A 57,671-nucleotide genomic window follows, 5' to 3' on the forward strand; every position below is an offset into this window, starting at 1 on the left:
CCAAGGAAATGGGCATCCTCACCGTTGCGGTGGTGACCCGTCCGTTCCCGTTCGAAGGCCGCAAGCGCATGCAGATTGCCGATGAGGGCATCCGCGCGCTGAGCGAGAGCGTCGACTCGTTGATCACCATTCCCAACGAGAAGCTGCTGACCATCCTGGGCAAGGACGCCAGCCTGCTGTCGGCTTTCGCCAAGGCCGACGACGTACTGGCCGGTGCCGTTCGCGGTATCTCCGACATCATCAAGCGTCCGGGCATGATCAACGTCGACTTCGCCGACGTACGCACCGTGATGTCCGAAATGGGCATGGCGATGATGGGCACTGGCTGCGCCAGCGGTCCGAACCGTGCTCGCGAGGCCACCGAAGCGGCCATCCGCAACCCGTTGCTCGAAGACGTGAACCTGCAAGGTGCTCGCGGCATCCTGGTGAACATCACCGCCGGTCCCGACCTGTCCCTGGGCGAGTACTCCGACGTGGGTAGCATCATCGAGGCGTTCGCCTCCGACCACGCGATGGTCAAGGTCGGTACCGTGATCGATCCGGACATGCGTGACGAGTTGCACGTGACCGTGGTTGCCACCGGTCTGGGCGCGAAGATCGAGAAGCCGATGAAGGTGATCGACAACACCGTTCAAACCGCCATGGCCGCACAGCCTCAGCAGCAAGCCCCCGTTCGTCAGGAACAGCCTGCGGTGAACTACCGCGACCTGGACCGTCCGACCGTCATGCGCAACCAGGCCCAGGCCGGTGCTGCGACTGCCGCGAAGATGAATCCGCAAGACGATCTGGATTACCTGGACATCCCGGCTTTCCTGCGTCGTCAGGCCGATTGATGAAATGTATCAGGGGGATACGGGTGATTGGTGTTCAGCAAAGGTCTGGTCTGCTATCATCGCCAGCCTTTGTTGATACCAGTTCGCAATTTGCGCTGAAGCGGCCCATGCCATGATTAAACAACGCACCCTGAAGAATATTATCCGTGCCACAGGTGTCGGCCTGCACTCCGGCGAGAAGGTCTACCTGACCCTCAAGCCCGCGCCTGTCGATACCGGCATCGTGTTTTGTCGTGCCGACCTCGACCCTGTGGTGCAGATTCCTGCTCGCGCGGAAAATGTTGGTGAAACCACCATGTCGACCACATTGGTCAACGGTGACACCAAAGTGGACACGGTGGAGCATTTGCTCTCGGCCATGGCTGGCCTGGGCATCGATAACGCCTACGTCGAGCTCTCCGCGTCCGAAGTCCCGATCATGGATGGCAGTGCCGGACCCTTCGTATTCCTGATTCAATCGGCTGGCCTGGAAGAGCAGGACGCAGCCAAGAAGTTCATCCGCATCCTGCGGGAAGTGACAGTGGAAGACGGCGACAAGCGCGCCACTTTCGTCCCTTTCGATGGCTTCAAGGTGAGCTTCGAGATCGATTTCGATCACCCGGTTTTCCGTGACCGCACCCAGAGTGCAAGCGTGGATTTTTCCAGCACTTCGTTCGTAAAAGAAGTCAGCCGCGCCCGTACCTTTGGTTTCATGAGTGACATCGAGTACCTGCGCAAGCACAACCTCGCACTCGGCGGCAGTGTTGAAAACGCGATCGTGGTCGATTCCGATGGCGTGTTGAACGAAGACGGCCTTCGTTATGAAGACGAATTCGTCAAGCACAAGATCCTCGATGCAATCGGCGACCTCTACCTGCTGGGCAATAGCCTGATTGGTGAGTTCAAGGGCTTCAAGTCCGGCCACGCACTGAACAACCAGCTGCTGCGCAAGTTGATTGAGCAGAAAGATGCTTGGGAAGTCGTGACGTTCGAAGATGCCAGCACCGCACCAATCTCTTACATGCGTCCTGTAGCGGCCGTGTAAGCAAAAAACCTCTCTAGTTTTTTAAAGGCTGCCTTCGGGTGGCCTTTTTTTATGGATGTTTCCTGAGGATCGGATGAGCCCTGTGGCGAGGGATTTTTCCCTCGCTACAGGGACCGTATCCATCGCCTTTGGGGGCCGCGGTGTTACATCGCGCACACCACACGATTGCGCCCGCTGGCCTTGGCCTGGTACAGCGCCTTGTCGGCGGCGAAGAGCAACTCTTCAAGTTCGCCATAAGGGCCCTGGGCCCAGGTGGCGATGCCGATGCTGACCGTCATGGGGCCGTCGCCCGGGATCCTGGGTGGCTTCTGCTCTACGGCTTCGCGAATGTGCTGCGCCATGGCAAATGCCCCGGCGGTGGTGGTCTCCGGCAATACCACCGAAAATTCCTCGCCACCGTAGCGTGCCGCCAGGTCGGCGGGCCGTCGTACGTGCTCGCCGATCAGCTGCGCCAGGGCCTGCAGGGCTTCGTCGCCACCCTGGTGGCCGTGGCGGTCGTTGAACGCCTTGAAATGATCCGCATCGATCATCAGGACCGACAACGGTTGGCCCGAACGTTGGGCCCGCAGCCACTCCTGTTGCAGCGTTTCATCCAGGGTGCGTCGATTGGCGAGGCCCGTCAGGGCGTCGGTGGAGGCCTGCTGGGCCAGTTCACGCTCGGCACTGTGGCGGCGCCTCAATTCACGCCGCAGGAGCCACGTCAGCCAGAGCAAGCCGATGCACAGCGCGCCGGTGGCGCCGCTGACCAACAGCGCCGTACGTTGCCATGAGGCGAATACCTCCTGGGAGGACAGCGCCACCACGACGATCAATGGCAGGTTCCCTACCTGGGAAAAGGTGTACAGGCGTTGCGTCTGATCGACACTGGATACGCTGGTGAAACTGCCGTCGCCCTCGCGCAGGATGCGCATGAAATTCGGTCTGTTACTGAAGTCCTTGCCGATCATGTCCTCGGCCAGGGGCGGTTCCTGTGCCAACAGGAATCCGTCTCGACTGACCAGGTTGACCGTCCCGCCATGGCCAATGTTCAGGCTCTTGAACAACTGGCTGAAGTAGTTCAGGCGCATCGCCGCCTCGGCCACGCCGATGAACTCACCACGCTCGTCGTTGATTCGATAGCTGAAGCTGATACGCCAGTCGTGGGCGGCACTCCTGGAACGGAACGGGCGGCTGATCATCATGCCCAGGTCCGGGTTCTGCCGATGGGACTGGAAATATTCCCGGTCGGCGTAGTTGCCTTTGCGTGGTTCGATGGAGGCGGAATCGGCGATGACATCGCCATGCTTGTCCAGCAGCAGGATATCGCCCTTGTACGGCGCTGCGGTGGCGCGGTCGAACAGGGCCAGGTGGCGGACCGTCGGCGAAACCTCCTTCAGGTCATCGCGTTTTGCCGTGGCGATCAAGCCCTGCAGCGACAAGTCATAGAGCTCGACGTTGCGCAGCACATCGGCATCGATCAACTGCACGATGTTGGTCGCTGCACGGGTGGCAGCCTGCTGGGCGCTGGCATGTTCGCGAATCAGCAGGAACGTGACGATGCTCAGGATGGCGATGACGACCAGTGAACTGGCCAGTACGAGTGCGCGTTCCGAACGTTTGGAGGGTTGGGTGGTGCCGGGTGTCGCACTGCTTGCACTCATGGTTCCAATGTCTGCATTGTCATGTGGCAGGGATCCTTCCCAATGGGTTGCATAACGGGCAATGAACCAGATGCTGGCCTTTTGCTGATTGTGCTTGGATCGGTGGAAGCGGGCAATCGGTGTTCGTGCAATAGCCCCGGGATTGGCCTGAGCCTGGTTTGCGATTTTGATCGAGTTGGCTTTCGCCCAGCATTCAATGGCTGCAAAGGCCTGCGCTGGATGCCGTGGGAGCCTTTGGGAGAATGTCAGGCCGGCAAGCGGATGCCGAAGGTGTTGGCGCCCTGGTCGCTGTGCACGAAGACTTCCCCGCCGTGCATCAGTGCAATCGCCCTGACGATGGCCAGCCCCAGTCCATGATTGGCTCCGCTGTTGCTGCGGGAGGCATCGACCCGGTAGAAGCGTTCGAACAGGCGCGGCAAGTGTTCGCCGGCGATCGGTTCGCCGGGGTTGGTGACGGCCAGGGTGACCTGGTCGCCAAGGGCTTCGATGTGCACGTCGATCACCTGCCCCGGAGCGGTATGCTGCACGGCGTTGCTCAGCAGGTTGATCAGTGCCCGGCGCAGATGGGCGATCTCGATGTTGGCCTGGGCATCGCCGCTGACCCGGACCTGGACCTGGGCGTCCTCGAGGATGAAGTCGAGGTAGTCGAGGGTGGTGGCGACCTCGCCGGCCAGGGACGCATGGGTCAGTTTGGTCGCCTTGCTGCCCTGGTCGGCGCTGGCGAGGAACAGCATGTCGTTGATGATCGAGCGCAGCCGTTCCAGTTCCTCCAGATTCGATTGCAACACTTCGAAGTAGTGCTCGGCCGAACGCCCGCGGGTCAAGGCCACCTGGGTCTGGCCGATCAGGTTGGTCAGGGGCGAACGCAGTTCATGGGCGACATCGGCGTTGAACGACTCCAGGCGCGAGTACGCCTGTTCGACCCGGTCGAGGGTAGCGTTGAAGGAACTGACGAACTGACCGAGTTCCGGTGGTAGCGGCGACAGGTGCAAGCGCCCGCAGAGGCGTGGCGGGGCCAGGCGCCGGGCTTCCTCGGACAGCTTGATCAGCGGCTTGAGGCCGATGCGCGCGACCCAGTAGCCCAGCAACGAGGCCAGCAGCACGCCGATGCATGCCAGGCTCACCAGCGCCACCAACAGGCGGTGCTGGGTCTGGGAGAATGTTTCGGTGTCGATGCCGATCATGAAGCGTAGCGGCGGTCGCTGGTCCTTGGCCGGGAACTGGCTCACCAGCACCTTCATTGGGTAGTCCCGGCCGGGCAACTGCAGGTCGTGCTTGCCCAGTGGCCCTTGGGTGATGGCCCGGATCTGCGCGTCGGGGTTGCCGTACTCGAAGCGGGGATCGCCGCTGACGATCCAGAAGTGGATGCGCTTGTCTTCTTCGGCCAGCAATCGCAATTTGTTGTTGATCTTCACCCAGTGCTCGGGCGTGCCGTAGCGACCCACCGTGGATTCCAGCACGCTGTAGCGGGCGTCGAGTTCGGCTTCGGGCAACAGCCCCAGGCCTTTTTCGACCTGTTGGTAAAGCGCGCCGCCGATCAGCAGGAACACCACGGCGGCCACCAGTGTGAAGAGGCCGCTGAGTCGCAACGCGATGCTGTTACTCACCGCGATTCTCCAGGACGTAACCCATTCCGCGAATGGTGTGCAGCAGTTTCTGTTCGAACGGCCCGTCCAGCTTGGCCCGCAGGCGCTTGATCGCCACCTCCACCACGTTGGCGTCGCTGTCGAAGTTGATGTCCCACACCATTTCGGCGATGGCGGTCTTGGAGAGAATCTCCCCCTGGCGGCGTGCCAGCACGCTGAGCAGGGAGAACTCCTTGGCGGTCAGGTCCAGGCGTTGGCCGGCGCGAGTGGCCTTGCGGCTGATCAGGTCGATCCACAAGTCGGCGATGCTCACCTGCACCGGTTCATGACCCCCGCTGCGGCGGGTCAGGGCCTGCAGGCGGGCCACCAGTTCCAGGAACGAAAACGGCTTGCCCAGGTAATCGTCGGCCCCGTCGCGCAGGCCCTTGATGCGATCCTCGACCCGTTCCCGGGCGGTGAGCATGATTACCGGTGTCTGCTTGCGGGCGCGCAAGGCCCGCAGCACGCCGAAGCCGTCCAGGCCCGGCAGCATGACATCGAGCACGATCACGGCGTATTCGCTCTCCAGGGCCAGGTGCAGCCCCTCGACGCCGTTCGCTGCCACGTCCACGGTGTAGCCCTGTTCGGTCAGGCCGCGGTGCAGGTAGTCCGCGGTTTTCTCTTCGTCTTCGATGATCAGAACGCGCATGGCCTTGCCTCAGTCTGTAGTCGCCAGCGCCGCTGTCGAAGCGGGCCCGGGTGGAAGTGGGCGCCGATGGAACAGTCGCTCGAGCCACAAGTATATGACCGGTGTGGTGAACAGCGTCAGCGCCTGGCTGACCAGCAGGCCGCCGACCACCGCGATGCCCAGGGGCTGCCGCAACTCGGCACCAGCGCCATAACCGAGCATCAACGGCAAGGCACCCAGCAGGGCGGCCAGGGTGGTCATGATGATTGGGCGGAACCGGGTCAGGCAGGCCTGGAAAATCGCCTCCTGGGGGGCAAGCCCGCCGTTGCGCTGGGCATCGAGGGCGAAATCGATCATCAGGATGCCGTTCTTCTTGACGATCCCGATCAGCAGCACCAGCCCGATCAGCGCCATGATGGAAAAATCCTGGCCCAGCAGCCAGAGCATGATCAACGCGCCGAGGCCGGCCGAGGGCAGGGTGGAAATGATGGTCAGTGGATGCACGAAACTCTCGTAGAGCACGCCAAGGATGATATACACCGCCACCAGCGCGGCAAGGATCAGCCACGGCTGGCTCGCCAGGGAGCTCTGGAAGGCCTGGGCCGCACCCTGGAAGCTGCCGGTGATGGCGGCGGGCATGCCGATCTCGTTCTTGGTCTGTTCGAGGATGCGCACCGCGTCCCCCAATGCCACGCCGGGCGCCAGGTTGAACGAGAGGTTGGCCGCCGGGAACATGCCGTCGTGGGCGATGGACAGCGGACCGTTGGTGGGAGCATCGAAGCGCGCCAGGGCCGAGAGCGGCACCATTTCTCCGCTCAGGGGCGAACGCAGGTAGAAGTACGCCAGGCTCTCGGCCTTGCCACGTTGCAGGGTGTCCAGCTCAAGGATGACGTTGTACTGGTTGGTCTCGGTCTGAAATTCGTTGATCTGCCGCTGGCCGAAGGCGTCGTACAGGGCCTGGTCGACATCGCTGGCGGTCAGGCCGAAGCGCGCCGCCGCGCTGCGGTCGATGTTGATATGGGTGATGCTGCCGCCCAGTTGCAGGTCGTTGGAGATGTCGCGAAACGCCGGGTTGCCGCGCAACCGGTCGGTGAGTTTCTGCGTCCAGGCCGTGAGCGTCGGCCCGTCGTTGCTCTTGAGCACGTACTGGTACTGGGCGCGGCTGGGCCCGGAGCTGAGGTTGATGTCCTGCCCGGCACGCAGGTAGAGCACCACGCCAGGAACCTTGAGCAATTGGGGCCTGATCCGGTCGATGAAGCCGCTGGCCGATACGTCGCGCTCCCCCCGTGGCTTGAGGGCGATCCAGAAGCGGCCATTGGCGATGGTCTGGTTGTTGCCCGAAACGCCGACGGAATGGGAGAAGGTCTGCACCGCGGGGTCGGCGGCGACGATTTCGGCCAGGGCCTTGTGCTTGGCCACCATGTCCGGGAAGGACACGTCGGCCGCTGCTTCGCTGGTGCCCAGCACCAGGCCTGTATCCTGCACCGGGAAGAAGCCCTTGGGGATGAATACGTAACCCACCACGGCCAGCGCCAGGGTCAGGCCGAAGACACCGATCATCAGGGTCTGGTGGGCCAGTGCCCGGCGCAGGCCCCGTTCGTACCAACCCAGCAGGCGTTCGCCGAACCCCGGGTGGCGGTGCGCCGCATGCACCGGAGCGCGCATGAACAGGGCAGCCAGGGTGGGCGCCAGCGTGAGGGAGACCACCACCGAAATCAGGATGGTCGAGGTGGCGGTCAGGGCAAACTCCTTGAACAGGCGCCCGACCACGCCGCCCATGAACAGCAGCGGTATGAACGCGGCCACCAGCGAGAAACTGATGGAGACCACCGTGAAGCCGATTTCCCCGGCTCCCTTGATCGCCGCCTCGCGCATGCCATCACCGGCCTCCAGGTGCCGGTGGATGTTCTCCACCACCACGATGGCATCGTCCACCACGAACCCCACCGAGATGACGATGGCCACCAGGGTCAGGTTGTTCAGGCTGAAGCCCATGACGTACATCAGGGCGAAACTGGCGATCAGCGACACCCCCAGCACCGCCGATACAATCAGGGTCGCCGAAAGCTGGCGCAGGAACAGCGCCATCACCGCCACCACCAGCAGCACCGCGATCAGCAGGGTGATTTCCACTTCGTGCAGCGAGGCGCGGATGGTCTGGGTCCGGTCGATCATCACCTTGACCTGCACCGAGGCGGGCAGCATGGCTTCCAGGGTGGGCAGGGCCGCCTGGATGCGGTCGACCGTCTCGACGATGTTTGCGCCCGGCTGGCGGAAGATCACCAGGTTGACGCCGGGGTCCTGGTCGGACCAGGCCTGGACGTAGGCGTTCTCCGAACCGCTGACGACCTGGGCGATGTCCTTCAGGTGCACCGGTGCGCCGTTCCTGTAGGAGACGATCAGGTCGCCATATTCCTCGGGCTGGAACAACTGGTCGTTGGTGGAGAGGGTGGAGATGCTCGACTGGCCATACAGCGCGCCCTTGGCCAGGTTGAGGCTGGCTTGCTGGAGCGACACGCGCAGGTCGGCCAGTGTCAGGCCGATGGCGGCGAGACGGTCGGCGGAAGCCTGGACCCGGATGGCGGGACGTTGCTGGCCGGTAATGTAGATCTGGCCCACGCCGTCGATCTGGCTGATCTGCCGGGCGAGCAGCGTTTCGACGTAGTCGCTCAGTTCGGTGCCGGGCATCAGGCTGGAACTGATACTGAGGATCAGCACGGGGCTGTCGGCCGGGTTGATCTTGCGCCAGGTGGGCAGGTTCGGCATGTCGCTGGGCAATTTGCCGGCAGCGGTATTGATGGCCGCCTGCACTTCCTGGGCGGCGGTGTCGATGCTCTTGTCGAGACTGAATTGCAGGGTCAGGTTGGTCGAACCCAGGGCGCTGCTGGAGGTCATCTGGGTGATGCCGGGAATGGCGCTGAATTGCACTTCCAGCGGCGTCGCCACCGACGACGCCATGGTTTCGGGACTGGCGCCGGGCAATTGGGCGCTGACCTGGATCGTCGGGAACTCCGCTTCCGGCAACGGAGCCACGGGCAGGCGAGGAAAGGCGATGCACCCCAGCAGCACCAGGGCAAACGTGAGCAGCACCGTGGCCACTGGATGATCGATGCACCACGCCGAAATAGAACCGCGACCCTTCATGGCTGCGGCTCCGATGCCTTGGCGAGGGCCGGTGGATCACTGAGCACCTGGATGCTGGCCCCCGGCTTGAGCCGCGATTGCCCGTCGCTCACCAGTTGGTCGCCGGCGTCGACCCCCTTGATGATGTGCATGTCGCTGTCCTGGTAGACCATCACTACCGGTACGCTCTCGACCTTGTCGCCCTTGATCCGGTACACGAAATGCTGCTCCAGCCCACGCTGGACCACGGTGGGCGGCACCACCAGGGCGTCCTTGTCCAGGGCGGTCTGGATCTTCAGCGTGACCAGTTGCCCGGGCCACAGGCGTTGCCCCGCGTTGCTGAATTCGGCCTTGGCCCGCAGGGTGCCGGTATTGGCGTCGATCTGGTTGTCGATGAGGCTCAGCCGGCCCTCGCCCAACAGCTCTCCCTGACCGCCATCGGTGCCAATATAGGCCTTGACCAGGGCGGGCTCGGGGGCGGCGATCAACCTTTGCAGGGTGGGCAGCATCTGCTGGGGCAGGGAGAATTCCACCGCGATCGGGTCGATCTGGGTCACGGTGAACAGGCCTTCGGTGTCGCTGGTGCGCAGGAAGTTGCCTTCATCCACGTTGCGAATGCCGACACGACCGGTCACCGGAGAGCGGATCTGGGTATAGGACAGTTGCACTTGGGCCGAGTCGATGGCCGCCTGGTTGCCCCGGGCGGTGGCCTTGAGCTGGTTGACCAGGGCCTGTTGCTGGTCGTAGGTCTGTTTCGACACGCCGTCGTCGACACTCAATGCCTTGTAGCGCTTGAGATTGACCTGGGCCACCGCCAGCTGTGCCTGGCTTTCGCCAAGCTGGGCCCGAGCCTGGTCGAGGCTGGCGCGGATGGAGCGGTCGTCGATGGTCGCCAGCAGGTCCCCCTTGTTGACCCGTTGCCCTTCCTTGACCAGCAACCGGGTCAGGATGCCGTCCACCTGGGGACGGATCACCACGCTGTGCAGCGACAGCACCGTGCCGATGCCGCTGGCGAAGCGTGGGACATCCTTTCGCTCCACGCTGATCACCCGCACTGGAACGGCGGCGGGAGCACCGGGCCTGGCGGTGACGGGCTTCATGACAAACCAGAGGACAAGTGCCGCCAGGGCGGCCAGCAGTGCGACAAGCAGGACGGTTTTTTTCTGGATGTGCATGAATGTGGGAAGCCGGTTCGGACGAAGGGATTTTTATGTTTCTTATATAGCGTTGCGAGACGGTCAGGAAGGTGACGGCTAGCTGACGGGCGTGTCAGTTTCGTCCCGGATTCCTGTCAGACACGTATCCATGCCTATTGAAACGGCCCGGTGCGTTCGCCAACGGGCAGGTATACTGCCGCCTCGCGCCCTGTGAGCGGGGCCGACTCGCATGCATTTTCCCGGAGCCTTACATGACTTCCCCGACACCCTCGTCCGCGGACGAGCGCCCGAGCGACCACCAGCTGGACTCGCCTGCCGGCGACGTTACCGCTACCGCCGACGCCAAGGCGGCCATCCCGGCCTTCAAATTCCCGTTCAAGCCCGGTGAACTGGCCGCGGCCAAAGGGGCCGGCCAATTGCCGTGGTACAAGAACGGCGTGAAGGACGGTCATACCAAGACCCCCGGAGCCGCGCCTCCCGGTACCCGTCGTTCGATGGGCAAGCGCTGAGCCGAACGGGCGGGGGAGCTCAATGGGGCCCCCGTGCCCCCGCCAGGCTGCCGCTCAGTTCGTAGGCGGTCAGCTCGGCTTGATGCGCCGCCAGGATTTCCGGCAGCGAGCCTCGCAAATACTCGACCCAGGTCTTGATCTTCGCATCCAGGTACTGGCGCGAAGGATAGATGGCGTACAGGTTCAGTTCCTGGGAGCGATAGTTGGGCATGACCCGCACCAGCGTGCCGTTGCGCAGGCCTTCGATGGCGGCATATACCGGCAATACTCCCACGCCCATGCCGCTGGTGATGGCGGTTTTCATGGCGTCGGCGGAGTTCACCAGGAACGGTGACTGATTGATGGTGACCATCTCCTGGCCTTCAGGGCCATCGAACACCCACTTCTCCAGCGGAATGACCGGACTGACCAGGCGCAGGCAGGCGTGGTTGAGCAGGTCGCTGGGTTTTTGCGGGCAGCCGCTGGCCTTCACATAGGCGGGCGAGGCGCAGACGATGCTGTAGGTGATCCCCAGGCGCTGGGAGACGAAGCCTGAATCCGGCAGTTCGCTGGCCAGCACGATAGAGACGTCGTAGCCCTCGTCGAGGATATCCGGTACGCGGTTGGCCAGGGTCAGGTCGAAGGTCACGTCCGGGTGTGTCTTGCGATAACGGGCGATGGCGTCGATCACGAAATGCTGGCCGATACCGGTCATGGTATGGACTTTCAGCTGCCCCGCCGGGCGGGCGTGGGCATCGCTGGCCTCGGCTTCGGCTTCCTCGACGTAGGCCAGGATCTGCTCGCAGCGCAGCAGGTAGCGCTTGCCGGCCTCGGTCAGGGCGATACGGCGAGTGGTGCGGTTGAGCAGGCGGGTTTGCAGATGGGCTTCCAGGTTGGAAACCGCACGCGAGACGTTGGCTGTGGTGGTGTCGAGTTGCCCGGCGGCGGCGGTGAAACTGCCGGCTTCGGCAACACAGCAGAACGCACGCATGTTTTGCAAGGTGTCCATGAACGGTTCTCTTGGGAGGTGGCAAATTGTGACATGAAGTTACAGCGCGAAGGGACCCCGACTAATGGATTATCGCGTTAACGGTAACAAAGAATCACAGAAAGGTCGGCTTATCGCCGCTCGACGCCCTGCCTAGAATTGCCGCCAAAGCAGGAGCGGGACCTTGTGGACACCTGTGGGAGCGAGCTTGCTCGCGATAAGGTCGTCTCATTCGACATTTGAATTGAATGTCCGGACGCCTTCGCGAGCAAGCTCGCTCCCACAAGTCTGCGTCAACAGGCCGCCATTCTCGTCGTCATGCCCCCCTCAGGAATTTTGTGCAAGTGCCGCGTTGCATCAGCAGAGAGCTGAAGACTCTCAGTGTTTGGGTTTTGGCGTCAGTCATCGGCGGTTGCATCGGGACGGGAGGGATTGCCCCCCAGGGCGAGGCCTTGCCGGCCAATGGGCTGGCCACCGATGCCGTGATCCGCGAAGCCGCCCGGGACGCCCATTGGCCGACCCGACAGTGGTGGAAAGCCTACGGCGATCGGCAACTGGATCGTTGGGTCGACCTCGCGCTGCAAGGCAGCCCGAGCCTGGCGATGGCGGTGGCCCGGGTGCGTCAGGCCAGGGCCCTGGCCGGGGTCACCGAGTCCGCCGAGTCCCCGCAGATCAATGGCCAGGCGAATCTCAAGCGGCACGACTGGCCCACCGACCAGTTCTACGGCCCTGGCGAGCTGGCCAATACCACCACCTGGGACAACAATGCCGGCTTGGGCTTGAGCTACGCCCTGGACCTGTGGGGCCGGGAGCGCAATGCCAGCGAACAGGCCGTCGACCTGGCCCACATGAGCGTGGCGCAGGCACGGCAGGCGCAGCTGGAATTGCAGAACAATGTCGTGCACGCCTATATCCAGTTGTCGCTGCATTACGCTCAGCGCGATATCGTCGCCGCGACGCTGCACCAGCAGGAGCAGATCCTCGAGCTGGCCCGAAAACGCCTGGACGGCGGCATCGGCACTCACTTCGAAGTCAGCCAGGCCCAGGCGCCCCTGCCGGAAACCCATCGCCAGCTAGACGCCCTCGATGAAGCCATTGCCCTGAGTCGCAATCAATTGGCGGCGCTGGCGGGCAAGGGGCCGGGAGAGGGCGCGCGATTGCAACGGCCGACCCTGGCCCTTGGTGCACCCTTGAAGCTGCCGTCGGCGCTGCCCGCCGAACTGCTCGGCCAGCGTCCCGATGTGGTTGCCGGGCGCTGGCAGGTGGCGGCCCAGGCCAGGGGTATCGATGTGGCCCGTGCCGGGTTCTATCCCAACGTCGATCTGGTGGGCAGCCTTGGCTACATGGCCACCGGCGGCGGGGCGCTGGAGTTCCTGACGGGCAAGAAACTCACCTACAGCGTCGGGCCGGCCCTGTCGTTGCCGATTTTCGACGGTGGGCGCCTGCGCGCACAATTGGGAGAGGCGGCAGCCGGTTATGACATCGCCGTGGCGCACTATAACCAGACGCTGGTGAACGCGCTGAAGGGCCTTTCCGACCAGTTGATCCGGCGCGAGTCCATGGACAAGCAACAGGCGTTCGCGGCCGAATCGGTGGCGGCCGCGCAGCGTACCTACGACATCGCCCTGGTGGCGTTCCAGCGCGGGCTCACCGACTACCTCAGCGTGCTCAACGCCCAGAGCCTGCTATTCAGGCAACAGCAGATCCAGCAGCAGGTGGAGGCGGCGCGCCTGAGCGCCCATGCCGACCTCGTGACGGCATTGGGGGGCGGGCTGGAAGCCGGCGACGATACGCCGGCCGCCGCGGCGACACGCCCGACCCCGGCTCCGGCCATTCTTGGCGCATTGGACCGGTGAGCCTGCCTCGATGACTTCCTTGCGCGCCTCATGGCGCTGGCTGCATCGCCTCGAATGGCGCCGCGGTTTTTTCGACTGGGCCCGCAGCGACGGGGTGACCTGGGTCTACATATTCAAGGTGCTGTTCGCCGCGTTCCTGACCCTGTGGCTGGCGATGCGCCTGGAACTGCCGCAACCGCGCACGGCCATGATCACGGTGTTCATCGTCATGCAGCCCCAGAGCGGCCAGGTGTTCGCCAAGAGTTTCTACCGCTTCCTCGGGACCCTGGCCGGTTCGGCGGTGATGGTGGCGCTGATCGCCTTGTTTGCCCAGAACACCGAATGGTTTTTGGGCTGCCTGACGATCTGGGTCGGTTTCTGTACGGCGGGGGCGACACGTTCGCGCAACTTCAGGGCCTATGGTTTCGTGCTGGCCGGCTATACCGCGGCGATGATCGGCCTGCCGGCCCTGGCCCATCCGGAAGGGGCGTTCATGGCGGCCGTCTGGCGGGTGCTGGAAATTTCCCTGGGTATCCTCTGTTCCACCCTGGTCAGCGCCGCGATCCTGCCGCAAACCGCCAGCGCCGCCATGCGCAACGCCTTGTACCAGCGCTTCGCAGTGTTTGCCCTGTTCGTCACCGACGGTCTGCGTGGACGCAGCAGGCGGGAGGCATTCGAGGCCGGCAACGTGCGTTTCATCGCCGAGGCCGTGGGCCTGGAGAGCCTGCGCAGCGTGACCGTGTTCGAGGATCCGCACATGCGTCGGCGCAACGGTCGGCTCAGCCGGCTGAACAGCGAGTTCATGGGCATCACCACGCGCTTCAATGCCTTGCACCAGTTGCTTGAACGACTGCGCGACAGTGCGGCCGACCATGTGGTGAGCGCCATCAAGCCAGGCCTGAACAACCTGGCCGAACTGCTGGACGGCTTCAGCGCCCGGGCCCTGACCGACGCTGACGCCGCGCGGCTGGTGGTGGCCTTGGCAGAGTACAAGGCCCAGCTGCCGGCACAGGTGCGTCGCTTGCGGGCACTGTTCCAGGAAACGGGGCCGAGTGAGGCGCAGTTGCTGGATTTCCACACGGCCTACGAGTTGCTCTACCGATTTGTCGACGATTTGCATGGCTATGCCCTGACCCACGCTTCACTGGTGGATCACCACCACGAACGCGAGCGCTGGGACGAGCCGTATGTGCCGCGGACCAACTGGCTCGCGGCCCTGGCATCAGGGTTTCGCGCCGCGTTCATTCTGCTGGTGCTGGGCAGCTATTGGGTCGCCACGGCCTGGCCGAGCGGGGCGACCATGACCATGATCGCCGCGGCCACGGTGGGCTTGTCGGCGGCGACGCCGAACCCCAAGCGCATGGCATTCCAGATGGCCTGTGGCACTTTGCTCGGGGCACTGGTGGGTTTCGTCGAGATGTTCTTCATCTTCCCGTTGATCGACGGTTTCCCTTTGCTCTGCATGGTGCTGGCACCGGTGCTCATGCTGGGTTCGTTTCTCGGTTCGCGACCGCAATACGCCGGGGTCGGGCTCGGGTTGCTGATCTTTTTCTGCACGGGCTCGGTGCCCGACAACCTGACGGTGTACAACCCCTACACCTTCATCAACGACTACATCGCGATGATTCTCGGCATGCTGGTGTGTGCCGCTGCCGGGGCGATCATTCTGCCGCCCAACAGTCGCTGGCTGTGGCGCCGGCTCGAACAGGACCTGCGCGAGCAAGTTGTGTTCGCCATCAGCGGCCGGCTCAAGGGGCTGGCATCGGGCTTCGAAAGTCGTACCCGAGATCTGCTGCATCAGGCCTATGGGCTGGCAGCGGGGCAGCCCCAGGTGCAGCGGGACTTGCTGCGCTGGATGTTGGTGGTGCTGGAGGTCGGGCACGCGATCATCGAATTACGCAAGGAACAGGCGATCCTGCCGGTGCATCCGGCCTACGCCGAAACCCAGCCGTGGCGCCAGGCGATCCGCGTGATGGGACGAGCCCTGGTGAGGCTGTTCCGCCAGCCGTGCCAGAACAATCTGGAGCGTGCCCTGGTGGCAGTGGACCAGGCGATCGGTCGCGTCCAGGCCACCGATGAACCGTTCGCGCCGCACTTCGACACATCGGCCCTGCGCCGGGTGAAGAGTTACCTGCATTTCATCCGCACTTCCTTGCTGGACCCGCAATCGCCATTGGCCGGCTATGCCATGTCGCATGCCGCCCCGCTGTCCCAGGACCCTGACCATGCCTCGTGAAATCGCCTTCCATGGCGTCTACATGCCCACCATGACCCTGATGTTCTTCATCGCCGCCGCACTGGCCTGGGCCCTGGATCGCTTCCTCTCGGGCATGGATCTGTACCGCTTCTTCTGGCACCCGGCGCTGCTGCGCCTGAGTCTGTTTACCTGCCTGTTCGGCGCGCTGGCGCTGACGGTCTACCGTTGAGATCGATGCGATGAAAAAATTCTTCAGCCTGCTGGCGACGCTGTTGGTACTGGCCTTGGCGCTGTGGGTCGGCCGTACGCTATGGGTGCACTACATGGACACGCCCTGGACCCGCGATGGACGGGTGCGGGCCGACATCATCAACGTCGCCGCCGATGTCAGCGGCGAAGTGGTCGATGTGCCCGTGCGCGACAACCAGCGGGTGAGCAAAGGTGACCTGTTGATGCGTATCGATCCCGAGCACTATCGCATCGCAGTCAAGCAGGCTCGTTCCCTGGTGGCGTCGCGCAAGGCCACCTGGGAAATGCGCAAGGTCAACGCTCATCGTCGCGCGGACCTGGACAGCCTGGTGATCTCCCGGGAAAACCGCGATGACGCCAGCAATATCGCCGACTCGGCCCTGGCCGACTACCAGCACGCCCAGGCGCAACTGGAGGCGGCCGAGCTGAACCTGTCGCGCACCGAGGTGCGTGCCGCGGTGGACGGCTATGTCACCAACCTCAACGTGCACCGTGGCGACTATGCCCGTATCGGCGAGGCGAAGATGGCGGTGGTGGACATGAACTCGTTCTGGGTCTATGGCTTCTTCGAAGAAACCAAGCTGCCCAAGGTCCGCATCGGCGATCCGGCCCAATTGCAGTTGATGAGCGGGGAGCTGCTCAAGGGGCACGTGGAAAGCATTTCCCGTGGCATCTACGACCGCGACAACCCGGCAAGCCGGGAACTGGTGGCCGACGTCAACCCGACCTTCAACTGGGTGCGCCTGGCCCAGCGGGTGCCGGTGCGGATTCATCTTGATGAAGTGCCTGATGGCGTGCTGCTGGCGGCGGGGATGACGTGTACAGTGGTCATCACTCTGGGGAACGGATAGAGAGGTCGGCCCACGATGTTCGTTTCCACGCTCCGCATCCACAGGTGTCCGGAAGCCTTGTTTCACCTAGCCCTAATTGATCTCTGAATATTCGACCGTAGAGCCATTAATATAAGATGAGAACAGTTCAAGCGGCTAACTTTAACAAGCGGTAACGAGTTGACAAATTATGAATGAAAACTGCGAAGGTAATTAGCTGGCCTTCAAATACATCGATGCTGATGATGCCAGTGTGGAGCGTTAAAAATTTTTCTGATGTTGTTTTAGGGTTTATTAAGTGGCTAGTTTTTCCACATAGTACATGATTTTGAAAGATGTGGCCGAGAACTCATAGTATTCTATTAGTATAATTTTATATGTTGTGGGGGGCTGAAATAGCTGATAGAAAATTCCGGTGTCACCCACATTTAAATATTTAGGAATGGTGCTACTGCTGTAGCTGAATCCAAAACCAGCTGCATCAACCAAAAAATCCGTGGATGAGGTGTTTTCTTCGTGTTTTTCTGGATGAATTGAAGGCGGGGGGAGTATTTTTTTTGTTTTGGGGTTTACTAAATCTCTGGCTTTTTTCAGTTGATGTTCGTACTCTGTGTTTTTGTTGTTTATATTTATTAGATTTAACTTGTATTGTGGTGTGGCATCTGTGTCGAAATATTTGCTTTGCACTACATATTTTTTATTTTTAATACTTATTACCCAGCCACGTTGGGCGATGCTGCCGGCGATTTTGTATTGATCTTCAAATTCGATAATGTTAATTTTTTGTCCGTTTTCATAGAAACCAACGGTGTTTTCAAACTCAGCAGTGGTGTCGGATTGGATGCTCATTTTCGGGACTTCCCTTGGATCGTATTAAGCCATTTACTTCGGGTTGGCCTGAAAAACATGAAAATTCAGGTATCCAAAATTTGAACTGATGTCTGAGGCGGCGCTACTGTCAAAGTTGACAGTTCTGACAAACGGTAAGGGCGCCCTGATGGGCCCCCAAGCTTGTAATTACACTGTCTCAAACCCCGACAGACCGCGAACGGATCGCCGACGTCAACTCAACCTCCAACTGGGTGCGCCTGGCCCAGCGGGTGCCGGTGCGGATTCATCTTGATGAAGTGCCCGATGGCGTGCTGCTGGCGGCGGGGGATGACGTGTACGGTGGTGGTCGAGCCGCAGGGTTAGCCCATTATTCACTACTAAGCCCCTGTGGGGTTGCCCGCGAAAGCGACGGGATATTGAACAATGCTGTGGGCTGTGGGCAAGGGCTCGTATTTGATCGTCTTTTATGGGCGGGATTTTAGTTCGTGTGTAGCCGTTACCGCAGAAACGGATACACACGAACTAAAATCCCGCCCATAGCCTGCTATACCCCTCAGTTACAACGACCCACCCAGCCCAAACCGCTTCATCAACACCTTCTCCAGCAACCCCTTGGGCAGTAAGCCAGCCATCAGCGGCAGGGTCCGGCTGCCATTGCCCAGGCGCAGCAAGCGGGCAGGCCTGGGTTGTTGCACGGCCTTGAGCAGCCCGGCGGCGAATTCGCCGGCCGGGGTCGGCTTGTCCTGGGACGCCTTGGCCCGGGCGCGGATACCGTCGCGCAGGGGCCACCAGGGTGATTGCTCGTTGATCAACTGTTCGGCTTCATGGCCGGCATTCCTGGCGAAACTCGAAGCGATGGCGCCGGGTTGGACTTCCATGACGCGGATACCGAACGGCGCCAGTTCCATGCGCAGCGCGTCGCTCAAGGCGTGCACCGCGGCCTTGGAGGCGCAATAGGCGCCAGCGAACGGTGTGACCAGCACACCGGAAACACTGCCGATGTTCACCACCAGGCCCCTGGCCCGGCGCAGCACCGGGAACAGCGCGCGGGTCACGCCGACGATGGCGAACACATTCGTTTCGAACTGGCGCTGCAAGGCGGGCACACCGCCGTCCAGCAACGGGCCCATGGCGCCGTAGCCGGCATTGTTGACCAGCACATCGAGGCCGCCGTGCTGCTGGTTGATCCGTTCGCTCAGTTGCTCCAGCGCCTGGCCGTCGTTCACGTCCAGCTGGACGGCGGTGAAGCCGGCGGCGCTGAGCGCTGCGACGTCCTCAGCCTTGCGGGCGCTGGCCCAGACCTGGTATCCGGCAGCCTTGAAGGCATCGGCGAGGGCGCGGCCGATGCCGCTTGAACATCCGGTAATCAACGCAACGGGCATGGCGCGTTCCTTGTGCAGAAAAAGAGGAAAGTGGCTCAATCGGAGAAGCTGCCGTGCAATCGCTCGGCACGAAACTCCAGCGTCTGCGGGCGATAGCCGGGACGCAGCGGGGGCAGGGGCAGGCAATCCTGCCAGTCGGCACCGGGCTGCAACTGGCCGGGTCCGTGGTAGCGCGGTGCATTGTACGGGGTGTCGGCCAGGTTGATGGTGTCGCCGGGTGCATAGGCCGCGACCCGCCAGCCCAGCTCGACCAATGGTACGTCGTTGCCGTTCTTGAGTTTCAGCAGCAGCGGGCGGTCGGCGGGGCAGTGTTCCGGAGCGTAGGCAAGGCGCAGCTCCAGGCGTGCCAGTTGCCGGGTCTCGCGGTTTTCCTGCCAGATCACCCAGGCGGCCACCAGCCCCAGGCCGACAAACGCCGCCAAGGACACCGGCAGTGCCTTGGCAGGGTAGCGCAGCAGCAGGATCAGCCAGGTAATGACCAGCAAGACGCCAATAAGCATGTTCGAAGCCTCCGATAGCGTAGCCACATCCTACCGGAGGGCTCGGGGCATGGATATTCTCTGCCCTGCCGATCCACTGGTCGTCACTGTTATATCTGACAGTAGGCAGCGCTGTGCGCCCCCTTGTTAGATGGCGAAGGCGCAGGCGGCTTTGGCCAGGAGACCGAACGATGAGCATGGATCAGGGGACCCCGAGGTTGATTGCTGTTGATCCGCGACGCTTGCCGGTCCGTTCGGTCGATTATTGCCGCACCCTCGAGCGAGGGCCGGCGCACCGACGCATCAACCGCAGCCGCATCGATACGGCGGGGCGCCTGGTCGAGCAATGGGACCCACGCTTGTGGGCCCTGCGACAGGAGGATGAAGCGACCCCCGCCAACCTTTCGGCGGTTTATTCGCTGTCCTCGACCGTGCTGCTCACGACCAGCGTCGACGCGGGCCGACAGGTCGATCTGCCTGGGCTCGCCAGCGAAAACCTGCGCAGTTGGGATGGCCGGGGCACCCAACGGGAAATCGCCTACGATCACTCGCTGCGCCTTGTGGCAGTGTTCGAGCAGGGGGCCGGCCAACCGCGTCGGTGCGTCGAGCGCATGAAATATGGTGATCCGGGCCAGGGCGATGGCGATCACAACCAGCACGGCCAACTGGTTCGTCATGACGATCCGGCGGGAACCGTGCTGTCGACGTCGTTTTCCCTCGGCGGTCAACGCCTTGCCCAGGAGCGCCGTTTTACCCTCGACGCGGTCATTCCCGATTGGCCGGAACGGGAAGCCGATCGTGAGCCGTTGCTTGAACCTGGCGATGGGTTCCTGACGACGTGGTGCCTGGGTCCGCAGGGCGATGTGCTGGAGCAGGTCGATGCCAGGGGCAATCGGCAGCGGCAGACGCTGGCCGTGGATGGAAGGATGGCTGGCAGCCAGCTGTTGCTACGGGGCCAGAGCCAGTGGCAATCCCTGGTGAGGGATATCCGTTACAGCGCCGAAGGGCAGGTCGAAGAGCAAACCGCCGGCAACGCTGTGCGGACCCGGCTCGCCTATAGTCCCGAGGATGGTCGCTTGGTGACGCGCAGCGTTCGACACGGCGACCGGGTCTTGCAGGACCTGGAGTATGCCTACGATCCCATGGGCAACGTCCTGAGCATCGAAGACAAGGCCCAGCCGGTGCGTTATTTCGCCAACCAGCGGATCGAGCCCGTCAGCCGTTTCGTCTACGACACGCTCTATCAGTTGAGCCAGGCCACGGGATGGGAAGCGGGCGCCCCAAGCCAGGGGCCCGAGTCCATGGGGCACAGCGATCCGGCGGCAGTCAGCAATTACCGGCAGACCTACCGCTACGATGAGGGCGGCAATTTGGTGGAGCTGACCCATGTCGGTGCGCAGAATCACGGACAGCGGATGAAGGTGGCCCGCCACAGCAATCGTGGCCTGCCATACCGTAATGGTGTGCCGCCGACGGAGGAGGAGATCGACGCGGCATTCGATGCGCAAGGCAATTGGCTGGAACGGGAGCCGGGACGTTCCCTGGCCTGGGACCTGCGTAACCAGTTGGGTTCGGTCACCCCCATAGCCCGGGCGTCGGGTCTCGATGATAGCGAGCGGTATGTCTACGCAGGAGATGGTCAACGGGTGCGCAAGCTTCGTACCCTGCAAACCGCGAGTCGCACGTTGGTCGCCGAGGTGCGTTACCTGCCGGGGCTGGAACTGCGCGCCGACAGCGGCAACGGCGAGTCATTGCAGGTCATCGTTGCCCGAGGCGGACTCGACGGCGTTCGGATACTGCATTGGGAGAGCACGCCGCCTTTCGCAGAGAACGACCGCTATCGCTACAGCTGTTCCGATCACTTGGGGTCGATCGCCCTGGAGCTCGACCACGACGCCCGGATCATCAGCCGGGAGCATTTCTACCCGTTCGGCGAGACCGCCTATCTGGCCGGCGATGACGAGGCCGAAGTCAGCTACAAGACGGTTCGCTACTCAGGCAAGGAGCGCGATGCCACGGGGCTTTATTACTATGGGTTCAGGTATTACGCGCCGTGGCTGCAGCGTTGGGTCAATCCGGATCCGGCTGGGGAGGTGGACGGTTTGAATCTTTATCGGATGGTGAGAAATAATCCGGTGACGTTCTTCGATACCGACGGACTTGCCCCTCAACCTGAAGGCAAGCCTAAAGATGGAAGTAACGTGTCCAGGATCAGGCAAGCTTTCGAGTCGTCCAAATCTGCCAGTGATCAATTGCCGCAAGTCCGGCAAGCTCCACTGATTCGAACAGCTAGACCTCCCTTGAAACAGCTCCCACAGCGGACAGCGCGAGTCCAGGTATCTTCTATGGAAGCGTTTCTTCCGGTAGGAAAAGTATCCACAGTGCACCCTGAATCGATCCGGCCGACGGGATCGCTCTCGCCCCATGTCGGGAGCCAGCTGCTGGTTGGTTCGCACGCATTAACGATAACCCAGGCGGGGAATATTATCGTTATGCGAGGGGACAACCGCTCTCCAGATGAAATACGTAGGGCAGGTGGTTTTTTCCCCAGGGATAATCGAGGGCTGAAAATCAAACAGGAGTTCAGAGAGGCATTGATGACGAAGGGCTTTAATACCCTGGCAAATGAACACGTCAGGAGCCCTGTTCCCGGTTATGTGTCCACAGGGATGGATGAGGACTCGGGGGGATATGGTGACACCCGGAACTATCTGTACCGAATGGAGATTCCGGGGTTGGAAGAGCGGAGCGTCGATCAACAGACACTGGGGATCGACAAGCCTTTCAAGTTTGTCCCGAAAGGAAGGTTGGACGCTCGTTTACTGATGAGCAATGACACGCTCGATCAAGCCAACTTCGTCGCGATGATTCCACCCATGACGGTTGAAGTAACGTTCATCACTCCGATTCCGAGCGCTTACATTGTTTCCTTTAGAAAAGCCGGAAGTCGTGAGTGGGAGTCGTTTCATTAGGTTTTTTATGAAATGTCGCGCAGGCGCTTTTCGTACAAGGCCCAGGACGAAAAAGCCCCCATCCAACCCACTGCGGATAGGGGGCGCAGTGGGCTGGATGGGGGCTTTGTTTGGGGCCGAACGTTATTGCGCGATGGTCTTCACCGACACGCCGCGTTCGATCGGGGTGGAGCGACCGTAGATGTCTTCGAAGCGTTCGATGTCGTCTTCGCCCAGGTAGCTGCCGGACTGCACCTCGATGATTTCCAGCGGGATCTTGCCCGGGTTGCGCAGACGATGGACGGATGCGATCGGGATGTAGGTCGACTGGTTTTCACACAGCAGGAACACGTTCTCGTCGCAGGTGACCTCGGCGGTGCCGCTGACCACGATCCAGTGTTCGGCGCGGTGGTGGTGCATCTGCAGCGACAGGCACGCGCCCGGCTTGACCGAGATGTGCTTGACCTGGAAACGACCGCCCATGTCCACCGAGTCGTAGGAGCCCCACGGACGGTAGACCTCGCAGTGGTTCTGGGTTTCGCTGCGGCCCTGGGCGTTGAGGGTGTTGACCAGCTGTTTCACGCCTTGGACCTTGTCCTTGTGGGCGATCATCATGGCGTCCTTGGTTTCCACCACCACGATGTTCTCCAGGCCGATCACCGACACCAGCTTGCCGTTGCCGTGGATCATGCAGTTGCGGCTGTCCTGGATCACTACGTCGCCCTTGGTGACGTTGCCGTTGGCGTCTTTTTCGTTGACTTCCCACAGCGACGCCCAGCAGCCGACATCGCTCCAGCCCGCCGCCAGTGGCACCACGCAGGCCCGCTGGGTCTTTTCCATCACCGCGTAGTCGATGGAGTTGTCCGGGCAGCAAGCGAAGGTGGCTTCGTCGAAGGTGATGGTGTCCGCTGTCTGTTCGCTGCGCTCCAGAGTCAGCAGGCAGGTGTCATAGATGTCCGGATCGTGCTTCTTCAATTCTTCGAGGAAGCGGCTGGCGCGGAACAGGAACATGCCGCTGTTCCAGAAATAGCCACCGGCTTCGAGGAATTCGGTGGCGCGCTTGGCGTCGGGTTTCTCGACGAAGTGCGAAACGCGGCTCACACCCTCGGGCAGCAGCGCATCGTTGGTCGACTTGATGTAGCCGTAGCCGGTCTCCGGCTTGGTCGGCGGGATGCCGAACAGCACCATCTCGCCGCGCTCGGCGGCCACGGTGGCCAGGGCCAGGGCGCGTTGCAGGGCTTTCTGGTCTTCGATCACGTGGTCGGCCGGCAGCACCAGCATCAACTCGTCGCGACCTTCATTGACCAGCATCATCGCCGTCAGGGCCACGGCCGGTGCGGTATTGCGTCCGAACGGTTCCATCAGGATGCGCTGGGCTTCCAGTTTGCGGTTGGCCAACTGCTCGTTGACGATGAACCGGTGGTCTTTGTTGCAGACCACGATCGGCGTGTCCATGCCTTCGAACACCAGGCGTTCGAGGGTCTGCTGGAACAGGGTGTTTTCCCCGGTCAGGGCCAGGAATTGTTTTGGGAATTGCTTGCGCGAAAGCGGCCAAAGACGTGAGCCGCTACCACCTGACAAGATCACCGGAATCATGTGTGTTACTCCTTGAAGCGAAATGGTTATAGAGCTACTGCGTTCTGTCGTTTCACTCTCTTGTTGTTGTTCCTTGCCCGAATGACAGCTGTGCTCAGTGTGGGAGCGAGCTTGCTCGCGATGGCGGTGTATCGATCGACATCCATGTTGAATGTCAGATAGCTATCGCGAGCACGCTCGCTCCCACAGGGCACAGCGTCAGTCAGGAAAACTCATCAGCGGGTCGACACGGGGCGCTTGACCCACACTGGCGACAGGCTGCTGCCCGAGCCGGTGACGTACAGCACCGCGGCTTCACCGCGCTCCAGGGCTACGGGTTTCAGATCGCCGACTTTCTTGTCGCCCTCGAACAGCGCCAGGCTGACTTTGACCGGATTGATTTCACGCTCGCCGCGGCCTTTGGCCGCCACGTTCGGAACCACTTCGGTCTTGCCGTCGGCGGTCTTGAGGGTCAGTGCCTTGTCGCTCAGGTTCTGCACGCGAACCAGGGACTTCTGCTTGTTCTTGAACGGTGGTTCTTCGATCAGTTGTGGTTGGCCGCTGGCGTTGTTGACCAGGGTGTAATAGTGATCGGGAGCCAGTTTCACCGGTACGGTCTGGCTGCCGACCTTGGCGCTGTAGTCGCCGCCGGGCATGAAGCTGAAATCGCTGCTGGCCAGGGGGGCGACATCGCTCAGGTTGGTGCTGCCGACGGTGGCGCTGACTTCGGCGTTGCTGGCGTTGTAGAGGCGCACGAAGCTCGAGCCTTTTGGCGCGACCGGGCCGTACAGGGCCGAGTCACCGGCGAAGGCGGAAAAGGACAGGGCGCTCAGGCTGGCAGCGAGGGCAACGGCCTTGAAGGAGCGAGCAGCGAGACGGCGATGAGTTGTGGTGAAAGTCATGGTGGACCTCTCTTTCAGTTTTGCGCCCGGTCGGGCGTCTCGGATGGGGTGTTGGCGGCTACGTTCTGTTGGCGCGCACCGGCTTGTTTGAGCTCTGCGACCCACTGTGGGTCGGCGTCGCCGATTTCGTTGTTCACGGGCAGATAACGTTCAGGGAACTCCCAGATCAGCACCTGGGGCGGGCTGTTCTTGAAGGCGTCGCTCTTGAGGTAGCTGAGCATTGGCAGAATCGGGCCATGGCCGTCTTCGGCGTAGTTCACGACGTCGCTGTGCAGGGCCTGCTTGAGCGCACCGACGAAGTTCCAGTTGGGGTTGGCGCTGTAGCTGGTGCCGATCAGGGCCACGGGCACCTGGGCGTCGGCGAACAGGGCGTCGCCTTCGGCCGGCTGGTCGTCGGCTTCGCGGGTATTGCGCTTGACCAGCGGCTCCTGGGCCGGCATCAGCTCTTCGAACAGCGGATCCAGGGGCAGGAACTGACGCAGGTCGCCCTTGTGGGTGATCTTTTCCACAGGCTCGGTGACGAAGCGCTGCGGTTCACCGTTGAGCGGAGCGCGCTCGGCAATGGCCTTGGCCAGGTTCTCGGCGGCCACCTGGGCACCTTCCGGCGTCCAGTGGGTGTCGGTGCGCAGGAACACTTGCTGGCCGCTTTGCTTGGCCTGTTGCAACGGGCCGAGCAGGTCGGGGGCGATGATCTTGTCCGCCGCCACGCGAGCATGGAAATCCTGGTAGAGGTTGGCGTGGATGCTGGATGGCTTCACTTCACCCAGGTGCTCGGGGTACAGCCGCGCCTTGGCCGGCACGATCGCCATCACCAGGGTGATGCCTTGCTCCTTGAGCTTCTGGCGCACGCCCTCGATCAACGCGTAGTTGCCTTGCAGGTTCAGCTCTTCGTTGACGATCGGGTTGAACTCTTCATCGCTGTACAGCCACTGGTCACGGCCCAGGACCACGCCCTTGCGGCCTTCGTTGAACAGCTTGTAGTCCAGCGCCGCCCAGATGTTGGTGCCCAGGCGCTTGATGGGAAACTCGTCGTCGTAGTGGGTTTCCACGGCCTTGGCCCAGCGCCCGTTGAGCACCGTGGCATCGGGGTTGGTGCTGAAGCCGAAGAAACTGCGCATCGACCACAGGCCCAGCACCACCAGGGTCAGCAGAAACAGTGCGATGTAAAAGATGCGTAATGAGCGGGTCATGTTCAGATCCCTCAGAACTGGAAGTAAAGGAACGGCGAGAAGCTTTGCGCCGAGAGTTTGAGAATCGAGGCGATGAACAGCAGCAGCACCAGGGCGCGCATCACATAGCGTGGCCAGTCGGCGACCCAGTAGGCTGGTTGCACCTGGGCTTCGACACCCACGGTGTAGCCCGGTTCATGGATGTTCGACGGGTTGTCGCCCGGAACGGCCTTGATCAGGCCCGGTTGCGCGGTGGCCGGACCATCGGCCTCGGTGTTGACCTCGGGCTTGGTCTTGACTGGAGGACGGTTGGTGTAGAAGTCCCGCAGGCCGAAGAAGGCGAGGGTGACGTAGGCCACCACCAGCGTGGCGATCTGCAGGCCGGTGAGGTTGGCGCGGGTCAGTTCCGACAGCGACCAGTCGCCGAAGCTGAACATGGCGCCGTACATGCGACCGGCCACGTGCAGGTTCTCGGCACGGAAGATCACCCAGCCCATGACCACCAGCAGGAAGGTCAGTGCCCAGCGGATCGGGTTGATGGTGCGCGGCGTGGTGTTGATGCCCACGGCCTTCTCGATGGCCAGCCAGATACCGTGCCAGGCGCCCCAGATCACGTAGGTGATGTTCGCACCGTGCCACAGACCGCCGAGCAGCATGGTCAGGAACAGGTTGCGATAGGTCATCAGCGTGCCTTTGCGGTTACCGCCCAGGGTGATGTAGAGGTAGTCACGCAGCCAGGTGGACAGGCTGATGTGCCAGCGCCGCCAGAACTCGGTGATGGACTGGCTGATGTAGGGTTGCTTGAAGTTTTCCATGAAGCGGAAACCCATCATCAGGCCCAGGCCGATGGCCATGTCGCTGTAGCCGGAGAAGTCGAAGTACAGCTGCGCGGTGTAGGCCAGGGCGCCGAGCCAGGCGTCACCCGTGGTGGGGTTCTGCAGGGCGAAGCAATGGTCGGCCACCACCGCCAGGGTGTCGGCGATGAACACTTTCTTGATGAAGCCCTGCATGAAGCGCGTGCAGCCTTCGGAGAACTTGTCCAGGGTGTGGGTGCGGTTGTTGAACTGATCGGCCAGGTCACGGAAACGCAGCACGGGGCCGGCGATCAGGTGGGGGAAGATCGCCACGAACGCCGCGAAGTCGATCAGGTTGCGGGTCGCCGGGGTATCGCCGCGATAGACGTCGATGATGTAGCTGATGGACTCGAAGATGTAGAACGAGATCCCGATCGGCAACAGCACGTGGGTCAGGATGAACGGATTGAGACCGAAGCTGGTGATGATGGCGTTGAGGCTGTCCACGCCGAAGTTGGCGTATTTGAAATAGCCGAGGATGGCCAGGTCCACGCCCACGCCAAGCAGCAGCCAGCGCTGGGCCGGTTTGGTGCGCACGCCCGCGGCGCCGACTTTAAGGCCGATCCAGTAGTTCCACAGGGTGACGCCGGCGAACAGCGCCAGGAAATCCACCCGCCACCAGGCATAGAACACATAGCTGGCGATCAGCAGCAGCAGGTTGCGATAGCGTTGCCCGCTCAGGTAGTACAAGCCGAGAAAGATCGGCAGGAACAGGAACAGGAACACGTTGGATGAAAATACCATCCCGATCTCTCCATGTTGAATCAACAGTCAAGGGCCAGAGCCCCCCCAAACCCCCCCATGAAAACCGGGGGGTTGATTACATTCGAAACAAACCACATTCCCTGTGGGAGCGAGCTTGCTCGCGATTGCGATCTGACATTCACTTTGGTGGCGACTGACATACCGTCATCGCGAGCAAGCTCGCTCCCACAGAATTCCCCGCCAGGCAGGGAGGGTGGGCTTAGCTTCCTTTCTCACCTTTATCCCGCGATGGGTCGTACACCTTGGTCAAGTCCCCGCCGAGGCGGAAGGTCTTGAACGGCTGCATTTCATGCTTGCGTTCCAGCACATCCTGCGAGCATGTGTAGAGGGAGCAGAACGGTTCGAGCCAGGCGAATTTCGAATCGATCTTGAGATCCTTCATGTCCTGTTCTTCGCCGTTCTTCTCTTCGAAGATGTCCGGGTCTTCCACACCGGCCAGTACCCGCTCGCCCAGACGCTTGAGGGCGGCATTGTTTTCCTGGCGCAGGTCCACGCCGTTGACCTGGGCAAAACTGGCGATCATCGCCAGGGGCGGCAGGGCATAGTTGTGGTACGACAGCGCCCGCTGCTTGCGCTTGAGTTCGTTGGGCAGGAAACCGTCGGCGTCCACCTGGTTGACGCCGACCTTGTATTCCTTGACGGCCCAGTCGAACAGGTCGCGACGGTTGGTCGCCACGGCCGTGGCCATCACCGACCAGGCTGCCCAGTAGGAGTGGTTGTTGGTCTTGTCCAGGGGCAGGTTGTCCCAGTCGCTGACCACCTGGTCGGCCATCTTGCTGAACCAGCCTTCGATCAGTTGCGCCTGTTCCTGGTGGTTGGCCAGTGGGCGCGACTCGGAGAACTTCAGGCGCACATAGGCCGAGGCCATGCTGCCCAAGGCCCATTTGCGCATGGACTTGCCGGTGTGGTTGAAGTCGGTGGACATCAACGCATCGGCCTTGGCCCATTCGGTCAGCCAGTTCAAGGTGCATTCCAGTTGCTCGGGGCGACCGTCGCGCATGAACTGCATCACCTGCTTGCTGATACCCCGTTCGATCCGGGTGATGTCGGCGGTGCTGTCACGGAAGGCTTTTTCCGATTGCACGTTCAAGGTCGCGCGGGCCTTGTCGGAGCCTTCGTACTTGCTGCGGAACTGCAGCGCGCCGGTATAGGGCGTTGGCGTTGCATCGCAGCCCTGGGCCGGGTCGCCGACCTTGACCTTCTCGATCGGTGCGAAGTAGCCCTGTGGCGGACGCAGCGGAGCCGCGGCCTGGGTGGCCCCGGCGAACATCGCCAGGGTCAGCAGGGACGGCGCCAGCAGCGCTTTCAACGTTCGGGGTCGCATGTTTCTGGTCATAAAGCGAGACCTCATTGTCCGATTTGAGCCGTTTGTTCGGCTTGCGGAGAGACATTGCGTTTGCAGACTTTCGCTTCGATTTGCTGTGGTGCCGCACCGGCTTCGGGGCCCTGGACTTCAACGGCCAGCAGGTTCTGCGAGGCCCAGTCCTCATCGGTGCGCAACTGGAAGGCGAAACGCCCGTCGGTTTCGGAGGTGTTCGGTTTCTCGATCTTGATGTCCTCGTGGCGCCCATTCATGTACCAGAGGGTGGCTTGCAACGTTTTCACCGAGGTGTCGGCGAAACGGATGTCGACCTGGTGGCTGCCGTTACGCAGATCCATGTTCTTGCTATTGACCATCAATTCGTTCTTGCCCGGCTTCAGGGCGGTCTTGCTGCTCATCAGCGCCGGCTTGCCTTCGCAACCGTTGTTGTCCAGCAACGCCATCATCTGGCGGTAGATGGTTTCCTGGTCCAGGCGATACAGCGGCGAGAATTCCCAGATCAGGATCTTGGGTGGGCTCTTCTGGAATTCCTCGCTGCCCAGGTACTGGATCATCGCGCCCTCGAAACCACCGCCGGGGAAGGCGACGTTGAGAATGTCGGCGCCGATGGCTTCTTCCAGGAAGCCGGCGAAGTTGTAGTTCTTGCCGCTGTGACTGGTACCCACGAGGGTGATCTGCGGGTTGCCGGAATCGCCGAACAGGTCGCCGTCGCCAGCTTCGCCCTTGGGCTCGGTGGTGAACTGGTCCATGTACTGGATCGCATAGCTGGTGCCGCACAGCTGGCCGGCCATGTTGTGCAGGGTGCCGGTCTTGCCCATGCGGCCGGACTTCTTGGTCTCGAACTCACGCTTGGGAATGTCGGCGAAGGCCGGGATCTGCTTGACCTTCTCGGCGACGATCTTCGCCGTGCGCTGGGCGCCGTAGGGTGTCCAGTGCTGGTCGCCACGGAAGTAGAAATCGTGGGCCGGCAGGGTCTCGGGGAGGTTTTCGTTGGTCAGCGGAGACAGGTCCGGTACCACGTAGCCCATCTGCGCGAAGCGACCGAGCATGGCCTTGTAGTTGGTCAGGGCCTTTTCATAGTCGAAGCTGGCCTTTTCCTGTGGGTTGAGCTTGTTGCGGTTCACCAGGCCCCGGGTGGGCTGATAGACAATCACCAGTTCGACGCCTTTCTTCTTGAAGGCATCGTGCAGCATCTGCATGCGCTTGTAGCCGGCCGGGGTAGTGTCGAACTCGGTACGCAGGTCTTCCCGGGTACGGAACAGCCAGTCGCCCTGGGCCTGTACCAGCGTGGTGAAGTTCTGCTGATAGCGCGTGGTGTAGTTCTTTTCGTCGTGTGCCGCAGGGCACAGGCTGCAGCAAGGTTCGGCAGTAAAGGTCGGCGCCTTGATTTCGTCGGCGCGCGCGCCGCTGGTGGCGGCGAGAATGCCGGCGGTCAGGGCGGACAGGCCCAGGAGTTTGATCATCTGTGGGTTCATAAAGGTCATCCTCAATCCCGCATTTCGGTCTGGCGTTCGACGGGGTCGATCAGCACGGCTTTCTGCTGGCGCACCAGCAGGTCGAGAATTTCGTCCTGGCGCTCGCCCAGGATTCCCGTGAAGCTGATGCCGCTGGATTTGGTCGGCGCGAGCATGGACACGCGGTACAGCTCGACGCTCAGCGGCGAGTCGATGGACAGCGGGCCACTGCCATTGGCGGCCAGTTCGCCGCCGACCACGATCAGGGAAACCTGGGCGTCGAACGGGTCGAGCTTGATGTCACGGTCGGTATCGGACAGGTCCTTGATGTGACCGTAGATACCGGTCAGGCCGTTGGCCATGGACACGTTTTCGTAGAGGCGAATGTTCACGCTGTTACGAATGCGGATGCCGTGGCGCTGGTTGCTGATCACTTTGTTGTCCCACAACAGGTTGTCACCACTCTCATAAAGCGTGATGCCGTCGGTGTGGTTCTTGTAGATCTCGTTGTAGGCGATGATGTTGTTGACGCTGTTACGGTCGATCACCAGGCCCGAGAGTTTGTTGTCGTAGCTGCGGTTGTTGAAGATGAAGCTGTCGTTGACCTCACGGGAAATGATGATCCCGTGCTTCTTCTTCGTCCCGTAGACGGTGTTGTCGGCAATGATCAACCGATGGGACCGGTCGTGGGGGTCGATACCGTAGACGATGTTGTCCTTGTAGGTGTTGCCCTTGATGACGAAGTCGCGGGTCTCGTAGCAGTAGAAGCCGTACCACATGTCCGAGAACTCGGAACCGATGATCCAGCCGGTCGGTTCCGGGCGCTTGAGGACCTTGGCCATGTTCGGCGTGTACTGGGAGATACTCACCCCGTACGACTTACTGTTGGCGTAGCCGAAGCTGGCCATCTTCGAGTTGACGATGTAGGTCTCGGTACCGCCCCAGGCCAGCAGGAACGGACGGAATTCGTTGGCCGAACGGAAAGTGGCGGGGCCGTTTTCCTTTTCGCGCCAGCCGGTGACCTTGGTGTCGTGGATGAACATCTGGCCATCGTTCACCAGGAACGAGCCGCCTTCCTGGGACAGGCGCAGCTCCTGGGTCTGCTTGTCGATTTCCAGGATGCCTTTCTGGCCGACCACGATCGGGATCCTCGCCAGGAAGACGCCTGGCGAGGTCTCGATGATGTATTTGGGCGCCTTCCTGGCCACGTCCTTGAGGTTCATGTAGCCATCGTCGATGAAGATGGCCTGGGGAATACCGTGCTGGCGCACGACCCACTCGGCCATCTTGTTGTCACCGCCGATGAAGTCCTTCAGGGCGTTTTCCTGCATCATCCGGCGCACGCTGACCTTGCCGGGCTTGCTGCGCACGATCTTGGCCACGGCCGCTTCGGCGGTGAAGCCCTTGAGGTCGGGCAAGGTCGGCTTGGCCAGTTCCAGCGGGGCGGTCGGCGCACTGCTGACGGTGTAGGTCTTGGCCGCTTGCAGTTCCTTGGCCACGTTGCCCGGCTTGACCACCGGTTCAACGTTGGCGAACGCCGGCGAGCCGGCCAGCAGCATGGCTGCGACCAACAGGCTGATCGAACCTTTCATCGCCTGGCTGTTCCTTTGGTAGCGGTTCATATCGGGCACTCCCATGGCCGTTCGCATCAGAAGCGCCAGATCACGTCGACAAAGGCGCGATGCATGTACGAATCGACCTCTTTGCCGTAGGCGTCGCCTGGCTTGAACACGCCGCCACGAAAACGCACCAGCGCCGACGGCTCATCGATGGACTGGCTCAGCGCGGCCGGCAGCAGCCCTTGCTTGAAGTACTTGGTGACCACCAGATCGACTTCCTGGCCCAGGTCCTTGTCGCCGTCACGCAGCGGCAGGGTGGAGGTGGACAGGATGGCGCCGGTCACGTCGTCGGTGTTGTTCTGTACGGCGTTGATGCCGTTGCTGCCCACCGGCTTGTTGCCGTCCACGCGCCAGAACTTGTGGTACACCAGGCTGGCGTCGTATTCGTCGCGCAGCTGCCAGGAGCCGAACAGCGAGGCGCTCTGGGTGTTGCTCATCTCGCCACGGAACGCCTCGCCGAAACGATGGACCCGCGAACGAGTGCCGGTGAAGTTCGAGCGGTTGCTCTGCAGGCCATTCTGTTCATAGTCCTCGCTGGCGCGGGCATAGGCGGCACCGACTTGCCATTGCGGATCCAGGCGCAGGCGAATACCCAGGTCGGTGGCCCAGCCATCCACGTCGTCGCTGCGCTTGGCTTGCGCCGGACGGGTGCCGTCGGCGTTGAGCGGGTTGACGGTGTCGCGGTCGCCGGTCATGCCGGTGATGCTCGCCCAATAGTTGACGGTATTGGTGTTGCGCCAGTTATAGGCATCGCTGTTGGCTTCCAGGCCGAGCCAGGACAGGTCACCGTTCTCGGTCTTGTCCAGGACATCGGTGGGTTCGCCCGGGGTCGGGTAGTCGAGGCTGCCGTTGTCATGGGTGTGATGGGCGCGGATACCGGCCCACTGGCCTGGCATCCACTGGTAGCCCACGTCGCCGTAGACGTGCAGGCGATCCTTGTCCTTGGGCGACAGCTCCTTGAGGTCGGTGCGGTATTCGCTGAAACGTTCGGCCACGCCGAGGTTGGCCCGCAACAAGGTGGTGTCGAAGGTCCAGTTCAAGGCCTCGATGTTGGTGTCGCGCCACTGGCCGTCATCGTTGCGCAGGCGCTGGCGGCCGAACTTCAACTGCTCGCCCGGGTACGGGGTCAGGCCGCGATAGCCAATCCAGAATTCGCGCATGGCCAGGTAGCTCTTCTTGGCTTCGCGATCGCCGCTGTCGGTTTCCTGGGTGCTGCCATCGGACTGTTGCAAGGTGTCAGTCTCGATGATGTCGGAAGACGTCACGGCCTGGGCCATGGCGTAGGCGCTCCAGGCACCGCTTTCGCTTTCGCCGTAGACCCAGGGACGCAGGTCCAGGCCGACACCGTTGACGTCGCCACCGCTCTGGGTGCCGAGGTCACGGTCGTCTTCGGACTGGCCGGTGATCTTCACTTCCAGGCCGAAGTTCTTGGTGTCGGTCAGGGCCGCCAGGGTCGGGCAGGACCACAGCAGGGCGCAGGTCAGGCCAATTCCGGCCTGCACAAAAGGATTGAGCTTCAAAGGCTTCATAGAGGTTCCTCGCCGTTATCTTCTTTTAGGGCTTGCAGTTCCAGCGTATCGGGGCTCATGGCACCACGAATGGCCTGCTCTTGTTGTAGCAGGCGTTGCGCTTGGGCAAGCTGTTGCGGCGGTAATTGGGCTTCGAGGGTCTGGGCAAGCTCGGTGGCTTGCGGGGTGTTCTGGGCCTTGGCCAACTGGCTGAACACATAGGCGTTGACCGGGTTGGGCTTGGTGCCCTTGCCCTGGGAGAACAGCTGGGCAATGGCATAGTCAGCGCTGTTCTGGCCGTTACGGGCAGCCTTGAGCAAGTGGTCCAGGGCTTTTTGCGAGTAGACCTGGCCCAGGTAACCACGGCGATAGATCTGGCCGAGGTAGTAATCGGCGGCCACTTCGCGGCCGACGGCTTTCTGGAAATGTGCCTCGGCGACCTTGGCGTCGGCCGGTACCCACTTGCCTTCGTAGTAGAGTTTGCCCAACAGCAACTCGGCCCGAGGCTGGTCGGCGGCACGGCCGTTTTCCAGGTACTGCATCATCTTGTCGACGTCGCCCAGCTCGGGGAAATCGTAGAGCAACTGCGCCAGGCTGACCCAGGCGGCGGGGTAGCCGGGGGCGATGCCTTCGAGCAGCGACTGGGCTGTCTTCTCGTCGGTCTTGCCGAGGCTGGGATCGGCCAGCACGCGCGCGACGCTGTCCACGCGCTGGGCAGAAACCACGCCACGACTGTGGCCGGCCTGCATCTGCTTGAGCAACTCGGCCTGCTGTTCCGGCTGGCCGCGTTTCTGGTAGACCGTGGCCAGTTCGACGTAGCAGATGTCGGTGGTCGCCAACGCGGCCTTGCACACCTTCTCCACTTCAGCCAGGTGCTGGTCGTAGGTGCCCTGGGTGCGATAGAGCAGAATCTGCGCCAGGCCTGCCTCCGGATAACCGGCGTTGCGCCACTGGTCGATCTGCTGCTGGGCGTTGACGTTCGGGAAGCTGTGGGGGTATTGCAGGTACAGCATCGCCAGCGGGATCAGGGTGTTGCCCTCACCGTTGGCGAAGGCTTTCTTCAACAGGCCCTCGGCCTCGTGCTTTTCAGCCTCGGTGGAACCGGGCTTGGCCACCAGCAGGCGACCCAGGCGAGCCTGGGCCCGTGGCGAGATATCGGCGGCAGCGCGGTAGGTCGCCTCGGCCTTTTTCATCTGCTCGGGGTCGCGGCTGTCCACCTGGATATCGGCCAGGCCCACCTGGGCTTCGCTGTAGCCCAGGTCTGCCAGTTGCTGATAGTTCTGCTGCGCCAACGCCGTGTCGCCGCGCTTGAGGGCTTCGTTGGCCAGGCGCTGGTCGGGCAGGCCCGCGCAACCGGCCAGGCTCACGGCCAGTGCCAAGGCACACAGTGTCCCCACTTGGGAACGAGCTTGCGGCGTATCATCCTGACCGCATTGATCCTTTCGCGAGCGAGTCGGATTGCCGAACCGTCGCTCCCACAGACTCTGTGGGGTATTCAGGATTTCTATAATGGTCACGGGCATATCCTCGACTTAAAGACCGACGGCCATGGCTTTGTCGATCAGCCAGTTCAGGCTTGGGCCACGGTCGCTGTGGACTTCTACCGGACGACCGGCCAGGGAGCTGTCCAGCGGCTCGTCAGGCTTGATCATCACGCGGATATCCGAAGACAGGTCCGCGCTCTTCAGGCTGGTGCTGCTGACGATCTTGCCGGTGCGGGTGACGTCTTCGCCGGCAACCTGGAAGTTGACCGCGGTGCCTGGGCGTACGTCGCCGAACTGGCGATAGGAGAAGCGAGCTTCGACATTGGCCTCGGTGCCGCGCGGGACCAGTTGGAAGATGACGTCGCCCTTGCTTGCGTACTGGCCGTCGGCAACCAGTTGCTGGGATACGATGCAGTCGCAAGGGGAGGTGAGGGTACCGGTCATCTGCTTGCCGAACAGTTCCTCGACCTTGGCCGGTTGCAATTGGTTGTCGTCCAGGTGGCCCTTGAGGACGTCGAGCATGCTGGTGCTGAACGTCGCCAGTGGGGCGCCCTTGGCCGCCACGCCGTCGGCCTTGACCAGGCTCTGCACGGTGCCGTCGCGCGGCATGGTGATGGCCATGCCCGGTACGTTCACCAGGCCTGCCTGGGCATGGCTGACGAAATACATGCCGTACACCGACTTGAAGATGAAACCGAACGCCGCCAGGCCGACAACGAAGATGCCCAGGCTGAAGGTCACGGCCCGCAGGCGACCCAGGGCGCTCATGCCGCCGGTTTCGTCCTTCTGCTTGCGTGCCTTGGTGAAGTTGTCGCGCTGCAGCGTCGCCAGTACGTCGCCCACGCTGACGATGTCGCCTGCCAGGTGCGAAGTGATGATGTGACGCAGTGTCGAGATGTCCCGCGGTTCCAGGTTCTGGAACTGGCAACCGGTGCGGCCGGTCTGGCGGTCGTGGGAGCGGATCTGCAGCTCCACGTCCATCGCCAGGCCGAGGTTGTCGATCACGAACTGCAGGCGAGCCTTGTACGACTCGCCGACCTTGAGCGGCATCTGACCGGCGTTGAAGCACAGGCCGCCGGCGGACAGGTCCAGGACCTTGACTTCCATCGGCGTACGGTCGGGACCGAAGAAGCGCAGCTTGGCCGGGATTTTGACCCGGGCGTGTTGGCGCTGGGCTTCGGATTCATGCACTACGTTGACATTCACGGCGGTGTTCATAGAGGCGATTTCCTAGTTAATTCAGGCGAGTTCGGTCAGACCATCGTCAGCAGCACGGCGACAAAGATGCTGCCGGCGGAGAAGGTCATGGTCCGAGACGACCAGGTGTTGAACCAACGTTGAAAGCTGGCGAGATCACGGGTCAGTGAGGTGGGCTGGCGTGTCCAGGACTGTTGGTCGAGGCGGAAGAACACGTAGATCTTCACCAGCGCGCCGACGATCTGGTTGTAATAGAGAATCATCGGGTAGGCCGGGCCGATCCGGTGTCCGGAGCACGACAGCAACAGGGTCAGCAGCAGCCGCGTGATGCCGATCCACAGCAGATACACCAGGATGAAGGCGGTGCCGTACTTGAAGCTGGCGATCAGTGCCACGGTCAGGCCCAGCAGCGACGTCCACATCGACACACGCTGGTCGAGCAGCACCACGGAGGTGAACAGGCCCAGGCGCCGCATGCCCAGGCCCAGTGCCCGGGAGTTCTGCCGAAGGTTGTTGCCGTACCAGCGGAACATCAGCTTACGACTGGCCTTGATGAAGCTCTTTTCCGGCGGGTGCTCCACGGTGTTGATCGCCGCGTCCGGCACGTAGAAGGTGTCGTAGCCCAGGCGCATCAGGCTGAACCAGCTCGACTTGTCGTCCCCGGTCAGGAACTTGAAGCGACCCAGGCGCCAGTGTTGCAGCGAGTCGCTTTCCACGTCGGCGATGAAGTCCGGGTTGGTGACCACGGTGGCGCGGAACACCGACATGCGGCCGGTCATGGTCAACACACGCTTGGACAGGGCCATGGAGCACATGTTGATGTGGCGCTGGGCGAAACGCAGCTTGTGCCATTCGCTCATGATGTAGCCGCCGCGCACTTCGCAGAACTCGTTGGTAGTCAGGCCGCCGACGTTGCCGAACAGCTGGAACCACGGCACGGTCTTGCGCACGACGCCCTCGCCAAGCACGGTGTCGCCATCGATCACCGCAACCACGGCACGGTCGTCCGGCAAGTGGCGGGAGATGGCGCGGAAACCGTAGGCCAGGCCGTCACGCTTGCCGGTGCCGGGGATGCGCACGAAGTCCAGCTTGACCCGCTCCGGCGGGTTCATGCGGGCCCAGAGGCTCTTGACCAGCAACTCGTCGGACATTTCCACGATGGAGCAGACCACCGTGGTGGGCAGCCCGCACTCGATGGCTTCGCGAATCACCGAGCCGTACACCTGGGCCGTGGTCAGCGCGTCGATCCGGAAGCTGGTGACCATCAGGAACACATGCGACGGGTCGGCGGCCTTGCCCAGCTTGCGTACCTTGCGGCGCAGGTGTGGGTAGACGATGTACAGAAAGATCATGCCGCGTACGAAATGCGTCGCGCCCATGGAATAACGCCAGATGCCCACGGCGCCGATCAGGAAAATGAAGTCCTTGGATTCGGAGTCGAACGTAGACGTGGGCAGCGCCGTGGCGATGCCCATCAATAAACTCAAGTAAAACAGCCAACCGGCGGCCTGAAGCAGGCCGTGCTTTAGCCTGTGCATAATCTGCATCCGTCTCTATCTCGGGCGGGCCTTGTGGGCGGCCCGATGGGTTAAGGCAGGCGAAAGGCCGGCCAGGGCGAGCCCCGGCCGGCAAACAGACTTACCAGCAGATGCCTTCTGTCCGGCCATTCGGTGATGTGGCCTTGGACATGAAACCAACCAGGTCGATGACCTGCTTGCCTTCCGGTACGTTCTCGGTCAGCGAGCGGAATTTCTCGTCGCGGTTGCCGAGGATGATGATGTCGGAGTTGTCGATCACCGAGTCGAAATCTGAGTTGAGCAAGGACGAGACGTGAGGGATCTTCGACTCGATGTAATCCTTGTTCGCACCGTGGACGCGGGCGTATTCGACGTTGCTGTCGTAGATGCGCAGGTCGTAGCCCTTGCCGATCAGCATTTCCGCCAGTTCCACCAACGGGCTTTCGCGCAGGTCGTCGGTACCGGCCTTGAAGCTCAGGCCCAGCAGGGCGACCTTGCGTTTGTCGTGGGCGGAGACGATGTCGAAGGCGTTCTGCACCTGGGATTCGTTGCTGCGCATCAGCGAGTTGAGCAGCGGCGCTTCCACGTCCAGGCTGCTGGCGCGATAGGTCAGGGCGCGAACGTCCTTGGGCAGGCACGATCCGCCGAAGGCGAAGCCTGGGCGCATGTAGTACTGGGACAGGTTCAGGGCCTTGTCCTGGCAGACCACGTCCATCACTTCACGACCATCGACGCCTACGGCCTTGGCGATGTTGCCGATTTCGTTGGCGAAGGTCACCTTGGTGGCGTGCCAGACGTTGCAGGTGTACTTGATCATCTCGGCGACGGCGATATCCTTGCGGATGATCGGCGCATCGAGCTCTTCGTACAGCGATTGCAGAACGTCGCCGGAGGCCTTGTCGAACTCGCCGATGACAGTCATCGGTGGCTGGTCGTAGTCCTTGATGGCGGTGCTTTCACGCAGGAACTCAGGGTTGACCGCGACGCCGAAATCGACGCCAGCCTTTTTGCCGGAGCAGTCTTCGAGGATCGGGATCACTACGTTCGCTACGGTGCCTGGCAGAACGGTACTGCGAACCACGATGGTGTGGCGGGTCGTCTTGTCGCGCAGGACAAAACCGATTTCGCGGCACACGGCTTCGATGTAGTTCAGTTCCAGGTCGCCGTTTTTCTTGCTCGGTGTACCGACGCAGATCATCGACAGATCGGTATCGCGAATGGCTTCGGCGAAGTTGGTAGTACCGCGCAAACGGCCCGTTTGAATACCTTGTGCCAGCAACTCTCCAAGACCCGGTTCAACGATCGGCGACTTGCCGGCGTTGATCATATCGATCTTGTCCTTGGCGACATCAACGCCAACCACATCATGGCCCCGTGCAGACAGGCAACCGGCACATACTGCACCGACGTAACCCAAACCAAATATGCTAATGCGCATCGCATTTACCTCTGTTTTCACGCCATTAAATGGCCGGAGTTAATAGTGTTCAGCGGTCATAGTGCACTCGGAAGTGTGGAATGCAGGCGCCACAATGCCGTGTGCAGGCATACTAAGTTCCGAGTGTCTAAATAATTGCACTCAAGTTGTGCGCAAAGCGGCCTAGTTGTTATGACCTGCCCTGTTATGCAGCCGGTCCTCGTTGTCGGGGACGTCCGTGCAAAGGTCTTACACTTCTGATTCCTGGCGAAAAGCCCACAAAATCAGAAGGTTGTGTGCTCGGGTGAACACGTTATAGGGGCGCAGCCTTGGCCTTTGTAGGGGATAGTGATGGTGCGTTATCTCCTGTCCTTTCATATTGGATCCCAATAGGCGACCGTTTCGCTTAGTTGTCGTGACAACTTGGTTACTCTGGCCGACGTCCTGCGTAAGTTATCTCGTACACGAGTGCCGAGAATCGTTACGGGTGGTATGAGCCGTGCATTTGAACATAGTTCCGATCCGCTCATCGCGATTTCAGAAATTTTTCGAAATATCTGCCTAGATGGCACTGCTCTCACGGTGATGGCACTTGCGGTTTTGGCCTTTAGTTACGGGGAGTTAAAAGGCTTAGATAGTTTTGTGCCACTATCGTTGAAAATTTTCCGTGCCACTACGGAAAAAACTGACATCTGTCGAGTGAAAGAAAAGTTAGCGCGGGAGTTGTCTTTTATATTGACGCCAAGAAAGTGACGAAGTGGGCGGGGGAGTGAGATGACATGCAGGCGGTTGATCGAGGCCCCCGATTAGGGGGCTCGAAGGGGAACGCGTCATTGCGGTGCGTGATCGCGCAGGAAGACCAGTTTTTGCGATGAAGACTGTTGCGCACTGAAGCGATAACCCTGCACATCGAACTGCTTGAGCAAGTGCGGGTCGTTGATGCGTTCCTGAATGACGAAGCGGCTCATCAGGCCTCGGGCTTTCTTGGCGTAGAAGCTGATGATCTTGTACTGGCCGTTCTTCAGGTCCTTGAACTCGGTATCGATGACGCGCGCTTTCAAGGCGCTGCGCTTGACCGCCGAAAAGTATTCGTTGGACGCCAGGTTCAACAACACATCGTCGCCCTGGTCGGCCAACGCTTCGTTCAGCCATTCGCTGATGCGGGTACCCCAGAAGGCATACAGGTCCTTGCCTCGGGCATTGGCCAGTTTGGTGCCCATTTCCAGACGATAGGGCTGCATCAGGTCCAGCGGCCGCAACAGGCCATACAGGCCGGACAGCATGCGCAGGTGTCGTTGGGCGTGATCGAAATCGGCTTCGCTGAAGCTCTGCGCGTCGAGGCCGGTGTACACGTCGCCCTTGAAGGCCAGCAGCGCCTGCCTGGCATTGTCCGGGGTGAATGCCGGTGTCCAGCTGCCGAACCGCGCGGCATTCAGGCCGCCGATCTTGTCGGAGACATGCATCAGTTCGCTGATCTGGGCCGGCGAGAGTTCGCGCAATTGCTCGATCAGCTCCTGGGAGTGGTCCAGGTATCGCGGCTGGGTAAAGCGAGCGGTGGCCGGCGGTGTTTCATAATCGAGGGTCTTGGCGGGGGAAATCACCATCAGCATGCAATCGTCTCCTTCAAAGTTGCCGCGATTCTAGGGGGTTGTCCGGGTGGACTCCAGCTATCGAGGCAATAGGTGATCGGTGGTGGGGGATAGCGGTAGGGATTCATGCGCATGGCCTCGCCACAGGATCGGCTATGATGCCGCGCGGGTTTCGTTATGGAGACATCCCTTTTGCGCATTGCTCTTCTTTTGTCGGCCTGGCTGTTGAGCCTCGGTGCCATGGCCGCGCCCAACGATATCGCCACCCTGGATCGCAGCACCTGGCCGGAGCAACTCACCAGTGCGACGTTGTTCGATGTGGCTTCCCGGGCCGAGATCCTGATGTTCGCCAGGGTCCTGCTCGACACCGATGCCATGGACGAAATCGCCCTCAAGCAGTACCTGGGCCTGCGCTCGATCAACATGGTGGCGATCGATAACCTCCGGGCACGGCTGTGGCAGCGCTTGTTGAGCAGCTACAACTTCGCCCAGCGCAGCTGTGACCAGGATGCTTCCTTCTGTTATCTGGTGGAAGACATGGCTTCCCTGCGCCAGGAGGCGGGTCGCTTCCATCTCGACGACAATTCCTTCTACATCAAGTGGGCCGGACCGAGCCGGATCTTCCATACCCAATACCGGGACGAGTTGTTGCGCAAGGCCGCGCTGTTTCCCCAGTCCAGCAGCGAGGTCGAGCGTTTCGGCGATTACGAGCGCAATGGCGAGGGCATGCACGACCGGCTGTTCCTGCTGACCTTCGACAGCGGTGCCAACGTTGTTCCGGACAACACGCCCTGGCTGACCGATTACCTGCGCAAATCGAACATGAACGGCACGTTCTTCGTGTTGGGCAAGGACATCCAGGCGCGCCTGGCGGATCGTTCGGTCAACGACCTGCAATCACTGTATTCGGGGCAATGCGTGGGGGTGCAGGGCTGGGAGTTCCGCTCCCACAGCTATTGGAAAGACTGGCAGGACTCGGTGCGGCGCAGTGTCGAGCTGGTCAAGGGCAGGCTGCCGGAGAACTACGTGCCGCTGTTCCGTCCCCCCCAGGGACAACGTCGTGGCGATGCCCAGGCCTTCTTCCGCAACCAGGGCCTGCAGGTGGCGCTCTGGGACATCGATCCCATGGACAGCAGCAACCGGCTCAAGCCCGAGCAAAGCGCCCAGCGCGCATTGACCCTGATGCTGCTCTGGCGCCATGGGGTGATCAACTTCAATGCCAAGCAGGATGCGGTGAAGACGGCGTTGCCCTGGCTCATGACGCAAACGGCGCAGAGCGGGATCGGCTGGGAAGATTGTCAGGAGGCGTTCCGCTGAACCCGCAAGGGCCCGGAAACATTGGGGAAAAGGAAAATCTTCGGGCGCATTCGTGGCGACCGGACTTCCGACTTTAACGGGGTAGCGACGGTACGCCAAGGGCTTTTCGTCACTCTGAAAAATAAACTTCAAAAAAGCGTCAAAGTGCTTTTTCCTGTCATGGTTTTTGGAGTATCAAGAAGTCAGACCGCCGAAACCTGCAACACAGGTGGCGTCTTCCAAGACCCAGTTTGTGTGCAGTTCACCTGAGCCCTCGCGGGTGAATTCGGTGGCTACCTCGAGGCGCAGCACCGTCATGGTATTGCGTCGAATGGCCCCCACAAAGGTGACCGAGTATGGATGACCACGGACGTAGCCCTTCCTCCAACAAGCCAATCCTTTATGTACTCGATACCAACGTATTGATCCACGATCCAAACGCACTTCTGAACTTCGAAGAACACCACGTTGCCATTCCGATGACCGTGCTCGAAGAGCTGGACAAGCTCAAGAGCGGCCATCACAGCGTGGCGGCCGAGTGCCGGCAGGCGATTCGCCTGATCGACAAGACCCTGGGGGATGCTTCTCCCGAGGATGTCGAGCTGGGTGTGCCGATCCAGCGTGGCAAAAGCGGCCCCAAGGGCCTGCTCTCGATCCTGATGAGCAAGCGCACCGAACCCAACCTCGTACTGCCCGAGCACCTGAACGACAACATCATCATCAACCAGTTGATCGACCTGCACGCCCGCAATACGGACCAGGCCGTGGTGCTGGTGACCAAAGACATCAACATGCGCCTCAAGGCCCGCGCCTGCGGGATCGCGGCAGAGGACTACAGCACTGACCAGCTGGTGGACGACGTCTCCCTGTTGCCCAACGGCTATCACACCATGGCCGGCTCCTTCTGGGACCGCGTGAGCAAGGTCGATACCCGCCAGGACCACGGCCGTACCTGGCACCAGGTGCAATTGATCGACAACCTGCCGGCGGTGCACATCAACGAGTTCATCATCGATGAGCAGGGGTTCGTCGGCTGGATCAAGGAAATCGAGGACGACAAGCTGCTGATTCTGGACCTGCACCAGGAGCCTTTGCTGCATCAGGAAGCGTGGGGGCTCAAGCCGCGTGACATCTACCAGAGCCTGGCCCTGTTCGCCTTGCTCGACCCCGATATCCACCTGGTCAACCTGTCCGGTGCCGCCGGCTCCGGCAAGACCATCCTGGCCCTGGCCGCCGCCATCGAGCAGACCATGGTCAGCAAGCGCTACCGGCGCATCATCGCCACCCGCAGCGTGCAAGGCCTGGACCAGGAAATCGGCTTCCTGCCCGGCACCGAGGCGGAAAAAATGGAGCCCTGGCTGGGGGCTATCACCGACAACCTCGAAGCCTTGCACATGGATGACGAAAGCACCCATGGCAGCGTCGACTACATCCTCAGCAAAGTGCCGCTGCAGTTCAAATCCCTCAACTACATTCGAGGCCGCAGCTTCCAGCAGAGCCTGATCCTGATCGATGAATGCCAGAACCTCACCCCGCACCAGATGAAGACCATCATCACCCGTGCCGGCGCCGGTTCGAAAGTGGTGTGCCTGGGGAACCTGGCACAGATCGATACCCCTTACCTGTCCGCGACCAGCTCCGGGCTGACCTACCTGACCGAACGCTTCAAGGACTTCCCCAACGGGGTCCACATCACCCTGCAGGGCGTACCGCGCTCGATCCTGGCCGAATACGCCGAATCGCACCTGTAACCCAACCGGGCGGCCTTCAAGCCGCCCGGTTTTTTATGGTTTTACAAAAAAACTGTGGGAGCGAGCTTGCGCGCTCCCACAAGGGGGGTCGCAGTGACTTCCGAATCCAAGACGCAAGTGGGTGCGACAATCAACCCTGCCGGAATCTGACTCACGGGTTTACAATCGAGGCTCCTGATCAGGAGTAACCCTGTGCTGACTCATCTCGATTCCCAAGGTCGCGCCAATATGGTCGACGTGACCGACAAGGCCGTGACATTCCGTGAGGCCACGGCCGAAGCCTTTGTGCGCATGTTGCCCGACACACTGCAGATGATCGTCAGTGGCGGCCACCCCAAGGGCGATGTGTTCGCCGTCGCGCGCATTGCCGCCATCCAGGCGGCCAAGAAGACCAGCGATCTGATCCCGCTCTGCCATCCGTTGATGCTCACCAGCGTGAAAGTCGAACTCAGCGCCGAAGGCCAGGAGCGGGTACGCATCGTTGCCCGATGCAAGCTGTCCGGGCAGACCGGGGTGGAAATGGAGGCCCTCACCGCCGCCAGCGTCGCCGCGCTGACTATCTACGACATGTGCAAGGCCGTGGACCGGGGCATGACCATCGAAGGTGTGCGGGTGCTGGAGAAACTCGGCGGCAAGAGCGGCCACTTCCAGGCGGATGCGCCATGAAGATTACCGTGAGGTTCTTTGCGCGTTATCGCGAGGCGTTGGGCGTGGACTCGGAGCGGGTCGAGGGTGAGTTCGGCACGCTGGACGATGTTCGCGTTTTCCTGGCGGCGCGCCAGGGGTTCGAGGTGTTGAGCGAGCAAAACCTGATGTGCGCTCGCAACGAAGAACTGTGCCAGCTCGACGAGCCGCTGGCGGACGGCGATGAAGTTGCATTCTTTCCCACCGTGACCGGGGGCTGAGCCATGGCGATTCGTGTGCAGGTCGATCCGTTCGACCCGGGTACCGAAGTCAACGCGATGCACGCCGCCAATGTCGGTGTGGGGGCGGTGGTGAGTTTCGTCGGCTACGTGCGTGATTTCAATGACGGCCTCGATGTGTCCGGGATGTTCCTTGAGCATTACCCGGGGATGACCGAAAAAGCCCTGGGCAAGATCGCCACCGAAGCCGAGCAGCGCTGGCCGTTGTTGAAGCTCGAAGTGTTGCACCGCATCGGTGCCCTGGAGCCGGGCGAGCCGATTGTCTTCGTCGCGGCCGCCAGCGCCCATCGCCAGGCAGCATTCGACGCTTGCGCCTTTGTCATGGACTACCTCAAGACCCGCGCTCCGTTCTGGAAAAAGGAAAACACCATCGATGGTCCGCGCTGGGTCGAAGGGCGGGACAGTGATCATGCGGCGGCGGATCGCTGGAAGCGGTAAGTCCCCCCTGTAGTTTTTCCGCAGGCCATGAGTCCGTCATCGCGAGCAAGCTCGCTCCCACAGGGGATCCTTGATGCATAAAGATCCCGTGTTGGGGCGAGCTTGCTCGCGATGAGGCCATCAGCCACCCATCCCATTGCCCTGCCTGCCGATTGACGATGTGTACATTAAAGTCCAGTATGGATTCATAAGTACACGTAAGTCATCGCCTCACCTTTCTCTGCCAAACCAACAACAACCCGCGAGAGAACACCATGAAAAAACTCCCCCTCATCACCGGCCTGGCCTTGGGCCTGTTGGCCTCCAGCAGCCTGCTCGCCGCCGAGAAAACCTTGAGGATCGGTATCGAGGCAGCCTATCCACCGTTTGCATCCAAGACCTCGGAAGGAAAAATCGAAGGTTTCGACTACGACATCGGCAATGCCTTGTGCGCCCAGATGCAGGTCAAGTGCGAGTGGGTCGAGGGGGAGTTCGATGGGCTAATTCCATCGCTGAAGGTGAAGAAGATCGACATGGCCCTTTCTTCCATGACGATTACTGAGGAACGCAAGAAATCGGTGGATTTCACCCACAAGTATTACTTCACCTCATCGCGACTGGTCATGAAGGAAGGCGCGGTGGTCGATGACCAGTACGCCAGCCTCAAGGGCAAGTCCGTGGGTGTGCAACGAGCCACCACCACGGATCGCTACGCCACTGAAGTGCTTGAGCCCAAGGGCGTGACGGTCAAGCGCTACAGCAACAACGAAGAAATCTACATGGACCTGGCGTCAGGTCGTCTGGATGCGATTTTCGCCGACACCATCCCGCTGGAAGACTTCCTGTCGATGCCCCGTGGCAAGGGCTACGCGTTTGTCGGTCCTGAACTCAAGGACCCGAAATACGTCGGTGAAGGCGCCGGCATCGCGGTGCGCAAAGGTAATACCCAACTGGTGGCGGACTTGAACAAGGCCATCGATGGGATTCGGGCCAGTGGGAAATACCAGGAGATCCAGGCCAGGTATTTCAAGTCGGATATCTACGGCGACTGATTGACCGCTATCGCGAGCAGGCTCGCTCCCACAGGGGATTTGGGTCGTACCCGATCAGTACGATGAGATCGAATGTGGGAGCGAGCCTGCCCGCGAAGGCGCCAGGCCAAGCTATACGAATCCTACCCCTTCAACTCCTTCAAATGCTTGTACACCGTCGCCCGCCCCATGTTCAGCACATTGGCCACATAGTTGGAGGCGCTCTTGCCCTTGAAAGCGCCTTCGGCGTGCAGGGCCAGCACCAACTCGCGTTTGTGATCGCGGGTAAGCAGGTTCAGGCTCAGCTGGCGTTCACGCATCCAGGCATGCAGGAAGGTGTTGATACGCTCCTGCCAGTCATCGCGAAACAGTGAATCCGGCTGCGGGATCAGCTTACCCGGCGACAGGAACAGGTCCAGCGCGGCCTTGGCATTTTCCAGCAGTGAAATATTCAGATTGATGCACAGCACCGCCAAGGGCTGGCCGTTCGCATCGCGCAGCACGCTGCTGAGGCTGCGAATCTTCTGGCCGTCCCAGTTGAGCTTTTCGTAAGGCCCGATGTTACGTTCGCTGACCCCTTCGCTGAGCATGTCTTCCAGGGACGAGTCATCGCCAATCACGCGCTTGGACAGGTTATTGGCGATGTAATCGACTTTCTGTGTGCGCAGGTCGTGCAGCACCACTTCGGCGTGGGGGTAGAACAGCGTGGCGATGGCATCGGCGATGATGTGGAAGTTATCCAGTGCCGGATCGGTTTGCGGGGCGTTCATGACAAGGGCTCCAGGCAGCGTCAGCGCCCCGTGAAGCGGGGGCGCTGGGAGTTTGCCGCAATCGTGGCGATGCGTCACTCGCAGGACGATCAACCCAGGCGCGAGGGCGACAGCATTTCGCTGCTCAGGCCGAAGCGAACCAGGGCCTCGGGCAGCGGTTCGCCGCGAACCAGCGCCGCACTGGCCTGGCCCATGGCCGGGGAAGTCTGGATGCCATAGCCGCCCTGTGCCGCGACCCAGAACAGGCCTGGCACCTGTGGATCGAAGCCGCAGAGCAGATCCCCATCGCGCACGAAACTGCGCAGCCCGGCCCAGGTCCGGGTCGGGCGGCGAATGGTCAGGGTCGTGGCTTGTTCGATCTGGTAGATGCCCATGGCGATGTCCAGTTCTTCGGGCTGGACGTCATGAGGCTCCACCGGATCGGCATTGGCTGGGGAGCCGAGGAACATGCCGGCGTCGGGCTTCATGTAGAAGGACTCGTCGAGGCTCACCAGCATGGGCCAGTCATGGATGTCCACGCCGTCGGGGCCGGCGAAGATGAAAGCCGCGCGCCGCTTGGGCTGCAGGCCCAGCGCCCGGGCGCCGGCCAGTTGTGCCACCTGGTCGGCCCAGGCCCCGGCGGCGTTGATCAGGACCTGTGCGGTAAAGGTCTGGCCGGTGGTCTTGACCTGCCACAGGCCCTGGGCATCGCGGCTCACTTGCAGCACTTCGCTGTCGGTGTGCACTTCACCGCCGCCGCGGCGGATCCCTCGCAGGTAGCCCTGGTGCAAGGCATCGGTGTCGATGTCGGCGGCCGTGGGATCGTAGATGGCGCCATGCACGTTTTCTCGCCGCAGTATCGGCAGCCGCACACAGGCCTCTTCGGCGCTGAGCAGTTGCATCTGCGGCACCGTGGCCTTGGCGCTGAGGTATTGATTGTTCAGCTCGGCGGGATCGCCGGTGAAGTCCACGGTCATTTCACCGCGCGGGCTGAGCAGGGGGTGTTCGCAGAAACCGGGCGGCGGTGCGTCGAAGAAATCACGGCTGGCCTGGGTCAGCGCACGTACCTGGGGTGTGCCGTAGGCGGCGGTGTACAGGGCCGCCGAGCGTCCGGTGGAATGGTAGGCCGGGTGGGATTCGCGTTCGAGCACGATGACCCGCCCGTGGGGAGCCAGCCAGTAACCGGTGGAAGCTCCGGCAATGCCGCCGCCGATGATGATGAAGTCTGCTGAGGTCATGAAGCTCTCCAGTGGAGCACGGTGCTGGGAGTTTAGAAATAACCGTGGGGGCGAGCTTGCTCGCGATGCGGCCTGACAGTCGACATTACTGGTGACTGAACCACCGCTATCGCGCGCAAGCTCGTTCCCCCAAGGGAATGTGGTATGTCAGTTGTGAAGTCGGTAAAGCGCATTCGCCAATGCAATATCTTCCAGGCCCAGGCCGATGGAACGGAAGAACACATGGCGTTGATAGTCCGGGCGGGCGACCTGTCCACTGAGCAACCCGGGCAAGTCGCCAACGATGCTCGACGTCTGCCAACCGTGCTGTTCGCCAGCGATCAGCATTTCACCGGCCGAGCCCGGGGTGGTCTGACGATAGTCGCAGAACACGTCCATGTCGTTGAGGCTCTGCGGCGGCACTTCGTGGGCGCGCGGGGCGTTGGTGCTGATGGAGGTGATCAATGCCGGTTTGCCCAAGGTCTGCGGGTCGAACACAGCTTTGGCGGACGAAGTGCAGAGCATCACCACGTCGGCGTCGAGCAGCGCCGTTTCAAGGCTGTCGGCAATTTCCAGGCGAGGGTCCAGCCCGGTGATCGAGGCCACGGCCTGCGCTGTCTTGTGCTTCAGGCCCGGCGAGTAGAGGCGGATGCCTTGCCAGTCCCGCAGCCCCTTGACGTACTGCACGTGGGCTCGGGCCACCGCGCCGCTGCCGATGACCGCGAGGCGCCGGGACTGGAGCGGGGCGAGGGCATCGACAGCGACGGCCGTGGTAGCGGCGGTGCGGGCGGTCGTCAGCTCGGCGGCATCACATAGCAACAGCGGCTGGCCGGTCCGCATCGACATCAACAAGGTCCAGGCGGTCACCAACGGGCCCTGTTCGCGCACGATATAGGGCGAGGTCTTGATCCCGTAGACCTGGTCTTCAGCCAGGACGCCCAGGTAGTTGATGAAATCCCCGGCGCCCTGGGGGAACTCCACGAGTTGCTGGGCCGGTTGCACGGCTTGCCCGGCGGCGAGATCGCGGAACAGCTTGCGCAGGATGTGCGGCACGTCGATGCGCTGGAGCAGTTCGACGGCTTCGGCCTGGGTCATCACATAGGGCGTGCTGGGCATCGGGGCTCCGGGATCTTAAACTATTTTGTCCATTATGGACTTTTAGTTTATCAAGGCAATATCCCCGAGACAAAAAAAAGCGCAGCCTCGATGGCTGCGCTGTTTCGTTACCGTACTGCGTTCCTGCGTTCGGTTCAGGCCGTTACGGACGCTTGCGCTCAACCGGGCGCAGCAGGTGGGTCGGTGGCATCTCGCAACTGATCTTGCGACCCAGCAGCGCCTCGATGGACGGCAACTGATAGGAGTCGTCCTCACCGGCGAAGCTGATGGACACGCCTTCGGCACCCGCGCGCCCGGTACGGCCGATCCGGTGCACGTAGTCGTCCGGCACTTCCGGCAGGGTGAAGTTGATCACGTGGCTGATGCCGTCGATGTGGATGCCGCGCCCGGCCACGTCGGTGGCCACCAGCACACGGATCTTGCCTTCGCGGAAACCTTCCAGCGTCTTGATGCGCTTGTGCTGGGGCACGTCGCCCGAGAGCTGGGCGGCGTTGACGCCATCGCGCACCAGGCGCTCCTCGATGCGCCGCACTTCGTCCTTGCGGTTGGCGAACACCATCACCCGCTCCCAACCGTTGTCGTTGATCAGGTTGTAGAGCAGCTTGTATTTGTCGGCGCCGGCCACGGCATAGATATGCTGTTCGACGTTTTCGCTGGCGACGTTCTCGGCTTCGATCTCGACGATGGCCGGGTCGGTGGTCCATTGCTTGGCCAGGTTCATCACGTCGTCGGTGAAGGTGGCGGAGAACAGCAGGGTCTGGCGTTCGCTTTTCGGCGGGGTCTGGCGAATGATCTGGCGAACCTGGGGAATGAAGCCCATGTCGAGCATGCGGTCGGCTTCGTCCAGCACCATCACTTCGACCATGTCCAGGTGCACGTCGCCACGCTGGTTGAAATCCAGCAGCCGGCCTGGCGTCGCGACCAGGATGTCGCAGTGGCGGGCTTCGAGGTGCTTGAGCTGTTTGTCGAAGTCCATGCCGCCGACGAATGTCATGACATTCAGGCCGGTGTACTTGGTCAGGTCCGCGGCGTCCTTGGCGATCTGTACCACCAACTCACGGGTCGGCGCGATGATCAGCGCCCGTGGTTCGCCCATATAGCGTTCTTTGGGCGGCGGGGTCTGGAGCAGCTGGGTGATGATGGAAATCAGGAACGCGGCGGTCTTGCCGGTACCGGTCTGGGCGCGGCCGATGGCGTCCTTGCCGGCGAGGGTGTAACCCAGCACCTGGGCCTGGATCGGCGTGCAGTACGGAAAACCCAGGTCCTGGATGGCGTGCATCAGCTCCGGGGCGAGCTTGAAGTCATGGAAGCGGGTCTTGCCTTCCTGGGGTTCGACGACGAAGTCCTCGAGTTTCCAGGCGACGGCCGGCGGCTTGGGTGCGCGTTCCCGGCGTGGCTTCGGGGATTCGCTGCGTGGCTTGTGCGGCGCTTGCGGGGGGACAGGCTGGGCCGCGGGCTCCTTCGCCTCTGCAACAGGCGCGGGGCGGCGCGATTGCTGCGGCGCTTCGGTACGGCTCGGGCCGTGTACGGGAGCGCTGGCGCCAGGCGCGAGTTGCTCGGCCTCGCTTTTACCGAACATCTTCTTGAGTGCTTTGAGCACGGTCATCTCATCGATTGGTTAAGGAATGTACGCCGGCCAGTGTAATGCAAGAAACGGGCGCGGCGTAGTGGGATTGTCACGGGGGCTGATGTGGCGATCTGCCTCTTAACGCAACCGCTCGGCGAGCCAGGTGCCGATGTCGCGAATCTCCTCGGGTAACACTTCGTGGCCCATTGGGTATTCCTGCCATGTCACGGTGACACCATGGTGCTTCAGATACTCCTTGGCGGTCCGCCCCATGGGATTGAGCACCACTTCGTCATATTGGCCGTGCAGTGCCAGGACCGGGATGCGTTGCTGGCTGGCCGACAGTTGCAGGTCGTCGCTGAACGTCGGTGCGTAGGTCGAGAGCGCGATCACGCCACCCAGCGGCCCCTGCCATTTCACGAAGGCGGTGTGATACACGACCGCGCCGCCCTGGGAAAAACCCGCCAGGAAAATCCGCGAGGCGTCTATTCCGCCGGCTCGCTGGCTAGCCATCAGGTCGAGGACTCGCTGCGCCGAGGCTTCCAGCTGCTGCTCGTCGATGGCACGTGCCGGGCTCAGGGCGCGGATGTCGTACCAGCTGGGCATCGCATAGCCGCCGTTGATCGTTACTGGCTGGGTCGGCGCCTGGGGCAGAACGAAACGTGTCGTGTGCAGGCTTTGCTGCAGCATCTCGGCGACCGGCATGAAATCATAACGATCGGCGCCCAGGCCGTGGAGCCAGATAACGCACGCGTCGGCGGTGCGGCTGGGCTCGAGAATCAGGGGGTCGGTCATGGTGTGCTCCAAATCTGTGCGGGTGCGCCCAATCAGTGCGTGATTACGGTGCGCGCCTGGTTCCTCAGTTAATTAGATGTCGCAAACTTGCAACTTTTTGTCTTGACGTGTCTCGCAAGGGCCAAGCGTAGCGGTCTGGTACGGGCTTTGCTATGGGGTTGCTGAGTGATGATTCTTACGCTGCGCGGTAACACTATCAGCTCGACGCGACGCTTGGGATATCAGAAATCCGGTGATGGATGTTCGCCAATAGCCGCTACGGGCTTCGCGAACGTGAAGGGCTACAGCCCGTTCGGCCGATTGGTGAGAAGTGAGTATGGCCCACCGACTGTGGACGTTCTCATTAATAGACTCATAGCGAAGGTCCAGACGTCGGTTGACCCTAAAAAAAGCCAACGAGGGTCGGCAATGCCCCAAAAGGGTGCGATAGGACTCGAGCTCCGACACAACAAGAGCAAAACTGGAGGTTTGAATGAAATTACTGAAATCCACCCTGGCAGTCGTGACTGCAGCCGCAGTGCTCGGTGTCAGCGGGTTCGCTCAGGCGGGTGCAACCCTGGATGCCGTGCAGAAGAAAGGCTTTGTACAATGCGGCGTGAGCGACGGCCTTCCGGGTTTCTCGGTGCCTGATTCCACCGGCAAGATCGTCGGCATCGACGCTGACTTCTGCCGTGCCGTGGCCGCCGCGGTATTCGGCGACGCCACCAAGGTCAAGTTCAGCCAGTTGAACGCCAAGGAGCGTTTCACCGCTCTGCAATCCGGCGAAATCGACGTACTGTCGCGCAACTCCACCATGACCAGCTCCCGTGACGCGGGCATGGGCCTGAAATTCCCGGGCTTCATTACCTATTACGACGGCATCGGCTTCCTGGCCAACAACAAGCTGGGCGTCAAGAGCGCCAAGGAACTGGACGGCGCGACCATCTGCATCCAGGCCGGTACCACCACCGAGCTGAACGTGTCCGACTACTTCCGCGCCAATGGCCTGAAGTACACCCCGATCACCTTCGACACCTCCGATGAAAGCGCCAAGTCGCTGGAATCCGGTCGTTGCGACGTGCTGACCTCCGACAAGTCCCAACTGTTCGCCCAGCGCAGCAAGCTGGCCGCGCCGAAGGACTACGTGGTCCTGCCGGAAACCATTTCCAAGGAACCACTGGGCCCGGTCGTGCGTAACGGCGACGACGAGTGGCTGGCCATCGTACGTTGGACTGGCTACGCCCTGCTCAACGCGGAAGAGGCCGGCGTCACCTCGAAAAACGTCGAGGCTGAAGCCAAGTCCACCAAGAACCCTGACGTCGCTCGGATGCTGGGCGCCGACGGTGAATACGGCAAGGATCTGAAACTGCCGAAAGACTGGGTGGTGCAAATAGTCAAGCAGGTCGGTAACTACGGCGAAATGTTCGAGCGCAACCTGGGCAAGAGCACTCCGCTGGAAATCGACCGCGGCCTGAACGCTCTGTGGAACGCTGGCGGCATCCAATACGCACCACCAGTGCGCTGATGGTTCTATCACCCGGTGGGCCAACCACCGGGTGATGTTCTGTTCCATTCTTTGCGGGGCACTTCATGCAAAATTCAATCGGCGCACCTAAGCAGAGGCTCAGCCTCAGCGATCCACGAGTGCGTGCGTGGGTATTTCAGATCGTCACGATCGTGGCGGTCATTTCTCTGGGCTGGTATCTGTTCGATAACACGCAGACCAACCTCGAGCACCGGGGTATCACCTCCGGTTTCAGCTTTCTGGAGCGCAGTGCCGGGTTCGGCATCGCCCAACACCTGATCGATTACACCGAGGCGGACAGCTATGCCCGCGTCTTTGTCATCGGGTTGCTCAACACTTTGCTGGTGACGTTCATCGGCGTGATCCTGGCGACCATCCTGGGCTTCATCGTCGGCGTGGCGCGGCTGTCGCCCAACTGGATCATTGCCAAGCTGGCGACGGTCTACGTGGAGGTTTTCCGTAACATCCCGCCGCTGCTGCAGATCCTGTTCTGGTATTTCGCGGTGTTCCTGAGCATGCCGGGACCGCGCGCCGCCCATAACTTCGGCGATACCTTCTTCGTCAGCAGCCGGGGCCTGAACATGCCGGCCGCGCTGGTGGCCGAAGGGTTCTGGCCGTTCGTGATCAGCATCGTGCTGGCCATCGTCGCCATTGTGCTGATGTCTCGCTGGGCCACCAAGCGTTTCGAAGCCACTGGCGAGCCGTTCCACAAGTTCTGGGTCGGCCTGGCATTGTTCCTGGTGATCCCGGCTTTGAGCGCGCTGCTGTTCGGTGCGCCGGTGCACTGGGAAATGCCGGAACTCAAGGGCTTCAACTTCGTGGGCGGCTGGGTGCTGATCCCCGAACTGCTGGCCTTGACCCTGGCCTTGACCGTGTACACCGCGGCGTTCATCGCCGAGATCGTGCGTTCGGGCATCAAGTCGGTGAGCCACGGCCAGACCGAAGCCGCCCGCTCCCTGGGGCTGCGCAACGGTCCGACCCTGCGCAAGGTCATCATCCCGCAGGCGCTGCGCGTGATCATTCCGCCGCTGACCAGCCAATACCTGAACCTGGCGAAGAACTCTTCCCTGGCGGCCGGTATCGGTTATCCGGAAATGGTTTCGCTGTTTGCCGGTACGGTGTTGAACCAGACCGGCCAGGCCATCGAGGTGATCGCGATCACCATGAGCGTGTACCTGGCGATCAGTATCAGCATTTCCCTGCTGATGAACTGGTACAACAAGCGCATTGCGCTGATCGAGCGGTGAGGAAACGCGCATGACGACTCATACTTTCAAACCTGACATGCCGCCGCCGGCCAGCAGTATCGGCGTGGTGGCGTGGATGCGCGCCAACATGTTCTCCAGCTGGCTCAATACGCTGTTGACGCTGTTCGCGTTCTACCTGATCTACCTGATCGTGCCGCCCCTGGTGCAATGGGCGATCCTGGATGCCAACTGGGTCGGCACCACTCGCGCCGACTGCACCAAGGAAGGTGCCTGCTGGGTCTTCATCCAGCAGCGCTTCGGGCAGTTCATGTACGGCTACTACCCGGCGGACCTGCGCTGGCGCGTGGACCTCACCGTATGGCTGGCCGTGATCGGCGTGGCCCCGCTGTTCATCTCGCGCTTCCCGCGCAAGGCGATCTACGGCCTGAGCTTTTTGGTGCTGTACCCGATCACCGCCTGGTGCCTGCTGCACGGCGGCGTGTTCGGCCTGGACACCGTGGCGACCAGCCAATGGGGCGGCCTGATGCTGACCCTGGTGATCGCCACCGTCGGTATCGTCGGCGCCTTGCCGCTGGGGATCGTCCTGGCGCTGGGGCGTCGCTCGAACCTGCCGGCGATCCGCGTGGTCTGCGTGACGTTCATCGAGTTCTGGCGTGGCGTGCCGCTGATCACGGTGCTGTTCATGTCCTCGGTGATGCTGCCCTTGTTCCTGCCCGAAGGCATGAACTTCGACAAGCTGTTGCGGGCCCTGATCGGGGTGATCCTGTTCCAGTCGGCCTACATCGCCGAAGTGGTGCGTGGCGGCCTGCAAGCGATTCCCAAGGGACAGTACGAAGCGGCCGCGGCAATGGGCCTGGGCTACTGGCGCAGCATGGGCCTGGTGATCTTGCCGCAAGCCCTGAAGCTGGTGATTCCCGGCATCGTCAACACCTTCATCGCGCTGTTCAAGGACACGAGCCTGGTGATCATCATCGGCCTGTTCGACCTGCTCAACAGCGTGAAACAAGCTGCCGCCGACCCGAAATGGCTGGGCATGGCCACCGAAGGCTATGTGTTCGCCGCCCTGGTGTTCTGGATTTTCTGTTTTGGTATGTCGCGCTATTCCATGCATTTGGAACGCAAGCTCGACACAGGCCACAAGCGTTAGGAGTTAAGTGATGAGCGAAGCGATCAAACAGCCTGTGGGCCCTGAAGGCATTATTCAGATGCAGGGTGTAAACAAGTGGTACGGCCAGTTCCACGTGTTGAAAGACATCAACCTGAACGTCAAGCAGGGCGAGCGTATCGTCCTGTGCGGCCCATCGGGCTCGGGCAAGTCCACCACCATCCGCTGCCTCAACCGTCTGGAAGAGCACCAGCAGGGCCGCATCGTGGTCGACGGGGTGGAGCTGACCAACGACCTGAAGCAGATCGAAGCGATCCGCCGCGAAGTCGGCATGGTGTTCCAGCACTTCAACCTGTTCCCGCACCTGACCATCCTGCAGAACTGCACCCTGGCACCGATGTGGGTGCGCAAGATGCCCAAGCGCAAGGCCGAGGAAATCGCCATGCATTACCTGGAACGCGTGCGTATTCCAGAGCAGGCGCACAAGTACCCGGGCCAGCTTTCCGGTGGACAGCAGCAGCGTGTGGCCATCGCCCGTGCCTTGTGCATGAAGCCGAAAATCATGCTGTTCGACGAACCTACTTCGGCACTCGATCCCGAGATGGTGAAAGAGGTCCTGGACACCATGATCGGCTTGGCTGAAGACGGCATGACCATGCTCTGCGTGACCCACGAAATGGGCTTTGCCCGCACCGTGGCCAACCGCGTGATCTTCATGGACAAGGGCGAGATCGTCGAGCAGGCCGCGCCGAACGACTTCTTCGACAACCCGCAGAACGACCGCACCAAGCTGTTCCTGAGCCAGATCCTGCACTGATCCGGCCTTAGGCTTCGAAATAGACCCGGACTTGTCCGGGTCTGTTTTTTTCTGCGGCTGCAGCCCAGTGCCGCAGCGGGTCGGCAGGACCGCCTTGGGATCCGGCCGCTTGTCCTCCTCGACGAAGCTGACTAACATGTCAGGAAATTCGCCCCGCGACAGATGGACTGCCAGCGCAGTGGCCGTTGTTTTTTTCAACTGATCGGGCCAGTACGCCGCCGATGACCTGACCTTCGCGCTGCAACCTCAGTGCCGTTTTCCTCCTCTACATGTATCCGTGCTGCGCGCTGAAGTTCCTCGGCCGTCGAACAACAGGATCCGCAACAGGCCAGGGCCGTTGCCATCCATTGCTCAATGAATCTTGACCAGAATCCTGAACCAGAGCTTTCCATGTCCCGTGATCCGTTTGACCGTACCCCCTCGACGACACCCAGGCGCGCCGCCGAACTCGAAGAATTGCTGATCGACGCCGAGGCCGACGACGAACAGGCCCGGCAGGTCCAGCCACGGGTGCGTCGGCCCTGGTTGCTGTTGCTCGGATTGATCCTGGTGGCGCTGAACCTGCGTCCGGCATTGTCGAGCATGGCGCCGCTGCTCAGCGACGTGTCCAGGAGCCTTGGCCTGTCGGCCGCCCAGGCAGGTCTGCTGACCACGCTGCCGGTACTTTGCCTTGGCCTGTTCGCGCCGCTGGCGCCGGTGCTGGCCCGGCGCTTCGGTGCCGAACGCGTGGTGCTGGGGATCCTGCTGGTCCTGGCCGGCGGGATCGTCTTGCGCAGTTCGCTGGGGCAGGTCGGGCTCTTTGCCGGCAGCATCCTGGCCGGTGCCAGCATCGGCGTGATCGGCGTGTTGTTGCCGGGGATCGTCAAGCGCGATTTTGCCAGGCAGGCCGGGGCCATGACCGGTGTCTACACCATGGCGTTGTGCCTGGGCGCGGCAATGGCTGCCGGGGCGACCGTGCCGCTGAGCGAGCAGTTGAACCACAGTTGGGCCATGGGGCTGGGTTTCTGGATGCTGCCGGCGCTGCTGGCCGCGCTGTTCTGGCTGCCCCAAGTGGGCCAGAAACACGGAGCCCATCAAGTGGCGTATCGGGTTCGCGGTTTGCTGCGTGATCCGCTGGCCTGGCAGGTGACCTTGTACATGGGGCTGCAATCGTCCCTGGCCTATATCGTGTTCGGCTGGCTGCCGTCGATCCTTATCGGCCGTGGCCTGACGCCGACCCAGGCCGGGCTGGTGCTGTCCGGTTCGGTCATCGTCCAGCTGATCAGCTCGCTGGCCGCGCCCTGGCTGGCGACCCGCGGCAAGGACCAGCGGCTGGCCATCGTGCTCGTCATGGTCATGACCCTTGGCGGCCTGTTCGGTTGCCTCTACGCGCCTATCGAAGGCCTGTGGGGCTGGGCGATCCTGCTGGGGTTGGGGCAGGGCGCGACGTTCAGCCTGGCGCTGACCTTGATCGTGCTGCGTTCGCGGGACGCCCATGTGGCTGCGAATCTTTCCGGCATGGCCCAGGGTTTCGGCTATACGCTGGCATCGCTGGGGCCGTTCGC

Annotated in this window: 47 protein-coding genes and 1 pseudogene (2 of these 48 cut by a window edge); 21 read left to right on the forward strand and 27 right to left on the reverse strand. The window is 61.7% G+C overall.

The window, feature by feature from the left end; translation table 11 throughout:
• Both ftsZ and lpxC read left to right on the forward strand, forming a co-directional pair.
• On the forward strand, positions 1-833 hold the 3' portion of the coding sequence (gene ftsZ, locus BT179_RS20900) for a cell division protein FtsZ (protein WP_072397020.1). The gene continues 361 nt to the left of window position 1, outside the view; only the last 833 of its 1,194 coding nucleotides appear in the window; the start codon falls outside the window, past its left edge; it ends in the stop codon at positions 831-833.
• Between the two features lie 112 nt (positions 834-945).
• Complete coding sequence (gene lpxC / locus BT179_RS20905) at positions 946-1,857, forward strand: UDP-3-O-acyl-N-acetylglucosamine deacetylase (protein ID WP_010452622.1); 912 nt, start codon at positions 946-948, stop codon at positions 1,855-1,857.
• A gap of 143 nt (positions 1,858-2,000) precedes the next feature.
• Here lpxC and BT179_RS20910 read toward each other — a convergent pair whose 3' ends face one another.
• From BT179_RS20910 to BT179_RS20930, 5 genes are all read right to left on the reverse strand, one after another.
• Positions 2,001-3,497: a sensor domain-containing diguanylate cyclase gene (locus BT179_RS20910; protein WP_072397022.1), complete on the reverse strand. Its 1,497-nt coding sequence runs from the start codon at positions 3,495-3,497 to the stop codon at positions 2,001-2,003.
• Between the two features lie 245 nt (positions 3,498-3,742).
• Positions 3,743-5,110, reverse strand: coding sequence for a heavy metal sensor histidine kinase (locus BT179_RS20915; protein ID WP_072397024.1), 1,368 nt, complete (start codon positions 5,108-5,110; stop codon positions 3,743-3,745).
• Positions 5,097-5,771: a heavy metal response regulator transcription factor gene (locus tag BT179_RS20920; protein WP_072397026.1), complete on the reverse strand. Its 675-nt coding sequence runs from the start codon at positions 5,769-5,771 to the stop codon at positions 5,097-5,099. The genes BT179_RS20915 and BT179_RS20920 overlap by 14 nt, the downstream gene beginning before the upstream one ends.
• 9 nt (positions 5,772-5,780) lie before the next feature.
• On the reverse strand, positions 5,781-8,894 hold the full coding sequence (locus BT179_RS20925) for a multidrug efflux RND transporter permease subunit (protein ID WP_072431568.1): 3,114 nt from the start codon (positions 8,892-8,894) through the stop codon (positions 5,781-5,783).
• On the reverse strand, positions 8,891-10,048 hold the full coding sequence (locus BT179_RS20930) for an efflux RND transporter periplasmic adaptor subunit (RefSeq protein WP_072397030.1): 1,158 nt from the start codon (positions 10,046-10,048) through the stop codon (positions 8,891-8,893). The genes BT179_RS20925 and BT179_RS20930 overlap by 4 nt, the downstream gene beginning before the upstream one ends.
• 233 nt (positions 10,049-10,281) lie before the next feature.
• Between BT179_RS20930 and BT179_RS20935 the strand changes: the two genes are divergently transcribed.
• A complete protein-coding gene (locus BT179_RS20935) occupies positions 10,282-10,539 on the forward strand; it encodes a hypothetical protein (RefSeq protein WP_072397032.1) in 258 nt (85 codons plus the stop codon).
• A 19-nt stretch (positions 10,540-10,558) separates the two neighbouring features.
• Here the strand turns inward: BT179_RS20935 and BT179_RS20940 are convergent, their stop codons facing one another.
• A complete protein-coding gene (locus BT179_RS20940; protein WP_072397034.1) occupies positions 10,559-11,527 on the reverse strand; it encodes a LysR family transcriptional regulator in 969 nt (322 codons plus the stop codon).
• 323 nt (positions 11,528-11,850) lie between these two features.
• Between BT179_RS20940 and BT179_RS20945 the strand changes: the two genes are divergently transcribed.
• The 4 genes from BT179_RS20945 to BT179_RS20960 are packed head-to-tail and all read left to right on the forward strand — an operon-like array spanning position 11,851 to position 16,638.
• Positions 11,851-13,362, forward strand: a complete 1,512-nt coding sequence (locus BT179_RS20945; protein ID WP_072431581.1) for an efflux transporter outer membrane subunit — start codon at positions 11,851-11,853, stop codon at positions 13,360-13,362.
• Between the two features lie 10 nt (positions 13,363-13,372).
• Positions 13,373-15,577 carry an FUSC family protein gene (locus BT179_RS20950; RefSeq protein WP_072431569.1) on the forward strand — a complete coding sequence of 735 codons (2,205 nt, stop codon included), beginning with the start codon at positions 13,373-13,375 and terminating at the stop codon, positions 15,575-15,577.
• A complete protein-coding gene (locus BT179_RS20955; protein ID WP_072397040.1) occupies positions 15,567-15,767 on the forward strand; it encodes a DUF1656 domain-containing protein in 201 nt (66 codons plus the stop codon). Before BT179_RS20950 ends, BT179_RS20955 begins: the two co-directional genes overlap by 11 nt.
• 10 nt (positions 15,768-15,777) lie before the next feature.
• Positions 15,778-16,638, forward strand: a complete 861-nt coding sequence (locus BT179_RS20960) for an efflux RND transporter periplasmic adaptor subunit (RefSeq protein WP_072431570.1) — start codon at positions 15,778-15,780, stop codon at positions 16,636-16,638.
• A gap of 273 nt (positions 16,639-16,911) precedes the next feature.
• Here the strand turns inward: BT179_RS20960 and BT179_RS20965 are convergent, their stop codons facing one another.
• Positions 16,912-17,466, reverse strand: coding sequence for a hypothetical protein (locus tag BT179_RS20965; protein ID WP_072431571.1), 555 nt, complete (start codon positions 17,464-17,466; stop codon positions 16,912-16,914).
• Between the two features lie 230 nt (positions 17,467-17,696).
• On the opposite strand from BT179_RS20965, the pseudogene BT179_RS27320 reads away from it, so the two are divergent.
• Positions 17,697-17,774 (forward strand): annotated as a pseudogene (locus BT179_RS27320) (hypothetical protein); the annotation flags it as partial.
• A gap of 231 nt (positions 17,775-18,005) precedes the next feature.
• On the opposite strand, the gene BT179_RS20975 reads toward BT179_RS27320, so the two are convergent.
• Together BT179_RS20975 and BT179_RS20980 are read right to left on the reverse strand one after the other, a co-directional pair.
• Positions 18,006-18,830 carry an SDR family oxidoreductase gene (locus BT179_RS20975; protein ID WP_072431572.1) on the reverse strand — a complete coding sequence of 275 codons (825 nt, stop codon included), beginning with the start codon at positions 18,828-18,830 and terminating at the stop codon, positions 18,006-18,008.
• Between the two features lie 35 nt (positions 18,831-18,865).
• Positions 18,866-19,330, reverse strand: coding sequence for a multidrug transporter (locus tag BT179_RS20980; RefSeq protein ID WP_072397046.1), 465 nt, complete (start codon positions 19,328-19,330; stop codon positions 18,866-18,868).
• A 170-nt stretch (positions 19,331-19,500) separates the two neighbouring features.
• Here BT179_RS20980 and BT179_RS20985 point away from each other — a divergent pair, with 170 nt between their 5' ends.
• Positions 19,501-22,281 (forward strand): RHS repeat domain-containing protein, encoded by a 2,781-nt coding sequence (locus BT179_RS20985; RefSeq protein WP_072431573.1) that lies wholly within the window; start codon positions 19,501-19,503, stop codon positions 22,279-22,281.
• Positions 22,282-22,404: 123 nt separating this feature from the next.
• On the opposite strand, the gene BT179_RS20990 is transcribed toward BT179_RS20985, so the two are convergent.
• The 12 genes from BT179_RS20990 to BT179_RS21045 all read right to left on the reverse strand — a co-directional run bounded on the left by BT179_RS20990 (position 22,405) and on the right by BT179_RS21045 (position 39,063).
• Entirely contained in the window at positions 22,405-23,856 is a 1,452-nt protein-coding gene (locus tag BT179_RS20990; RefSeq protein WP_072397050.1) for a mannose-1-phosphate guanylyltransferase/mannose-6-phosphate isomerase, read from the reverse strand.
• 215 nt (positions 23,857-24,071) lie between these two features.
• The gene (locus BT179_RS20995; RefSeq protein WP_072397060.1) at positions 24,072-24,737 is read right to left on the reverse strand and encodes an alginate O-acetyltransferase AlgF; all 666 of its coding nucleotides are present in this window, start codon (positions 24,735-24,737) and stop codon (positions 24,072-24,074) included.
• A 14-nt stretch (positions 24,738-24,751) separates the two neighbouring features.
• Positions 24,752-25,927 carry an alginate O-acetyltransferase gene (locus BT179_RS21000; RefSeq protein WP_072397062.1) on the reverse strand — a complete coding sequence of 392 codons (1,176 nt, stop codon included), beginning with the start codon at positions 25,925-25,927 and terminating at the stop codon, positions 24,752-24,754.
• A gap of 11 nt (positions 25,928-25,938) precedes the next feature.
• Complete coding sequence (locus BT179_RS21005; protein ID WP_072397064.1) at positions 25,939-27,504, reverse strand: MBOAT family O-acyltransferase; 1,566 nt, start codon at positions 27,502-27,504, stop codon at positions 25,939-25,941.
• Between the two features lie 220 nt (positions 27,505-27,724).
• On the reverse strand, positions 27,725-28,849 hold the full coding sequence (locus BT179_RS21010; protein ID WP_072397209.1) for a mannuronate-specific alginate lyase: 1,125 nt from the start codon (positions 28,847-28,849) through the stop codon (positions 27,725-27,727).
• A 23-nt stretch (positions 28,850-28,872) separates the two neighbouring features.
• Complete coding sequence (locus tag BT179_RS21015) at positions 28,873-30,321, reverse strand: alginate O-acetyltransferase (RefSeq protein WP_072397066.1); 1,449 nt, start codon at positions 30,319-30,321, stop codon at positions 28,873-28,875.
• An 11-nt stretch (positions 30,322-30,332) separates the two neighbouring features.
• Positions 30,333-31,922: a mannuronan 5-epimerase AlgG gene (algG, locus tag BT179_RS21020; RefSeq protein ID WP_072397068.1), complete on the reverse strand. Its 1,590-nt coding sequence runs from the start codon at positions 31,920-31,922 to the stop codon at positions 30,333-30,335.
• 26 nt (positions 31,923-31,948) lie between these two features.
• On the reverse strand, positions 31,949-33,439 hold the full coding sequence (locus tag BT179_RS21025) for an alginate export family protein (protein ID WP_072397211.1): 1,491 nt from the start codon (positions 33,437-33,439) through the stop codon (positions 31,949-31,951).
• A gap of 5 nt (positions 33,440-33,444) precedes the next feature.
• A complete protein-coding gene (gene algK / locus BT179_RS21030; RefSeq protein WP_072397070.1) occupies positions 33,445-34,950 on the reverse strand; it encodes an alginate biosynthesis TPR repeat lipoprotein AlgK in 1,506 nt (501 codons plus the stop codon).
• Positions 34,951-34,959: 9 nt separating this feature from the next.
• Positions 34,960-36,129 (reverse strand): alginate biosynthesis protein Alg44, encoded by a 1,170-nt coding sequence (locus BT179_RS21035; RefSeq protein WP_072397072.1) that lies wholly within the window; start codon positions 36,127-36,129, stop codon positions 34,960-34,962.
• A 35-nt stretch (positions 36,130-36,164) separates the two neighbouring features.
• Positions 36,165-37,646 (reverse strand): mannuronan synthase, encoded by a 1,482-nt coding sequence (alg8, locus tag BT179_RS21040; RefSeq protein WP_371128610.1) that lies wholly within the window; start codon positions 37,644-37,646, stop codon positions 36,165-36,167.
• A 100-nt stretch (positions 37,647-37,746) separates the two neighbouring features.
• Complete coding sequence (locus tag BT179_RS21045) at positions 37,747-39,063, reverse strand: nucleotide sugar dehydrogenase (protein WP_072397077.1); 1,317 nt, start codon at positions 39,061-39,063, stop codon at positions 37,747-37,749.
• A gap of 471 nt (positions 39,064-39,534) precedes the next feature.
• Here BT179_RS21045 and BT179_RS26585 point away from each other — a divergent pair, with 471 nt between their 5' ends.
• Positions 39,535-39,795 carry a hypothetical protein gene (locus tag BT179_RS26585; protein WP_143148721.1) on the forward strand — a complete coding sequence of 87 codons (261 nt, stop codon included), beginning with the start codon at positions 39,535-39,537 and terminating at the stop codon, positions 39,793-39,795.
• A gap of 77 nt (positions 39,796-39,872) precedes the next feature.
• Here the strand turns inward: BT179_RS26585 and yaaA are convergent, their stop codons facing one another.
• Positions 39,873-40,652, reverse strand: a complete 780-nt coding sequence (yaaA, locus tag BT179_RS21050; protein ID WP_072431574.1) for a peroxide stress protein YaaA — start codon at positions 40,650-40,652, stop codon at positions 39,873-39,875.
• 171 nt (positions 40,653-40,823) lie between these two features.
• Here yaaA and BT179_RS21055 point away from each other — a divergent pair, with 171 nt between their 5' ends.
• The 6 genes from BT179_RS21055 to BT179_RS21080 all read left to right on the forward strand — a co-directional run bounded on the left by BT179_RS21055 (position 40,824) and on the right by BT179_RS21080 (position 46,070).
• Entirely contained in the window at positions 40,824-41,948 is a 1,125-nt protein-coding gene (locus BT179_RS21055) for a polysaccharide deacetylase family protein (protein ID WP_072397213.1), read from the forward strand.
• Between the two features lie 335 nt (positions 41,949-42,283).
• Positions 42,284-43,678, forward strand: coding sequence for a PhoH family protein (locus tag BT179_RS21060; protein WP_072397081.1), 1,395 nt, complete (start codon positions 42,284-42,286; stop codon positions 43,676-43,678).
• Between the two features lie 192 nt (positions 43,679-43,870).
• Positions 43,871-44,344, forward strand: a complete 474-nt coding sequence (gene moaC, locus BT179_RS21065) for a cyclic pyranopterin monophosphate synthase MoaC (protein WP_072397083.1) — start codon at positions 43,871-43,873, stop codon at positions 44,342-44,344.
• Entirely contained in the window at positions 44,341-44,583 is a 243-nt protein-coding gene (locus tag BT179_RS21070) for a MoaD/ThiS family protein (protein ID WP_072397085.1), read from the forward strand. The genes moaC and BT179_RS21070 overlap by 4 nt, the downstream gene beginning before the upstream one ends.
• 3 nt (positions 44,584-44,586) lie before the next feature.
• Entirely contained in the window at positions 44,587-45,039 is a 453-nt protein-coding gene (moaE, locus tag BT179_RS21075; RefSeq protein ID WP_072397087.1) for a molybdopterin synthase catalytic subunit MoaE, read from the forward strand.
• A 254-nt stretch (positions 45,040-45,293) separates the two neighbouring features.
• Positions 45,294-46,070, forward strand: coding sequence for an ABC transporter substrate-binding protein (locus BT179_RS21080; RefSeq protein WP_072431575.1), 777 nt, complete (start codon positions 45,294-45,296; stop codon positions 46,068-46,070).
• A gap of 122 nt (positions 46,071-46,192) precedes the next feature.
• Here BT179_RS21080 and BT179_RS21085 read toward each other — a convergent pair whose 3' ends face one another.
• From BT179_RS21085 to BT179_RS21105, 5 genes are all read right to left on the reverse strand, one after another.
• Entirely contained in the window at positions 46,193-46,819 is a 627-nt protein-coding gene (locus tag BT179_RS21085; RefSeq protein ID WP_072397101.1) for a helix-turn-helix transcriptional regulator, read from the reverse strand.
• A gap of 89 nt (positions 46,820-46,908) precedes the next feature.
• Positions 46,909-48,036 carry an NAD(P)/FAD-dependent oxidoreductase gene (locus BT179_RS21090; RefSeq protein WP_072397103.1) on the reverse strand — a complete coding sequence of 376 codons (1,128 nt, stop codon included), beginning with the start codon at positions 48,034-48,036 and terminating at the stop codon, positions 46,909-46,911.
• A gap of 147 nt (positions 48,037-48,183) precedes the next feature.
• Positions 48,184-49,131 (reverse strand): ornithine cyclodeaminase family protein, encoded by a 948-nt coding sequence (locus BT179_RS21095; RefSeq protein WP_072397105.1) that lies wholly within the window; start codon positions 49,129-49,131, stop codon positions 48,184-48,186.
• A 142-nt stretch (positions 49,132-49,273) separates the two neighbouring features.
• Positions 49,274-50,737 (reverse strand): ATP-dependent RNA helicase RhlB, encoded by a 1,464-nt coding sequence (gene rhlB, locus BT179_RS21100; protein WP_072397134.1) that lies wholly within the window; start codon positions 50,735-50,737, stop codon positions 49,274-49,276.
• A gap of 99 nt (positions 50,738-50,836) precedes the next feature.
• On the reverse strand, positions 50,837-51,493 hold the full coding sequence (locus BT179_RS21105; protein ID WP_072397136.1) for an alpha/beta hydrolase: 657 nt from the start codon (positions 51,491-51,493) through the stop codon (positions 50,837-50,839).
• 472 nt (positions 51,494-51,965) lie between these two features.
• Between BT179_RS21105 and BT179_RS21110 the strand changes: the two genes are divergently transcribed.
• The 5 genes from BT179_RS21110 to BT179_RS21130 all read left to right on the forward strand — a co-directional run.
• Entirely contained in the window at positions 51,966-52,997 is a 1,032-nt protein-coding gene (locus BT179_RS21110) for an amino acid ABC transporter substrate-binding protein (RefSeq protein WP_072397138.1), read from the forward strand.
• 65 nt (positions 52,998-53,062) lie between these two features.
• Positions 53,063-54,244, forward strand: a complete 1,182-nt coding sequence (locus BT179_RS21115; RefSeq protein ID WP_072397140.1) for an amino acid ABC transporter permease — start codon at positions 53,063-53,065, stop codon at positions 54,242-54,244.
• Positions 54,245-54,254: 10 nt separating this feature from the next.
• Positions 54,255-55,352: an amino acid ABC transporter permease gene (locus tag BT179_RS21120; protein ID WP_072397142.1), complete on the forward strand. Its 1,098-nt coding sequence runs from the start codon at positions 54,255-54,257 to the stop codon at positions 55,350-55,352.
• A gap of 10 nt (positions 55,353-55,362) precedes the next feature.
• Complete coding sequence (locus tag BT179_RS21125) at positions 55,363-56,127, forward strand: amino acid ABC transporter ATP-binding protein (RefSeq protein ID WP_072397144.1); 765 nt, start codon at positions 55,363-55,365, stop codon at positions 56,125-56,127.
• 390 nt (positions 56,128-56,517) lie between these two features.
• On the forward strand, positions 56,518-57,671 hold the 5' portion of the coding sequence (locus BT179_RS21130) for a CynX/NimT family MFS transporter (protein WP_072397146.1). Its footprint extends 151 nt past the window's final position; the window shows 1,154 of its 1,305 coding nt (coding positions 1-1,154); it begins with the start codon at positions 56,518-56,520; its stop codon lies beyond the right edge, outside the window.

The organism is Pseudomonas sp. NFACC43 (assembly GCF_900119645.1).
Classification (GTDB): Bacteria; Pseudomonadota; Gammaproteobacteria; order Pseudomonadales; family Pseudomonadaceae; genus Aquipseudomonas.

Coding starts and splice junctions, on each gene's coding strand:
- lpxC (WP_010452622.1), top strand. CDS start 946: ATGATTAAACAACGCACCCTGAAGAATATTATCCGTGCCACAGGTGTC.
- BT179_RS20910 (WP_072397022.1), bottom strand. CDS start 3,497: ATGAGTGCAAGCAGTGCGACACCCGGCACCACCCAACCCTCCAAACGT.
- BT179_RS20920 (WP_072397026.1), bottom strand. CDS start 5,771: ATGCGCGTTCTGATCATCGAAGACGAAGAGAAAACCGCGGACTACCTG.
- BT179_RS20925 (WP_072431568.1), bottom strand. CDS start 8,894: ATGAAGGGTCGCGGTTCTATTTCGGCGTGGTGCATCGATCATCCAGTG.
- BT179_RS20930 (WP_072397030.1), bottom strand. CDS start 10,048: ATGCACATCCAGAAAAAAACCGTCCTGCTTGTCGCACTGCTGGCCGCC.
- BT179_RS20935 (WP_072397032.1), top strand. CDS start 10,282: ATGACTTCCCCGACACCCTCGTCCGCGGACGAGCGCCCGAGCGACCAC.
- BT179_RS20940 (WP_072397034.1), bottom strand. CDS start 11,527: ATGGACACCTTGCAAAACATGCGTGCGTTCTGCTGTGTTGCCGAAGCC.
- BT179_RS20950 (WP_072431569.1), top strand. CDS start 13,373: ATGACTTCCTTGCGCGCCTCATGGCGCTGGCTGCATCGCCTCGAATGG.
- BT179_RS20955 (WP_072397040.1), top strand. CDS start 15,567: ATGCCTCGTGAAATCGCCTTCCATGGCGTCTACATGCCCACCATGACC.
- BT179_RS20960 (WP_072431570.1), top strand. CDS start 15,778: ATGAAAAAATTCTTCAGCCTGCTGGCGACGCTGTTGGTACTGGCCTTG.
- BT179_RS20965 (WP_072431571.1), bottom strand. CDS start 17,466: ATGAGCATCCAATCCGACACCACTGCTGAGTTTGAAAACACCGTTGGT.
- BT179_RS20975 (WP_072431572.1), bottom strand. CDS start 18,830: ATGCCCGTTGCGTTGATTACCGGATGTTCAAGCGGCATCGGCCGCGCC.
- BT179_RS20980 (WP_072397046.1), bottom strand. CDS start 19,330: ATGCTTATTGGCGTCTTGCTGGTCATTACCTGGCTGATCCTGCTGCTG.
- BT179_RS20985 (WP_072431573.1), top strand. CDS start 19,501: ATGAGCATGGATCAGGGGACCCCGAGGTTGATTGCTGTTGATCCGCGA.
- BT179_RS20990 (WP_072397050.1), bottom strand. CDS start 23,856: ATGATTCCGGTGATCTTGTCAGGTGGTAGCGGCTCACGTCTTTGGCCG.
- BT179_RS20995 (WP_072397060.1), bottom strand. CDS start 24,737: ATGACTTTCACCACAACTCATCGCCGTCTCGCTGCTCGCTCCTTCAAG.
- BT179_RS21000 (WP_072397062.1), bottom strand. CDS start 25,927: ATGACCCGCTCATTACGCATCTTTTACATCGCACTGTTTCTGCTGACC.
- BT179_RS21005 (WP_072397064.1), bottom strand. CDS start 27,504: ATGGTATTTTCATCCAACGTGTTCCTGTTCCTGTTCCTGCCGATCTTT.
- BT179_RS21010 (WP_072397209.1), bottom strand. CDS start 28,849: ATGCGACCCCGAACGTTGAAAGCGCTGCTGGCGCCGTCCCTGCTGACC.
- BT179_RS21015 (WP_072397066.1), bottom strand. CDS start 30,321: ATGAACCCACAGATGATCAAACTCCTGGGCCTGTCCGCCCTGACCGCC.
- algG (WP_072397068.1), bottom strand. CDS start 31,922: ATGAACCGCTACCAAAGGAACAGCCAGGCGATGAAAGGTTCGATCAGC.
- algK (WP_072397070.1), bottom strand. CDS start 34,950: ATGCCCGTGACCATTATAGAAATCCTGAATACCCCACAGAGTCTGTGG.
- BT179_RS21035 (WP_072397072.1), bottom strand. CDS start 36,129: ATGAACACCGCCGTGAATGTCAACGTAGTGCATGAATCCGAAGCCCAG.
- alg8 (WP_371128610.1), bottom strand. CDS start 37,646: ATGCACAGGCTAAAGCACGGCCTGCTTCAGGCCGCCGGTTGGCTGTTT.
- BT179_RS21045 (WP_072397077.1), bottom strand. CDS start 39,063: ATGCGCATTAGCATATTTGGTTTGGGTTACGTCGGTGCAGTATGTGCC.
- BT179_RS26585 (WP_143148721.1), top strand. CDS start 39,535: ATGAGCCGTGCATTTGAACATAGTTCCGATCCGCTCATCGCGATTTCA.
- yaaA (WP_072431574.1), bottom strand. CDS start 40,652: ATGCTGATGGTGATTTCCCCCGCCAAGACCCTCGATTATGAAACACCG.
- BT179_RS21060 (WP_072397081.1), top strand. CDS start 42,284: ATGGATGACCACGGACGTAGCCCTTCCTCCAACAAGCCAATCCTTTAT.
- BT179_RS21070 (WP_072397085.1), top strand. CDS start 44,341: ATGAAGATTACCGTGAGGTTCTTTGCGCGTTATCGCGAGGCGTTGGGC.
- moaE (WP_072397087.1), top strand. CDS start 44,587: ATGGCGATTCGTGTGCAGGTCGATCCGTTCGACCCGGGTACCGAAGTC.
- BT179_RS21080 (WP_072431575.1), top strand. CDS start 45,294: ATGAAAAAACTCCCCCTCATCACCGGCCTGGCCTTGGGCCTGTTGGCC.
- BT179_RS21085 (WP_072397101.1), bottom strand. CDS start 46,819: ATGAACGCCCCGCAAACCGATCCGGCACTGGATAACTTCCACATCATC.
- BT179_RS21090 (WP_072397103.1), bottom strand. CDS start 48,036: ATGACCTCAGCAGACTTCATCATCATCGGCGGCGGCATTGCCGGAGCT.
- BT179_RS21095 (WP_072397105.1), bottom strand. CDS start 49,131: ATGCCCAGCACGCCCTATGTGATGACCCAGGCCGAAGCCGTCGAACTG.
- rhlB (WP_072397134.1), bottom strand. CDS start 50,737: ATGACCGTGCTCAAAGCACTCAAGAAGATGTTCGGTAAAAGCGAGGCC.
- BT179_RS21105 (WP_072397136.1), bottom strand. CDS start 51,493: ATGACCGACCCCCTGATTCTCGAGCCCAGCCGCACCGCCGACGCGTGC.
- BT179_RS21110 (WP_072397138.1), top strand. CDS start 51,966: ATGAAATTACTGAAATCCACCCTGGCAGTCGTGACTGCAGCCGCAGTG.
- BT179_RS21115 (WP_072397140.1), top strand. CDS start 53,063: ATGCAAAATTCAATCGGCGCACCTAAGCAGAGGCTCAGCCTCAGCGAT.
- BT179_RS21120 (WP_072397142.1), top strand. CDS start 54,255: ATGACGACTCATACTTTCAAACCTGACATGCCGCCGCCGGCCAGCAGT.
- BT179_RS21125 (WP_072397144.1), top strand. CDS start 55,363: ATGAGCGAAGCGATCAAACAGCCTGTGGGCCCTGAAGGCATTATTCAG.